We start from the raw sequence: 46,619 nt of genomic DNA, 5'->3' as shown, positions 1-46,619 counted from the left end.
GCAGCGGTCCGAGCCTCTACCAGGTCGTCCGCGAGCTGCAGTTGATCCTCGCCACCTGGGCCGGCGCCTGCCCCACCTGCCACCGCGACATACCCACACCCATACGGACCTGACCAAGCCCTACTAGCAACCTACCGGCGTGGATTCCTGGCAGAGCTGACCGAGGCCTACTACCTGAACGAGGACGGTACGGGTTTCCACGACGACGGCATCCGGCGCCACCACGCCCGCCGCTTCGGCGTGACCCCTCTCGCGGCCTGGTACCGGGGCCCATTCACGCCGTTGTTCCAATCCGACTTCCGCAATGGCGTCTCGGTGCTCAACCGCATGCTCAACCATGCCGCAGTGGAACGTGAACGGACCCTCGAATGCCTCGACCACCGGCGCAGTCCCCAGGACGACAACCACAGCTACGGCGTGGAGCTCGATGTCGCAGGGGCCCGGCGAACCTACGTCGGAGACGAGCACGTCTGGCTCTGGTACCGAGGGACCGGTGTTGGCCCCTATCCCTGCATGAGCGCGCTGCAGGCCCTGGAGCGGGTGTGCGACGACCTGGTGCAAGGGGACGTTCCCTTGGCCGCGCTGGTCGCGATCCTGCTCGAGGACTGCGAGAACCTCGCGATGCTCGGCCTCGTCGTAGGCCTGCTTGTCCGTCACCTGGAACACGCTGACCGCTTGCTGGACCGCTTCCTCACCGAGCCGCTGATCTGGGACCTCGAGTTCACCCGCGTAGTCAGCGAGCAGAGCGGCCTGGCGGCCGCCGCCGACGGCGTGACCGCCCCAGAGCGCCGCGGCTGGTCGCTGCGGGAGACAGCCATGATGATGGTCCTCCAAGCCGATAACCAGCGCGCGGACGAGTTGCGTCTGCTCGGGCAGGGACTCATCGAGACGGCCAGGCGACTGATGGAGGAAGAGTTCGGCGACACCGACGACACGGAGATCCAGGAGCAGCTCGCCACTGTCCGCGGCTGGGCGAGCAACCTCGACCGCCGCAACTACCGGGCGCAACAAGTAGAAGGGGGCCTGGAGATCCAGAGCACACCCCCCGACGACGTCGTTGAAGCGTTGCAGGCCAGGAACGCCGAATCGGCCCGCACGCACGAAGTCATGCGGCTGAACGTCCGCTACTACGTCAACCCCAAAAACGGGAAGAACGACGCCGTCGACGCCGCGGACCTGGCCGCCGACCTGGACGTAGCCCGAGAGCTGCTCGAGAACCCCCCAGAGCACGCGCTCAGCGGCCACTGGGACGCACCCGCCGCAGTGGCCGCGGCAGCCCTCATGGCACACATCGTGAACGGCGTCGTCCTGCCCGCCGACGCACTGCGCCTCGCCGCAGAGACCCTTCTAAGCATCGGCGAAGGCACCGCAGCACCACGCCCATACGAGTACGAGGAGACATACTTCGAACAGGGCGCGGACCGCGTTGCCGCACAGGCACTCCCGCTCCTCCTCCTGCCAACCGCTGCTCCGCTCCGCGCCCAGGTCGACGGCGACGACAGCTCCACGACATACCATCGGGCCACTGCCGCGGCAGGAACGTTGGCCCGTTCCGTTGCCCACGAAGTCCGCCTGCACTTCGCTCGTGGCATGGACCATGTGTGGCGGGCCGCATGCGCACCCGAAGACGGCATCTGCCGCCATCACGAAGCTGCGTTCCAGCTGACGATCGAGACGATGCGCGACTGCCTCCTCGGAGACTGGGACCAGGAGTCCGGTCGACCGAAGGCCGTCCCACTCGACGATCCGGTCGCTGACTCGCTGGCCGCGGCCACCGACACATCGATCTATGCGGGCCGACTCGATGCGGCGATCAGGGCTCTCGGCCCGGCAGCGTCGGCATCAATCTGCGCCTCGACCCCGGCGCGGGAACTCCTTGCCGTACTTCTCGCAGCACACCGCAGGTCGCTGCTCGCATCCGAACCCGACATGGACAGCCGCGGCACCCACGCCCTGATCGCGGCGAGAGCATTGCTCGCAGTGGCGAGCACGGGCGAGGACGCGCTTCTCTTCCAGCACATCGACGCCTATGCCGACAATGCGCCGCTACTCGCCAGCTTCCTCGACGCGCTGTCCGCCGCCGCCGAAGAGTCTGCAGAAGGAGCAGCCACCGCACGCCGGATCTGGCCGACAGTCATCACCCATGTGATCGCCCTGCAGAACGCAGGGCACTCGCCATTCACGGGGCACCGCACGTACCGCTCCGCTCTGGCATCGTTGCTCCCCAACCCTGCCCCCGAAGTTGCTTACCTCTATCGGGAGGTTCAGGGCGAGCCCATCGTCTGGTGGGAGCCGCTGGCCTGGCAGAGCACGGTTGCCCAGTGGCTGCCCCTGGCCCGAGGCCAGGCCGCATGTGTGGATCAGCTCATCGGATTCATCAGGCCCCTACCGACTGGCGATCAGGCACGTGTAGGCATTCCGTGGGTGGCCGAACTCGTCCTCGCCAATCCGGCCGAGGTAGCCACTCGCACATTTCTCCTCGCGTCATGGCTGATCGAACTGCGCCAAGCTGTCGCAGCCACAGACATAACAGCGGACTGGCAACGCGTGATCGATGCACTGGTAGTTGCTGGGGTGTCCCGCCTCGCGCCGTACTCGGAGTGACCCCATCAGGGGCATGGTCCGACTTGGTGGGCATCCCGACCAGGGGCTCCGGAGCGCAGGGAGGACTGCGGCAGGGATCGAGTGTGCGAAGCGTCCGAGGACGTCGTGGGTTTCGCAGACCCGCCAACGTCCTGGGCAACATCGACGGGTTCTCACACAGAGCTGGCTCCACGGCACGGGACGGCCGACCCCGACGCCCCGACGGTCACCGCCGCCGTGTCGCAGTGGAGGGCGCAGGGCGACTGGTTCAGCGGCTTGTTCGCAGCGGGATCAGTGCCGCCTCGTCTTCGCCCCCACCCATTGCGCCACTGGCTGTTCTGCTCTCGCCGTTCTCCCCGTCGACGGAGGTCGCTTGCCGACGACAGGTTCGCCCGCTGCGGCCGGGGGCCACCTCCTTGTCCCACGCGCCTCCGTGGCCGTCTGCCAGAATGCGGCTCGCGCCCAGTTCACCCTCGGAGGCCCTAACCCATGCCCTCAGCCGCCAGTGCCCCGCTGACCGCGGAGTTGTCCCGTGACCATGCGCTGCTGCTGACCACCATGGCCCACCAATACCTGAGCAGCGGCGAGTGGCCTACCTGGCAGTGGGTGGACACCGTGCTCGACCGCCGGGGCCTTGACGCTCCTGGCCTGCTCCGCTCGCTTCCCCAGATCGGCGCCGACCGCCCTGGACCTTGGTACGGGCTGGTCAACCACGACGGGGTCAACGTCTCCCGGAGCGACCGAGTCGCTGTGACCCTGGCCGGGGCTCTCCACTTGCCTGAGCTTCAGCCCTACTTTGTCGCTCCCTTCCTTGACACTCTCACCGCTCTTGTCGCAGCCCGGCACGGCCGTCCGATCTCGCCGGACGAGGTGGAGGAGTTCCGGATCACCGCGACGGACATCCGAGCCGAGCTGGCTCCACAACGGGATCACGAGCCACTGGGCCGCTGGATGGCCCGACTGCCGCAGCTGATGAGCAACGAGCCGGTGACCCGCAACTCCACCGGCGAGCTGCCAAACGGCAACCGATGGTGGGGCCTGAGCCGCGACCTGGGGCGATACCGGGGAGTCACCACCCTGGAGAACTATGTCGAGGTGACGGCCCGGCTCATCAGCGAGCACGCCGGACCGTGGACGCAGGCGCACGAGGCCCCCACCGAACTCGAGATCTCGGCGACGCCGAATTCAGCTGACCGGCGACAGCTGAAGATCACGGCGCCGATCCCGAAGGAACTGGCCGAGGTCGCAGCCGACCTGATGCTTCTCCAGTTGCTGGACCGTTCCGGTGGGCAGGTGGGCCAGGCGCTTTCGCCGGACGGATTCGTTCCCCAGGCGCACGCGCGCGATGAATCCGGCTGGTCGGTTCTCAGGATGCTGGTGGACCGGCGCGAGGTCGACGCTGTGCAGGTCCGCGCGAACGGCCGCCCGAACATCGTCAAGCTGACTACCGTCGGCCGGACGAAGGCGATGAACCTGCGGAGCCGGTCTCAGGATCGAGCAGAGCGCGAACACCACCTCCACGACGCGCTGGTGCGCTGGGCGTACAACCAGCAGCGTCCTGGGGCTGGAGCGTCGATCCAGAGCCTGCCGGCGTCACCGGATTGGTGGTTCTGCGGTACTGAGGTCACGTGGGACGAGGTGGTCCACGCCGTGCGCTACCTTGAAGGACGCGGTCTCCTGGAAGCCCCGACACAGTTCTCCGGGCCTCCGGACGGGATCCACCTGCGCCTGACCCCTGACGGCGAGGACTGCGCGCGGTCCCGCCAGACAGTGAGGACCTACTTGAATGAGCAGCGCTCCCAGCCCAGTACCTTCCAGATCACCGGCGACAACAACAACGTCGCGTTCGGAAACAACAACCACCAGTCCAGCAACTCCTCCGCCAACGGCGTCAGCGGCGAGGACCTTGCCACCCTCGTCAGTATGATCCGCTTCAGCATCCCGATGCTTGGACTTCCGGAGGAGCAGCGGGCAGCTGTCGAGGACGACGTCACGGCTCTTGAGGCCGAGGTCGCGACGGGGAACCCCAACCAGGGCCGCGTCAGCACGTTCCTGCAGCGCGTGGGCTCGGTAGTCCAGAGCGTGGCGACGAACCCCGTGGCACAGAACATGGTCCTCACCGGAATCGGGGCAGCTACCGGGATGCCGGTGCCGCAACTGCCCCAGTAGAGCCGGCACGTCGAGAACAGCGCCCACCGGCCTTTCCCTCTATTCCCTGCTGACGCAAAGTGCGATAAACGCAACAAGCACTAGATTGTCCTGCTTCCGGCATATATGTTGTCCGGCTCATCCCCGGGCGGTCCGGCGGATGGTGTGTTGGGGGGTACGTGGCGAGTCTGCAGGTGTTCCGCGTTTCTGATGGGGATGTTCGTCGTGTCGAGGGCGGCACCGTGGAGCTGGAGCGTCAACTCCAGGCTCTCGTCGAGGCGAACATGGAGGAGATGCTGGGCGGCGTCCGCTTCCTGGCTAGCAAGTACTCCACCGGTCCGGTGCACCGGGGCCGGATCGACAGCCTCGGTCTGGACGAGGACGGCAGCCCGGTGCTGATCGAGTACAAGCGCCAGCGCAGCGAGTCGGTCCTCGCACAGGGGCTGTTTTCTACCTGGCGTGGCTGGTGGAGAACCGCGCCGAGTTCGAGGCGCTCGTCGAGCAGCGGCTCGGCGCCACCGCCGCGGAGCACGTGGACTGGAGCAACCCGCGGGTGGTGTGCACCGCGGCGGACTTCACCCGGTACGACCTGGCGGCGGCCGGGATGTCCCACCACCGGATCGACATGGTGGTCTACCGGCGCTACGCGGACGACCTGGTGACGCTGGAGCTGGCGGCGTCGGTCGCCGGCGGGTGCGGCGCCCTCTCGGGTCGGCGGCCGGAGCTTGCGCGGCCGGTCTCGGTCAACCGTCGGACGGTCACCGACGTGCTCGCGCAGGCGAGCAGCGAGATCCGCGGGCTGTACGAGGAGCTTGACGCGCGTCTGCTGGACCTGGGCGAGGGCCACTCGGTGCCGCTGCAGCACTACGTTGCCTACCGCCGTCGGCGGAACTTCGCCTGAGTCCGGGTGCTGGCGCAGGCGCAGGCCCTGGTCGTCTTCCTGCGCGTCGACCCGACGACGGTCAAGCTGGTCCCGGGCTGGACCCGGGACGTCCGGAGAATCGGGCACCTCGGAACGGGCGGGCTGGAGGTCCGGATCGGATCTGTGGAGGACCTCGATCGGTCGATGGCGCTGCTGCGCACGAGCTACGCCGCTGCCGCGTAGTTCGTCAATGGCGATGGGCCGTACCCCTTCCGGGGTACGGCCCATCGCCGTTGTTCGGCCCGCTCACCGGAGGGTCGGGTCCGCAGGGCTGGCCTTGGTGTTCAGTGGTGTGCCGGGCCAGGACCCGGGCGGCGGTCACCGCCGGCGGGGGCGGGATGGTGAGGGTGGTACGGTGACGGGCGCTTCGCTCGTCCCCTGGATTGGGGCCGAGGCGAGGGCTTGCTGGATGTGGGCGCGGCGGGCGGCCCAGCGGCTCAGATCGCGCTGGTGCGTCCGACCTTCCTCACCTCCGGCCAGAATCGCGTGGGGGCGGCGGGCTGACGATCCTGGGGGTTCGGCTGTTCGATGGTGGTCCTCTCCGTCAGGGGTAGCGACTCCGCGCAAGAGGGGCGGAGCCGGGCGGGGTCAGTGTCCGCGGTCGTGCTGCGGTTCTTGGGTCAGCGAGGTGATCAGAGCGCGTTCACGGACGAAGTCAGCGTGAACGTCAGGCTGGTTCGGGTCGAGGGCTTCGAAGGCGCTGCCGATCGCCGCGAGGGCTTCGGCTCGGCGCCCGAGGCGCCGCCAGGCGGTGGCGGTGCGGAAGAGCATGATCGGATCGCCGTCGTCGAAGGCGGGCCACGCGGCCAGCTCCAAGATCCGCTCGGCCTGGTCGGGCAGCCCGTCTCCGAGCCAGAGGCCGTGGAGCAGGGCGTGGCAGACCTGGAGGTTGTCGCCGGACTCGGCGAGGCTGCGGTCCATGGCGTCGAGGGCACCGGGGGCGGAGCTTCCGAGGAGGGCGAACGCTGCAAGGGCGCGGGTGTACGGATCCCAGCGGGCGCGCTCGCTCACCGGGGCCTGGTTGAGCAGCTGCTGGATGCTGCGGCACCGGAAGTCGAAGCGGAGGGCGGCGAGGTGGATGTGCCGGAGCGCCTGGGTGTGGGTGCGGTCGGTGCCGGGCTGGGTGAGGTGGTCGGTGCCGGTGAGGTAGGTAAGGGCGCTGTTGCGCCGGCTGCGGGCGTACCAGGCGAGGTAACTGTCCCTGGTTTGAAACTGTTGAGACCCATACGTCGGAGCCGAGATGTGTGGGAGTCCTCCGGTGTGGTTGCCTGTCCGACTCGTTGGGTGCCTATCACGTCAGCATGCGTACGTACACACTGACGTGACAGGCAGTGTGAGCGGACGGTCGCTTCCCGATCTCGGTGATCTGACCACTACAGAGGCGCGCAGTGTCTATCGTCGAACCGCGTTGCTGATCGAGTTACCAGGGAGCCGGGGGCGGGGAGTGGTGGCGTCGAACGTGGGGCAGCCAAGAGGGGCGGGCGGGCCGCGGCACGTGGTGCTGTCGCTGGGGATCGCGCTGACGCGTACCGAGGACGGTGACTCGCCGCGGTTCGGCCTGGACGTTCTGGAAGAAGCCCCCGTCCATGCCGACAGGGTCGCAAAGATCCTGGAGGAGTTCCGGTACACGACGCTGCGCCCGACAGCGGTACCGGAGGGACTGGCCGGCTACGGGAAGCTGGTGGAAGCCGCGGTCGAGGCCGAGGACGCCGACGTGCTGATCGTTCACATCGTCGGGCATGGGGAGCTGGCCGCAGGCAGCAGCGAGAAGCTGTACATCCTGGGCAGCGACGGGAATCGCCTGGGCCGGCCGGTGGGCGAGTGGATCGATCTGATCGAAGACCACCCTGGCCGGCACCGGCCGATGACCCTGTTCGTCCTCGACGTTTGCTACGCCGGACAGGCCGCGGTGACTGCCTGGCACTCGCGGATGGACGTGGACAAGCGCCGGGCTTGGGTGTTGGCCGCGACCGGTCGTGCCAGCAGCCGGTCCGGCGGGCGATCGAACGCATCGACGGGGCGGTCGAAGTGCGGAAGAAGCAGGTGTGGCCGGTCATCATTTCATCCAACGTGCTCCGCGAGCGGGGACGGGCAGTCGACCTTCCGGCGTCCGAAAGTTTGGGACACCGACCAGCATGTCGGCCGCCGCGGTGGCGGACCCTCCGGCTCCGAGAATTGAAGCACCGCGCTGCGCTGAGTGTTCACAAATTCAGGCCAGGCAGCGGCGACTCCCATAGCACAAGATCGGCTCGATACATCGAGCCATCCGCCGCGAACACTCGGCATGTGCCACCGATCGGTGCGCATCTCAGTCGTTCGCATGGGTGGAATGCAGCATGGAACCGCGTAAGCGCGCCCTGATAGGAGTTCGGCTATCGGTAGCCACCGATGAAAGTACGTCGCCGGCGCGCCAGCGCGAAAAGGGCCGGCTTATGGCCCAGATGAAGGACTACCAAATCGTCGGTTACGCCGAGGATCTGGACGTCTCTGCCACGAAGTTCCGGCCGATCGATCGGCCGCAGCTGGGCGATTGGATGAAGAATCGCCGCCACGAGTTCGACGTCATGATCTTCTGGAAACTGGATCGAATCGTCCGAAGTCCGGCCGACCTTTCCGACATGATTCGTTGGTGCGATGAGCATCGCAAGAACCTCATTTTCGTCGATGACACATTCGACCTCTCCAGCGATCTCGGAGAGGCGATGGCCTATATGGCTTCCGTATTCGCCCGCATGGAGGCAAGGAAGATCTCCGCACGCGTCGCGGACGCCCACCGCTTCCTCAAGGGAACACGTCGCTGGGCCGGCGGCCGACCGCCCTACGGGTACCGGGTCGTCCCGCTGGACGGGGGCGGGAAGGTTCTTGAGATCGACCCGGTGACGTCCGGCATCGTCCGGGAGATGTACTGCTGGGCCATCACCGGGGTGTCACAGAGCGAGATAGCCCGCAGGCTGAGCCAGCAAGAAGTGCCGACACCGCGGAACTGGATCCGGCTACAGAACGGCCTGCCTGTCACCCCGGCCCGATGGAACCCCGCGTCGATTGGGAAGATCCTCACCTCCCCTGCGTGCCTCGGCCTCAAGATGACCGGCGGGTCCACCGGCTTCCACAGGATTGTCTACGATGCACATGGAGATCCCGTTCGGGCCGCCGACGCGATCCTCACTCCAGATGAATGGCAGCTCCTTCAAGCGGTTCTCGGGGCGGCGCGCCCCACTCGAAAGAAGCGGGTGAACGAGTCCTATCCGTATCTCGGCTCGGTCTTCTGCGCCAAGTGTGGACATGTGGCTTACCGCTGGATAAACCGGGTGGGAGGAACCGAGTACGGGTATTACCGGTGTGGCGTCACCGCTGGCAGTTCCGCGAAGCGGTGTAACACTGCAGCCCCCATGGACTTTGTCGAGGAGCAGTTCAACGCCATTGTTACCCATTTGTTCTCGACGGTACAGGTCGTCGAGCCGGTACCATCCGATGCTCCTCTGAACAACGGCGAGACGGTCGAATCGATATCCAGGGCGATGAAGGATATCCGGGCTGAGAAGAACATTGGCCTCTACGAGTACGAGGGCGGAAGGGAGGAGTATCTTCGCCGTATCAACGGGCTGGCAGAACGCCGCAAGACCGCGGCGCAAGCGGCACGCGTGAGCCCAAGGACATCGCTCCCCACAGCGTCGACCTTCGCTTCGGAGTGGGCCAGTAGCGATATCGCTGGCCAGCGGCAGCTCCTCCTGAAGTCCAAGGTGAGGGCCTACATCTGCCGGAACTCCCTCAGCTTTCTCTTCCCCGAGGACCTACGGATGGAGCTGGTCGCCGCCTGAGCTTTCCTCCGGTGCACTGCGTAGATCGGGGTCGCTGGGTCTCACCTGGTCCGAAAGAGGAGCGCCTCCACCACCCGGGTCGAAGGTCTTCTGGCCTATGTGGCCCCACTCGATCGTGACGTCATGCCCCTGTCTCCACTCCCCTACCGCATCATCCTCCGACCCACCGCCGACAACGAGCCGTACTCTTGCATCAAGTTCAGTGGGGAGGTACCAGCCTTCGATGGCGGGCGCCATGTAGCGGCGGGCCTTGAGGCCGATCAACAGCTGGCGGCGGCTTTCCTGGTCGGCTTGGGTCCAGGCATCGGCGAAGGTTTCGCCGGTTTCGACGTCGACCCAGGCGGCGGGTCGCTGCGGCAGGGCGGCGAGGCGTCGGCGTTCGTCGACGAGGACTTCGAGGGCTTCGGAGTACTCGTCGTCGCCACCGGGGTAGTCGTACAGGCCGCGCCGCTTCTCCGAGCGGAGGTCTTTCATGGCCTGGGCAACGTGGTTCAGCTGTTCCGTGTGGTCCTCGCCGGGGATGAACATGCGGACTGTCATCGCCATGCCGGCCAGTCGGTCCACCAGCGCCGCGACCGCGGCGGTGACCCGCCGACAGCATCGTGCATGCGGTTCAGCCGCTTCTTGGCACCGTCCTCCCAAGGGGCACAACTGACTGGCGCGTTCTTACCAGGAAGGATCTTGGGTCAGATCGTCAAGCAGGTTGTCTGCGACGGCTTCTTCGTAGAGGGTCTGGTTGGTGCGTTGCATGGCCTCGGCGAGCTGCGGATCCCATGGGGTCGGATGGGGCTTGCCGCTGAGCGAAATGCGGTCGTCCTCGCCGGTGTCAGAGGCGCCGGCCAGATAGTCGCTGGCGGTCATGCGCCAGGGGCGGGCCCGGTAGCGGTTGATGAGCTGGTTGGTCATGTCGATGCCGGGCCAGTCGAAGTCACCGTGGTAGCAGAGCGTTCCCCCACCTCGGCTGATTGCACGGGCGAGGCGGTGGAACGCGGTTGAGGGTCGCCCTTCGGTGCAGACAAGCGGTGGGCTCGTCGGGCCGAGTTCTCCGGCGGCCCGTCGTAGGACGGCGGGGTTCTCGCATGCGTAGACGATCGGCTGGTTGACGGAGATCGGCAGGGTGACGAGCTGATGGAGGGAGATATGGAAGGGTGTGCCGTGGCGGGCCGCGCCCGTGAGCCATTCGCCCAGGCCTTCGCCGTCAGCGGGCAGGTTGAGCACCAGAACGCGGCTGGCGAGGTCGTCAACGATCACGTCGAAGGCGTCCCAGAGGTCGCGGCGCGCCTCGGCGCCGCTCGCGAGGGTGGTGTCCTCCGCGATAGCCAGGGCGCGGAGGACCAGGGTCAGGAGAGCACCGCTGCCGTGGTTGAGGGCTTTGGTGTCACCGGTGGTTGCTTCGGCAAGGACTGGGAGCATGAGCGGTGGCGCGTTGCCTGGGCGCATGTGCAGGTGCTCGAGGACGCGGATGGCGCGGGTCAGCGCGGCTCCGTCGTTCTTGTTGACGAGGCTGGTGAGGGTGCCGTCTGCTGTGATCACGGTGAGCCAGCTTCGGTACCACGAGTGCTGTTCGTGGAGCGGGCTGGCTTCGGCGGCGGCGGCCAGTTCTGCTCGCGCCCGACCCTGTGCTTGCTTCTGTCCCGGGCGATCGACGAGTGGTCCTCCGAACCGGATGAGGAGGGCGGCCAGTGGGGCGCCGGTGGCAGCCTGGATGGCCGCTTCGAGGTCGGTGAGCTTCACCGTGATCCTGGCGATGCCCGGTGGCCGGTAGCTGCCCGTGATGCCGATTAGTGCCTCGCGTTCGGCATCGGTGGGGGCTGTGATGCTCACCGAGCCGTCGAGCCGACCACCGGTGCGTTCGAGAGAGCGGCGCGCTGCCGCCAGCAGCCGCTGGTACTCGGGGCCGCCGTAGAGGTCCTGCGGGTCTGCCGGTGTCATCATTCCTCGTCGTCCTGTCCTTCGGTGAGGTCGTCGAGGTCGGTGTCGGGGTTGATGTCGGTGAGGAGGCCGTCACTGACGGGCGTGTGGCGGCGAGGTGTGAACCCGAGGATGTCTGCGGCCAGTTCGTCGGAGCCCGGGTAGCCGAGGTCGTCGTGGATCTGTTCGCCGTCCCAGAGCATGAGCATGGCGGAGACGGTGTGGGTGGCTTCGTCGTGGAGCATGTCGTAGTGCGAGATGCGCGGGACCGACGGGTAGGTGATCCACAGGTCGTGGCCGGTCATGAAGAGGTCGAGGTCGAACTTGACGGTCAGGGCGAGGAGGTCGGGGCGGTAGCGCTCGTCGATTCCGGCGAATGCCTCGTCCAGCGCGATCAGGCGCGGGCATGTGGGGTGGGCTGAGCCGTACTGGGCGTTGGCGGCGGCGAAGAGCGGCAGGTGGATGGAGGCGGACTTCTCACCGCCGGACATTTGGCTGTGCTTGGAGCGGGTGAGCTTCTCTTCCTTTCCTCCAGGGCGGGACAGGAGCAGCTCGAACCGGCGCCAGGATCGGTAGTCGAGGACCTGGGAGATGATCTGCTGGTAGGTCTTGCGGCGGTCGCGGGCTTGTGCGGCCCGGATCTGGCTGCGCAGGTGGGAGCGGAGTTCGGCGAGCCCTGCGGGCCCCAGTGCCCTGGCGTCCTTCTCGAGGAGCTTGTTGACGGCGCGCTGGGAGTCGGTCAGGTTGTCCGACTGGACCCAGCGGATTCCGACCCTGGCTCCGGAGGACATGGGTTTGGCCCGGGTGTCGGCGTCCATGTCCCTGACGAGGTCGCGTGCTTCGATGGTCCGGGAGTGGACTTGTTGGGCGAGGCCGGTGAGGAGGGTGTCCTCAAGCACGGTTCGCTCACGTTCTTCCAGGAGTACCTTCTGGTCGGCCACTTGCTCGGCCAGGCGGACGGCGAAGTCAACGACGGGCGCGGGACCGTCGTTGTCGCGAACGCGGGCGAGAATGATGTCGCCGTCGGGTTCCCATTCGAAGTGGTATCCCTGGTCGGAGGATGCCAGGGCGTTCTCGAGTGTGCTGAGGGCAGTGGACAGTTTGCTGGCGGTGCTCTTGAGGGCGCTGTCGGTGGCTGTCCGGCCGCGGGTGGCCTCGTCGAGGGCGTCATAGAGGGCGCACGTGGCATCGGGGAGGGCGCCGCGGGCTCCGGCTTCGGGTTTGAGGTCGGTGCTCGGGGCGGTGAGCCGCACCATAAGATCCTCTGCGGCCTGACCGGCTGTCGGCCATAGCTCGGTGGGAGTCCAGTTGCTGACGGTGTTCGCCCCCAGGATGCGGAGCAGGTCGGGCCTGCTGTACGGCTGGAGGGCGGCTGCCGTGCGCAGTTGTTCGGCGAGGGCCTCGTGGAGGTACTGGAGGGCCTTGTCGGCGCCGGCGAGTGCGAGCTGCTGGGCTGAGTGGTCCTTGTCGGCTTGTCGGTAGGCGTTCTGAGCGTCCTCGTGCTGCCGCTTCAGGGTGTTGATTTCTTCGTGGATCCGGCGCAGCGGTGCGCCGAGGGTCTCTTCCTGTTTCTGGAGGCGCTCGGCGAGCGCCGTGTGGTCGATACGTCGTTCTTCCAGGGCCTCGGCCTGTTCCTGGCAGGCGGCGGTCTGCTCGTCGACGGTGTTGCGTCGGTCGGTGAGGTCTTTGCGCAGGTCGGTGATGGTGCTCCTGGTTGTCTCCAGGGCGGCTGCGGCGGTGGTGAGGTCGCGAAGGGCGAGGTCGACGGCCTTGAGGCCTTCGGTGTCGGCGGGAAGCTTCAGGGCTGCTGCGCTCTTGTGGAGTTGGCGCTTGCGCTCGTGGGCTTCCGCGATTGCGTTGTCGAGTGCCTTGCCGGCGGTGGTGAGCCGGCCTCGGGCGTCGGTCGCCTTGTTGGCGGCGATGACCACCTGTTGGGCTGCGGTGACGATGCCGGTGGTGCTCGGCAGTTGGGCGCGGGCGGTCGCGAAGGCCGCGAGGTTTCCGGCCGCGTGCTGGAGGTCGGCGGTCAAGGTCTCCAGGGTGCTTTCGAGGCCGGCGATGGCGGCGTCGTAGGCGTTGAGCCGCTCGCGGCGGCGGGCGGCCCGTGCTGTCGCTCCGATGTACTCGGGCTGGTGCTTGGGGTGGGCGCCGCGGTGGACCCCGAGGGAGAACTGACCGCGGGTGCTGACGATTGCACCGGGGTCCTGGTCGGTGTGCGGGCCTGGGGTGGCGAGGTCGTCGGTGAGGGCGATGGAGGCGAGGACGGCGCTGATGGCCTGCGCCTCGACATGTTCCTGCTCCTCGGGGACGAGGACGCCGGCGAGGGTGCGGCCGGCCGGGCGTTGCTCGGGGGGAAGCGGGTGCAGGAAGCCGTCGGCCTCCTGGTCGGCAACGGCCCGGTGTGTGGCGCTGGGGTGCGGGTGTACCCACGCCGTGAGCAGGCCCGCGCCGTACAGGGCGCCCTCGAGAGCGGCCGTGTGCTCGGGGCTCAGGTGCTCGGCGAAGCGGACGAGCTGCCACAGCGGCGCGCCGGGGCGGTCGGTTCGGTCGGCGGGGCGCAGGTCGCTGGACGGCGGGGCGTCGTCGCGCTGCGCGGCCACGCTCGCGCGCTCGGCCCGTGTCGTCTCCAGCGTGGTGCTGATCTCGGCGTGCTGGAGTTGGAGTGCGTCATGGTGCCGGCGGGCCTGGGTGCGGCGCTCGTCGGTGGCGTTGTGGAATGCCTCCTGCAGGGAGGTTGCGCCAGGGTCGTCTGCCGTTGCCAGGGCCTGGGCGAGCAGGGCGGCGCCGTCCGGTCCGAGAACGGCGTGGGGGTCGCTTCCGGTCCAACGGTTGGTGAACGCTGCCAGCTCCGTGGCGGCCTGCACTCGAGTGTCGGCCAGCGTTCGGGCCGCTCGGTCGCTTTCAAGGTCGCGCTCGGCAACCTCGGCCTCGGCCTTGTCGACAGCGCCTTGGGCGGTCTTCTGCGCACCGGCCGCGTCCTGGTAGCGGTTCAGGTGGCCTTGGACGACGTGGATGTCGTGGCGCCGGGTCGTGGCTCGCGCGGCGGCTTGGGTCTTGACGTCCTTTGCCAAGTCGAGCGGGTCGTCGTCGATCCGGATGCCCGCGTGGCGGGCGTGTTCGAGCAGCGCGGCGACGTGCCGCTCTGCGGACTTCTCCGTTGTGGTCAGCCTCTCGGCGAGACGGTCGGCTTCCTCCCCGAGCTTTGCCACGTGCTCCTGGGCCCGCGTGAGGGTGGTCTCGGTGTCGCGGATGGTGCGGCCTTCCGCACCGACGCGGGCCCGTAGCTCGTCGAGGTCCCGTTCGCCCTTGATCGCCTCGTGGTTCTTGAGGCCGTCCAATCGGGCCTGGGTCTTCTTCTCCTGCTCCGCTGCCCTGTTCCGTGCGGCCTTCGCCTTTGCCAGGGCCGCAGTGGCGTCCTGTCGCTGCTGGGCGGCCTCGGTGATCTTCTGGCAGTGCCCGGCCGTGGCGAGGAGCCGCTCGGCGACCTGGTCGACCCGATGACGGGCGTGGACGCGCATGTAGGCGGTGTACTCGCGCAGGAAGTCCTGGACGGCCGTGTCTGCGCCGATCAGTGCGTCGAGGACGTCCTGGATCTCGGCGAGGTTCTCGAAGTCGCCGGCAGCCTGCTTGATCAGGTGTTCATCGAGCGGGCGCAGGCCGGCGGTGAGGGTGGCGGAGAGTTTATCGGGGTCCAGGTCTTTGGCGAGCAGTGGGCGGCGCAGCTGCAGGAGGAGGTTGATGAGCTGGGCGTAGCGTTCGCGGCCGAGTCCGAACAGGCGCTCGTCGATGGCGTCTCGGTAGGCGGTGCTGGTGGCGTGGAGGGCGTCCTTGCCGATGAGCTTTTCCAGCTCCGTCTTGCGGAGCGGGCGGGAGTCGGCGGTGAGGAGGCCGAAGTCGACGCCGACGCGGCCGTCGGTGACGAAGAAGACGCGGCCGGGGCGTTCTTTCGCCTTGTGGGCGAGGAGGCCGATGCCGATGGTGACGGCTTCGAGGAGTCGGCCTCCGGGGGTGGAGCGGGTGAATTCCATCCAGACGTAGCCGAAGTTGGACTCCTGGCCGCGGTAGAGCAGGTTGGACTTCATGGTGCGTTCTTCGCCGCTGAACGGGTCGAGGCGGCGGGCGTCGATGCTGCCGTCGAGGACGAGGGGGAAGAGGACTTCGAGGGCCTTGGTCTTGCCGGATCCGTTGTGGCCGCGCAGTACCAGGCGGCCGTCGGCGAAAACGAACTCCTCGTCGTCGTAGTCCCACAGGCCGATGATGCCGGCGCGGGACGGCTTGAAGCGGATGGTGGTCTCGCCGCTGGTGGGAGTGGTCATCGGGTGACGTCCTCGGGTGCGCTGAAGTCGAAGGCGAACTGGCCGTCGACGCTCGGGCTGGGGAGGGCTGCGGTGATGTTGCGGTAACGGCCGGCGGCCGGGCGGATGAGGATTCCGCCGGGGACGCGGTGGACCAGGCGCAGATCCGTGAGGAGTGTGAGCGCTTCGCCGAGGAGGCCGGCGGGGTCGGCCTGCCACTTATTGGTGAAGGAGGCTGGACCGAACTCCTCGTAGAGTTCGGCGATCATCTCGTCCAGCCGGGCGTGTTCGATGAGTGTGGCGGTCGCTGGCGGGTGGGGCTGCTGCGGTCCGTCGACGTGGACGGCTGCGGGTGGGTGTTGTCCGGGGGCGGGTAGTTCGTCGGCCAGGGTGGCCAGGGTGGCTGTGTGTGGCAGGGCGACGTCGATGTGGGCGATGAGGGCGTGGTGTTGGTCGACTGGGTCGAGCGTGGGAAGCCGGCTGAGCCTGCCCGCTTGAGTAGGGTCTTCTTGCAGGTCGGCGATCTTGGCGAGGAGCAGGCCTGCGGTGCGGTTGATCGCGCCGCCGCGGCCTGGGAAGCGCTTGTCGGTGAAGTGTCCGGTGGTGTCGACCAGCATGATGCCTTCGGCACGGCGTTCGATCTTCAGGCCGGTGAACCGTGTGAGGTCCTCCACGAGTGCGGGCTGTCGCAGGGCGCTGGCCGTCTCGGGGTCGGTGTCGGCGTAGTAGACCACCGGGTGCTCGATGACGGCCCGGCGGGCGCGCTGGGCGGCATAGCGTCGGCGGGCGTCGCGGCCGGTACCGGTCGGCGCTGATTCAAGGAGGCCGGCCACACTGGTGAGGTGCTGAAGGGGCTTGCCAGGCTTGAACAGCGCCACGCAAAGGCTCTGGTCGATGTCGTAGAGCGCGTCACCTCGTTCGTGGTCGCGGGCCCAGTGCTGGGTGGAGCCGTCGGACAGGCGCAGGGCCCCCCGGTGGACGAGCCAGTCGATGACGTCGACGACGGCGTCCTTGTGTCCCGGGACGGTCGGGTCGAAGCCCAGATACTCGATGGCGTTGGCGTACGGGGTGAGTTCCCGCACAAGATCGGCGAGGCTGATCTCGATACGCGAGCGGTGCAGGCAGGCGAGGACCAGGCAGAGGTAGGCAAGGCGGCGCCGGTCGAACGGCCGCTTGCCGCTGCCTGCGGCGGTAAAGTCCTGGCTGCCGTCGAGGCTGTCGAGGCGGCGGGTGAGGCGGGCGTGGTACGAGGTGGTGTGCAGGGTGTAGCCCAGCAGGGAGCGGAAGTCCTTCGCCAGCCCGTCGGCCCAGGGAAGCACGGAGGCCAGCGCGCCCTTTCGCGGATAGCTGTCAGTGACGATGCTGTGCAGCAGCATCAGACGCGCTGCCTGCTGGTAGGAGCCGAGCTGGGCCGTCTCGACGGTCGCGGCCACACGGTGTGCTGTCATCAGCTGGGCTCCCGGGTGCGGGTGCTTCGGCGGGCCGAGGTGATCTCCAGGTGGAACCCGGGGAGGTGCAGCGTTCCGTTGACGGTCCGCAGTCGACTGCCCCTTTGGTCGGGGATCAGGCGCAGCATCATGACATCGCTGGCTCCGGTGGATGGATGAAGTCGGCCGGCGACCACGGTGCGGCTCTCCAGGGCACGGGTCAGCAGCTTCAGGACCGCCCGTGTCTCGGCTTCGTCCAGGATCCTGTCGTGGGCGCCGTGCTCGAGCAGCCCGCTCGCGGCGGCTCTCTCCGCGGCGCGGCTCTGGAGATGCTTCTGCCGCAGCGGTGCGCGGGTTCCTCGACTGGTGCGCACCGGTTGCGGCCCGCCCGGGGCGGGGCGCTTGCCGTGCTTGAACAGGCTGACGCTGATCTCGACACCGGGAGCGTCCCACCAGGTGGAGCGGCTGGAGATCTGGTCGTCATCGTCGTGGGCGCCGGCCAGGTGACGCACGGAGCGCAGGTCGAATGCCGCGGCCATCAGAGCGTTCGCTGCCTGCTGGTCCGGGGCTCCGGCGACCCAGGCCGCGAGGTGGCGAAGCTGGGTGGTGCGGCTGACGCCAGTGCGCCGGGACTCGGTGACCTGCCGCAGGAGCGCGATGACGCCCGAGATCGCGTCGCGGGTGGCGCTCTGCAGCTGGACGGCCTTCGGTTCGACGGGATACTCGGCGACGAACCACTGACGCAGCCCCGTCCAGCGTCGTCGCCAGTCTTCCCTGCGGGCAGCCACGCTCATCATGGGCCGTCCGTCGACGTCGGCGACGCGGTCGAGCATCGTTTCGACACCGCTGTCCTCGACCTCGCGGACCGCGTCGACAAGGCGCGGGGTGTAGCGCTCGAGCTCCGCCGAGAAGTCGCTCATGTGAGCGAGAAGGGTGTGCTTGTGGCGCAGGAACGTCTCCGGCGAGATGTCGGTGGTGCGGGCCACGTCGTTCAGCGTGAGGTAGAACCGAGCGGAGCGCTGGGTCATGTCCTCCAGGACCGCGTCCAGTCGGGAGAGCTTGCGGTAGATCTCCTCCCGGTCCGCGCTGCGGTTCGCCGCCGCCAGGGCCGTCAGGTCGGCGAGGATGTCGGCGAAGACGAGCCGCGAGAGGTTGGCGTCCTCCACTCGGGCCCCGATCACTGCCTCCACAGCCGTGTAGGCCCGGTATCCGATCTCCGTGAACTGGTAGACCGACTGCCGGTTGCGGTACGCGGCAAGCGTTCCGGCGCGGGATGCGTCCTCGACCCGGTGAAGGACCTTGCCGCCTTCTCGTCCCCGGTCCTGCTCTCCCGACAGAACATCCAGCATGTTCCGCAGGTTCAGATCGCCCGGGGCCGGCACATCGGCGTGCGCCTCGCCGAGTTCGGTCAGCGCTCGGGCCACATCAGCGGTGTGGACCTGTACCTGGTGGACCGCACGAAGGACGTTCATCGTCCTCAAGACCCACAGGTAGGCCGTCGAATCGTCGCGCTGGGTGAAGTTGAAGAGTCTGAGCCGGTCTCCCACCGCAAGCGAGTCGAGGTCGAATGATGACAACGCCGTATCGCTCGGACCCTCGCGCTCTGCCATCCAGGCCACTTCCCCTTCCCTCGTCGGCACCCCGCTCCACGGTGGCACGCCCCTCTGACCTTTCAGAGGCGCGCACCCTCCGTTCGAGCTCCCCACCCGAGCCCGCCCATGATCCGTACGGTAACCGCTGGCACCGGCGATGCGCCGGGAGATCACCCAACTGCCAGGCGCACTAGCCAAATTCCTCGGCAGGTCTCGGGCCGCCACGCGGACCTCACGGAGGCGCGGAGGAGGGTGGATCTCCCAGGAGCGCCACGAGATGGGCACCGGAGACGGCTACTGGTACCCGTTCTCTGTGGAGCACCGGTGCCATGAGGCCCCGGCGTTCAGGCTGCGGTGGCCGTCAGGCTGCATCCGGCAGCTGCTCCGACGACATCGCCGGTTCGCTCGCCAGCTGGAACCCGCAGTCGCCCGGACGCCGGCCCAGCCTCTGCAGCGTCAGGGCTGCCAGCAACCCGGCCCCGGGCCCGCTCACGGGAAAACGCTGAGTCCCGACGAAGAAGATGCCGTCCACGTTCGGCTCCGCGCCACCGAGGTCTCCTCCGGAGGCGAGCGCAACGCAGAAGCCCCACAGATCCGCGCGCAGCCCACTCGGCAGGTTCGGGTCGACGAAGACGAGCGGACAGCGCTCGCCGTCCTTGTCGTAGCCGAAGCCGACCGCGGCGCCGATGCCCTCGGGCAATTCGGGAGCCTCCTCGGGCAGGTCCTCGGCCAGACCATGATGGCGGTCAACGGTGATCGCCTTCAACGCGTCGATCACCTCCCCGTCGGTTCGCCGGCCGTCCAGCGGGGCCCAGCGGCTTCCCTCGTAGAGCGACGCGATGTCCGGTGCAGTGTGCAGGGCTGCATCGACAGCCGCGCCCTCCGTTGTGGCTGCACGCTTTCCGGGGACGCTGATGATTTCGAACTCGCCGTCGGACTCGAACGCCGGCGCGACACACAGGCCCGTGCCGGGCTTCCCGAGGTAGTGCCCGATGAGCTTGCGGATAAGTCGTGAAAGATCGTGGTCGCTCTGGCCGGGCTGGACGTAGATGCGCAGGCCGCTCGACGGATCGCCGAGCGTCGCGCCGAGCGCGTCGCACGGCATCTCCGCTTCGCGAGCGGTGGCGTTCAGAAGGTCCAGAAGGACCTCTACCGGCAGCACCCAGGCGTCGTCGTTGATCCGCTCGCAGTCGTGCGGCTCCGTCGAGGGCATACGGGTTTCGGAGGCTCGCTGCTCGATGCTGGTGACATTGTCGACCATGTCGTGTCCCTTCATCGCGGTGACCGTTGATGAATTCAGTTTCCGTACGACTGACATGTCTCATGGCCTAATGTGGAGAAGGGTGTTCAGCTGCGCTCGGACTCCGCCAGGCTCCGGGAGCGTTCGTCCGGGTGCAGATCTCGTGGGGACAGAGCGAAGTGCTAATGCACCGTGGCTCGATGTTCGTTGTGCTCCAGCTGCGCCATTACTACTTGGTGAGCTCGCCAGCCGTCCGGGAACTTGGGCTGGACATCCAGGTGCACGGGGCTGCTACGAGGATGCCGGTCGAGCAGATCGGTGATGCCGGCCCGGGCCACCACGATGCAGGCGAACCGGTGTCGGGAGAGCAGGACACACAGGCGTCCGGTCTCCATGTGGAACGCGGAGGCGTCCGCCCGGCCGGAGAGTGGGTGCCAGACAAGGGTGACGTCGAACTCCCGTCCCTGGAGTCGGTTGGCAGTGTCCACGGTGATCCGGGTGAGGCCGCGATCGGCCAGCCGGGCACGTACCGCGTTCACTTGGGTCGTCCGAGCCGCGCCAATCGCGATTCGGGACTCGGTCAGCGGCTCGCCGTTGACCATCGCGCCGCGTTCGAGCAGCCGGGACGCCGTCGTGGCGAGTGCCTCGGCGGTCTGAGGGTCGTGGTCGAGGGTGTGTCGGCCGGGAAGTTCCAGGTAGCCCCAGCCAGTGACAGCGGCTTGGGCAAGCACCGGGTCTTCCGACGTCGGCCGGTGGGGCACACTTCCGTAGGTCAGCACGCGTTCGGCCGCTGTGGTGCCCGACTCGAACGGGTAGTACGGGTAGAATGCCTGCGCCACCAAGGGTGCGGCCATCTCCGGCAGCCTCCACGAGATGGGTAGCTGGTGCCGGAGCAGGCTCCTTTCGTGGGCGAGGGTGACGTCCACCGCGTTCCGCAGTGGATCCCAGCTGAGCCCGTGCCAGCGGTCGGTGTCGATGGCGGCGAAGGGGTCGAGCTGGCCCGGGTCGCCGACGAATAGCACCTGGGATTCGGGCGCGTCGAAGAGCGGGCCCGTCGCGAGCAGGGCGTCGGAGCGCATCTGGTATGCCTCGTCGACGATGGCCCATCGCCAGGTCCCGGACTTCTCCACGTCGACGTAGGCCCACTTGGCGGCTGTGGATACCACGACGGGCAGGTCCCGCAAGGTTTCGATCTTGTCGCCCGCGCTGACGTTCGGGTGTCGGGCGACGCGCGGTGGCAGGATGAAGTCGGACTTGTGGAGGCGGCCGATCGCCAGATTCGGGTATTCCTGGGCGATGTTGTCGACCAGGTCGTCGACCTGCTCGTTGGTCTGCGCCACGATCATTACGTGGTGGCTGGCCTCGGTGAGGTGGCCGGTAGCGCGCTTCACAAGAGTGGATTTGCCGGCGCCGGGCGGGGAATCGACGACGACCCCGCGGCCGGTGGCGGTGTCGAGGTCCGACAGGATCGCGGCGACCGCGCGGTCAGCGCGGTCCGCCGGGTTCACGGCGTTGTCGGCAGGGGTGCGCTGGGCCGGGACCGGCGTCGTGGACATGGTGCTGTTCACTCCCATTCCTCCTCGGCGTCCTCATCGGTCGGTTCGTAGGGTTTGCGCGGGCCCCCGTGGGTCCACGGGGTGTCTTCCTCAGCGGGCAGCTTCGCCATGACGGTGCTGAGGTCGAGCACCGTGTAGGTGACCGGCTCTCCTACTTCTGCGAGAGTGCCGGGTGGCGCGGGCGGCTTCTGTTTCCTCGCGAAGCCGCCCTTGAGCTGGAGCACTACCAGGTCGGTTCCGTCGTGCGGGGTCACCTCGATGATCTCGGCGGATTGGCCGGGTCGCGCCGGGGAGGTCACCTTGGTTCTCGTGCTCAGGCCCGTCGGGCGGTCGGTGTGGACGGTGATGGTCGGTCGCCAGCGGGGGGACCTTGCCCCGGGGACGAAGTGGTTTTCCTCGCGGGCGACGACTGTCCCGCTGAAGGCCTCACCTGTCAGCTCGTACTGCGCCATCACCAGGGGGTCGTCGTAGGCTCGTTCGGCTTCGTACCGGGCGACCGCCTTCTCGAGCTGCGCCAGACGACGTGCCGCGCCCACGGCACGGTCGCGTCTGCCCTGCGGATGGCCGTGTTCGTCGAGGTAGGCCGCGTAGTCGGTGAACAGTTGGCGGTCGAAGGTCCGTCGTGCGGCGACGTGCTCGCCCTCGGGCAAGGAGCGCGCGAGGCCGGCTCCGCGCCAGATCAGGTCCCAGGTCGGCCGGAGCTGTCCCTGCAGTGCTTGGTCGATCCGCTCGCCGACTCGTTCTCTGACTCTCCCTTCGGTCTCCGCGTAGCGGGCGAACAGGTCGTGGAGGATGCCGTCGAAGCCCGGGTCCGTGGCGGGGCCGGCGGGCGGGCACACCAGCGGGTCCTCGGTCTCGCGTGCGGCGTCCGCACCGCTGCGGCCCCCGGGCGGGTCGATCCAGGCCACCACGGCCGCCAGGTGGGAGTCCTCGGCGGAGCTCTGGCCGGTTGCCCAATGGGCGGTGAGGACGCGGGTCGCGGCGAGTGTGGTGCTGGATCCGGGGAATTCCGCCTGGTCGGCGAACCAGGTCAGCCATTTGCCGAGCGTTGGCACGTCGGGGTGCACGGCGTGCGGGCCTTCGGTTGCGCGCAGCCGGGTGAGTCGGCCGAGCAGGCGGAGGTAGGCGATTCCCTCGCCGTTCGGGACGAGGAGCTGGGGTGCGTGCAGCGCGCGTTCCCGTTCCTCTGTTTCCTTGCCCCGGCCGGCTGTGTAGGTTTCGGTCTCGGCGCGGCAGTCTTCGATGTATGGCAGAAGTAGGGCGCCGAGCTCTTCGACGAAGCGGAACCTCATCGTTCTGTCGCGTGGCTGACGGACGGTCAGCAGTGTCGGATGTTGCGGGTCCGTGCCGGCCAGGGCGGCCAGTGGTGCGCAGGCCTCTCCGGCGAGGGTGAGCGGCACCAGGACGAACGGCTTCGCGTCAAGGTGCTGGTGCCTGACGGTGGTCAGTGGCTGGGCTCGGCCGGTCTGGGTCGCCCGCAGGGTGGCGACCGTGGTGAGCATGCTCATGCGACATCTCCTCGGCGCAGGCGATGCAGGCGCTCGGCGGCCAGGAGTAGTTCGACGGTCTCTGCCGCCTCTTCGCCTTGCGGCAGGGTCCTGTCGAGGTAGGCGAGGGCGGTGCTGGTGGAGTCGATGCCGGGCAGGTCGTTCCGCACGGCGCCGCCCAGCCGAGCCGGGGACGCTTGGGCGTCCGCCTCGTCGCGACAGTAGCGTGCCATCTCGCAGAAGGAGAGGCAGTCGGGGACATAGGAGGCAGGTAGCCGTCCGACCGATTCCAGGAGTTCACCCGGGTCCTGGTCAATGTCCAGCGTAGTCGTGTGCGGCAGGTCCCGGACCAGGCTCTCGGCGCGACGGAGCCGGGTCAGCTGGAAGGCGAGCGCGTCGAGCTCCTGACGGAGATCGATCTGGCGAAGGTACGGCCGGTTGGAGAAGTCCTTGGGGCAGACCAGCAGGAATGTGTCGGCGATCTGCTCGGTGTCGATGCCCGCGGCGGCAAATGCGCGGCGCAGTGCCAGGACGTACACGGCGGCCTGCTTCGCGGTCTGGGCGACCGCTGTCGGGTTGGCCTGGCCGTCGATCGCGGGGAAGGACCTGATCGCGACGGTGTGGAACTTCCCGTCGATCCGGTGCGTCAGGGCGTCGGGTTCCAGGTAGGCCAGCTGGCCGGCCACCTCCAGGGTCAGCACGGGGTTCTGGAGGATCAGCCGGTCTTGATGACCGGCTGCGATGGCCTCGATGAGGCTGCGGGTCTCCCGCTCGCGCACGGCGATCGTGGTGATGCCGCCGATGTCTGTGAGGTCCTGCAGCTTGGCTTCCTCGACGGGGACGCCGAGTTCATCACGCAGCAGCCTGATCAGCTCCGCGTACGCCCCCCATTTCACGAAGGCCTTGAACGCCTCCTCGCGGGCGATGGCGAACGGCGACTGGCCGAAGCGTGGTTCGTAGCCCATCCGCTGAGCCAGGGCGGTCTTGTCGACCCCGGAGGCGTCCAGGACGGCCCGCCTCGAGCAGGCCGGATTCGCGGTGAGTGCGGTGATCTTCCGGGCGCTGTACGGCTGAGGCGGCCGGCCGCCGCGCAGCTCGGAGAGCCGGTCGGGAGGTTCGAGTTGCTGAGGGGGCATCGTCTCGTCTTTGGGAGGGTTCGGGGCGTTGCTGATCTCCACCATCAGAGATCAACTACAAAAAGCCTCCAGCACTGCGAAGGGCATTGTGCAGTTCACGTGCGCCGAAAAGCTGTTGGACGTCACTGAGTTGTTCACGCGCGCGGCGGGCCGCCTCGGTCCGCTCCCTGTCGCCCTCGGCTTGGTGCACCGCGGCTTCGGTGTGCGCGGCGGAGAGAACACGGGCCGGGTCCGGCCGGGTGTCCTCGCTGTAGGCGCCAGGGATGGTGAGGGCGAATCGGCGCAGCAGTCGCCAGGCCGCGTCGGTGGGCGGGTGTCCGGCGTCGCCGAGTCGTTGGATCTGCTCGGCGGCGCCGATCGCGTGGCGGAGGAAGTCCGCGCGTGGGCTGAGCGAGGCGATGAGGCGTCGCTCCAACGGCCAGACCGACACCGCAAGCAGACCTCGTGCCGCGGTGAGGCGGTCGTGGTTGAGCGCGGCGCAGATGTAGTAGGGGCGGGAGTAGCCCTGCGCGGTGAAGGAGCGTTCTTCGTCCCGGCGGAGCGAGGCGAGTTTGGTGGCGACGAGCGGCTCGGAGAAGAACGCCTCGTACACCGCGGAGATGAGCTTGGGCGAGGCGGGTGCGCCGAGGACAGTCAGCGACTGGTAGACCTGCTCGCGCACCGGGATCGCGCCGTGGCTCGACTGTCCGATCGGTTGCTGCTGTTCCGCGGGCGGGCGGGGCGGGGCGACTGCAGGCTCGCCCTCCTGCGTCTCCTCTTCGTCCAACGCGGCTTCCCAGGCCTCCTCGACCTCGCGCAGTTCCTTGCGGATGCGTGCACTCACCGTCTTGTCGCCGGCGCGTCGCGATTCCCGCCATTGGGCGCGCAGGGCTGTGAGGCGCTTCTCGAGTTCCTCGACTGATGCGGCCATGGCGGCAGCGTAGTGCACCGTCCATCGATTTCCAAGATCAACCAAGTTGTTCCAAGGAAACTCTCCAAAGACTTCCAAAGATGTGCGCTATGGTCATGGCCCGGCGCACCCCCTCGTTCCAGGGCGGCGAGGTTCGGTGCCGCCGTCCTGGAAGGGGAGGGTATGGGCGACAGTGCGCGCTGGCGCAGGCCGCAGTGGATGACTGGCGATGACCGGCATGTGCGGATCAGCCCGGGGACCGGGGGCGATGAGGACCACACGTGTCCGGCCCGGGACGCCGCCAAGGCCCGCCCGGCGGTCACGACGCGGGTGCCGTCCCACCTGCCCAAGGAGGCCTTGGAGGACTTCACTCTCGGGCCGGTGACCGAGGTGCTCGACCTGGTCGAGTTCGACGGGGTGTCACCCGACCGAGCGCTCGCCGCGCTGGCCGGCCGCGAGCGGCCGCTGCACTTCGGGCACCGCTCCTACACCGAGCACGCGGTGGTCCGGTACCTGGCCCGTGAGGTCGGACGTGAGCTCATTCCGGTGCGGGACTACTGGGTGGTCCGCCGCGACAACGGACTCCGGTGGGAGTTGTATGCCTGGTGGCGCCGGTACCGGTCGGCGGACGGCACTCTCCGGGAGCTGCGGCGGCTTCGGCATACCGGTGCCCGGTCGTCGACGCCCGGCGAGGTCGCGATCGCCGCCTACGCCGCGGCGTTCGGGGCGGAGGCGTCCTGGCCGCGTCGGTGGAAGCAGCCGTTCGCCCTGACCGGAGTGCCGTCCCCGCCCCATCGGATCCGGATCGTGGAGGTCGGCCTGGACGACGGATCGTCGACGGTCCAGTTCGAGGGCAGTCCGGAGGATGCCAAGGCGTACTACGACACCTACGGCGCCCATCAGGTCCAGAAGGTCGTACGCGGCGGGGCAGCGCGGCCCGGGTCGGCATGCGTGGGGTGCAAGCAGTTCACCGGCTGCGCCGCGCTCCCCCGCGTCCCTGGTGTACTCGGTCTCTCCGCACGCCCGGCACCGCTGCGCAAGGTCTCGGTGAGTGACCTGCGTTACCACGCCGTCTGCCCGGCGCAGTCGTATCTGCGGGCCCTGCACCTGCCGAAAGAGGACGAGTACGCCGACTCCGCCAAGCTGGGCCAGGCTGTTCACGACTGGCTCGACCGGCTCCACCTGCGCCACGGCCACCCGGCCTGCTCGGTCGCCGACATGCCGCCGCTCGGCGTCAACTGGACCACCGGCCGGTGGCAGGTCTCCGACGGGGACGCAGCAGCCGGACGCGCCATGCTGCTGCACCACGTCGACGCTTGCCCCTTCCAGGATTCCGGGCTGATCGAGGAAGTCGACTCCGAGGCCCTGCGGGCGATTCACGACACGGCGGCCCATGCCTTGGTCATCAGCAAGCCGGACCTGCTGTACCGGGAGGACGGCTCCTGGATCTGGCGGGAGCTCAAGACCACCCGTCGGCACCCGCGGCACGGCGAGGACCTCCTGGACCTCTACCCACAGCTCGCCCTGGCCGTCACGTTGCTCGCCTCGGGGGCGCTCGGCGGCGACCCGTCCGGGTCACGCGTGGAGGTGGAGATCCTGCGGCCGGACGGCTCGGACCCGCACATGATCGACCCCACCGATCCCGAGCGGCTGGCCAAGGCACGGTCCGTGCTGCGTGGCTACGCCGGCCCGTGGCGGGACGACCGTGTCTGGCCGGCGCAGCCGGGCGGCCATTGCCGGCAGTGCCCGGTGTCCCGGTGGTGCGTCAGCGCCGCCACGACCGACTCGAGCGGGGAGAGCAACGCATGAACACCATCAACACCACCGCCGGCACCGACGAGGCGCTGCTGCGGGAGATCGCCACGGCCCTGGTCGATCTGTCCCGTCTGCGCGCCGTACCGAACCCGGTCTATCCCGCCAGGGTGCAGAACTCCTACAACCGCCTGGTCCTGCACTGTCTGCGCAACGATGTCGAGCCCCCGGGCAGTGTCCCCGAACTGGCCCGGTGGGCACGCGAACGCCCGCTGTCCGACTGGCCGCTGAAACTGCCGACAGATGCCCGGCATGCCGGCTACCGCCTCTCCGACCCGGAGACCCGACTGCCCAGCCAGCTCTGCCTCGAGTGGACGGTGAGCGCGGCCGATCCGGCCGCCGAAATGTTCGAGAACGAGGTGATCCACGAAGCCCTCGCCACGTGCCGGGCGGCACGCAACCCCGGCGCGTACACGGCCTTCCGGAGCCTGCTCACCACCAGTCCGGTCCTCACCGGGGCCGAACTCGCGCTGCTGGGCGGCGACCCGGAATGCGGCATGCTCCTGCTCTCCGTCCTGAAGCGCTGCTACGAGCCGGTACCTGCGTCCTACCTGACGGACCGCGCAGGGCGGCAGTGCGGACGGTGTCGTTGCCTCATGATCCCCCTGATCGACGGCGGACACAGGTGCGAGCTCGACCGGTGCCGCCGCGACGGCACCGGAGCAGACGGCAAGCCGATCCGCGCCGACAACGGTGGTCTGTTCCAGCTCTCCCGCCCGCTGAGGATGTTCGTCACCAGCCCTGGCCTCGCCGAAACCGACCTTCAAGCCGCGCTTCACCGCCTCTTCGGCATCACGGCCGAGATGTGGCCGAACTTCGACGCCTACGACCTGCGCGTCCCGTTGCCTGACGGACGGCACTGGGCTGTGGACGTCAAGGACCGCGTCAACCCGGTGCTACTCGCCCGCACCCTCACGCCGTTCCGCAGCGACCCGCCGTACGACCGGGCCTTCCTCGTCGTCCCGCACTACCGCTTCAAGGAGAACGAGGCATACGGGCGGCAGTTCCGGCGCCACCTTCCGGTCGACCTCGCCGAACGCGTCGACATGTTGGACGACCGGGCCTTCCTGCGCCTGGTGGGCAACGAGATCGCCATCCGCCCTGAGCGGGCGGTCACCCCCGTCGAAGGAGACGACCATGCGTGACCGGCGTGGCTGGCACAACCGCTGCTCGCCGCAGCAGCTCCGCGAGGTCTGGCCGGAGAGCCTCGGCCAGTTCCGGCCGACCGACCTCCTCGATGTCGAGCTGGGCCTCTACCTCCTGCAGAGCGCGACACCCGGCCGCACCGCCCTCGATGTCTGGCCGCTGCTCGGGGGCTACCCCTACAGCGACGTGTTCGGCGACGTGCGCACGGAATCCCAGCGGCTGCGCCTCCTGCGTGCCCGCCACCGGCTGTGGGATCTGCGCCGGCGGACCACCTGGCTGGAGGCGCTCACATCGTACCTGGAGGTGCCCCAGCAGCTGCGCGGCTACGACCTGGACGCACCGGACTCGGTGCCGCGTCGCCGCGAGCCGACACGCTCGAGCCGGCGGTTCGAGGTGTTCGAGGAAGTCCTCGGCCAAGCGCCCGACTTCTCCACCCGGACCACCCCGATCGCCGAACCTGGCGAGTACACCTTCCGGGTGGACGACCGAATGCACTCGGTGGTGCTCACCGACGATCTGCTCACCGGCGTCCGGCCGCTCGCACATGACCTCGACGCACTCCCCGGCGGGCGTGGCGCGCCGATCGAGGCCAGCTGGACGGACCTGGAAAAGGCCGCCGACGCGATGGACGCCGCCGAGGCCACCACGCCCGACGGCGCCCCGAACAGGTGGCGCGACCGACTCGAACGCGTCCGGCTGCTCGTCCGGGACGAGGAGCTCGGGCGGTTCACCGAACAAGGGCAGCTACGGATCGACCGGCTGCTCCACCTGGTGGGGATGGTCGGCGCTGGCAAGTCTACCGTCCGCGACATCCTGACCTACCACGTGGTCACCGGAGAACCGGCCCGCCGGGTCACCATCGTGGTCAGTGATGTCGCCGAAACCCTCGCGGTGGTCGCGCAGTTCGAACGGCTCGGAGTGCGGGCCGCACCGGTCCTCGGCCAGTCGACCCGTGAGCGCAACATCAGCCGGCTGCACCGCCGTACCGCGACAGCGGGCGCCGAGACCATGCTCGGGCACGACCACCCGGGCTTCGCCTACCTCAGCAGCGCCTGCCCGGTGGACGTCCTGCGCGGTCTGGAGGCACGCCGACCGCTCGGCATCCGGCAGGCCCCCTGCACCGGGCTGTTCACCGTGGTCGACACACCGGTCGGCGACCCGTTGCTCGACGTGGAGGACCCGGCCGCGCGCCCCGCCAAGCGGCCGAAGCCACAGCGGCGCCTCTGCCCCCTCTGGGACCGCTGCCCCCGCCACCGCGGCGCCCGTGAACTGGTCGAGGCCCAGATCTGGGTCTCCACCCCGGCCGGGCTGGTACACAGTTCGGTCCCGCAGCATCAGCACGACGAGCAGCTGCGTTACCTCGAACTCGCCTGCAGGCTGAGCGACCTCGTCATCGTGGACGAGGCCGACCGGGTCCAGATGCAGCTCGACACCGCGTTCGCGCCGGCCAGCACCCTGGTCGGCCGCTCCCCCAACTCGTGGTTCGACGAGGTCGCCGTCCACAAGTTCCAGCAGATGGCCCGGGACGGGCGACTGCAGCTCTCGGCACGTGACGTCGACGACTGGACCAACGCGGTCAACACGGTCAGCGCCGCCACCGACCGGCTCTACGCGCTCCTCGTCAAGGACGAGCGCCTGCGGAACTGGATCAGCGTCGACTACTTCAGTGCCTTCACACTGCACAACCTGCTGCTCGACAGCTGGTTTCCCGGGCGGGAGAAGGGACAGCAACCACTTCCGGAGGCCCAGGCCCTGGACCGCGCACTGTATGAGTTCCGGGACGACCCACTACACGAGCACCCAGCCGACAGCGACGATGAGGTCACACCGATTGTCAACACTCTGGTGCACCTCACCCTGGAACTGCTGCACGCACCGCACGGGGCCCGAACCCGCGACCGGCTGCGCGACACCCTGGAGAACCTCGTCGGCCGCGGATCGGGAGTACTCGACCGCATCGATGTCCAGGCCCGGCGCTTCGAGTTCACGCTGATTCTCGCGGCCCTGCACAGTCGGCTCGACTTCATGACCACGCTCTGGCCGCGTGTCGAGGCCGCGCTGCACCTGGAGAACGCCTCCAATGTGCTCTCCCGCAGGCCGCCCAAGGACTACGAGGCGGTCATTCCCGAATCTCCAATGGGCAACGTCCTCGGCTTCCAGTTCCGCCTCGACGACCGCGAGTGCGACGGCGACCGAAGCGGCGAGCTCCGCTTCTTCCACTGCAACGGGGTTGGTCGGGAACTGCTGGTACGTCTGGGTGACTTGTGCGCCGTGGACGACCGGCCCGGCCCCAACGTCCTTCTCATGTCCGCGACCAGCTGGGCCGGTACCTCCAGCCGTTACCACCTGCATACCGAGGTCGGCGCAGTCCTTCGGCCCCGGGACGAGGAGGTCGCAGCCGTGCTGGGCACCGAGTTCCGCAAGGAGTTCCTCCACTGGCCGGGCGGAGAACGCCCCAGGCCCCTGCGCCTGTCCGGATGTGACCCCGAGGAGCGTCCGCAGGCTCTGCTCGAGATGCTCCGACAGCTCGCCGTCCCCGACCGCAGTCTGCCCGGTTCGCTCAGCATGCTGGACACCGAGCTGGCCGAGATCGAGGACCCTGAGCGACGTCGGATCCTGCTTCTGGTCGGCAGTTACGACGAGGCGCGCCGCGCCGCGGAGTTCCTCAACCGGATCCCGGAGTGGAGCGGCCGTGTCACCCAGCTCGTCTCCGACGACACCGATGCCGACCACGCCTGGACCAGGCTCCCGCAGGACACCACAGTCCGCACCCTCCCCCGGGGCGACGTCCGGACCTTCCCCCGGTTCGGCGGAGACCTCCTGGTCGCTCCGCTGCTCGCGGTGGAGCGCGGACACAACATCGTGCTCGGCTCGGGCAAGGCCGCGATCGGCAGCGTGTACTTCCTCGCGCGGCCGCACCCGCGACCGGACGACATCTCTCTCGCCGTCCAGTCCATCAACGACTGGGCCACGCGCCAGCTCCGAGACCGCGACGGCACCTTCCGACAGGCCGCGCTGGCCGCGGCCAGCCCCGACCGGGCCGCCGTCGCGTTCCGCAGCACCGCCTTCCGCCAGTGGACCCGCTACCTGACCCGACGGATGGCCTGGTCCAGCCTGCGCGAGGACGAGAAGATCGCCTTCACCTGGGACCAACTCGTGGTGATGTGGCAGGTCATCGGCCGACTGGTACGCGGCGGAGTGCCCGCCCGGGTCGTCTTCGTCGACGCCGCCTTCTCCCCCCGGGAAGCGGGCTTCCAGGCAGCGGACACCCCGGACACCAGTCTGTTGGCCAGCATGCGCGCCGTCCTCGCTCCCTACTTCGGCGAGGCCGCGGACGAGGACGCCGTCGAACCCGCGGACCTCGACAAGTCCCTCGTCCAGGAGCTGTACGAACCGCTGTACCGCGCCCTCACCGGCATGGCCTGACCAGGCCCTCACACCTTCAACCCGCCCGCCGTCACCGTGGAGGACACCATGGAGTACCAGCGCATCAGGGCCTCCGCCTATCGACCCGTTCCCGGCCGGGACCACTTCACCGTGCCCATGCACTGCCTCACCCTGCCCGCCGCGTGGGAAGAACCACTGCTCGCACTCCGAGCAGGCGGGCGACCCGAGCGACGCGGCCCGCATCCCCGCCGGGTACCGACCAAGGACATCAACCAGCTCCTGCGAGCAACCGCGCCCGACATCGTGACGGTCGACGCTACTGCCACGTTCGGTGCTGAACGCCCATGGCTCTACTGCACGCAGGCCTATCCCCAGCCCGTCACCAACATGTTCGTCGCCGCTTGGCTGCGGAACCTCCAGCGCAACCCGGAGGACCCCGAGAGCGCCTCGCGACTGCTGGCCTGCTTCCGCGACCTCGACACCGATTCCCTTCGCTGGCAGGCACGGACCGTCGACCTGCTCGAACAGCAACCATCCATGAACGGCACCGCCAGTCCCGCACCGCACGTCTACCGGCTGCTGACCGACCATCTCGCCGCCCGCATCGCGGCCCAGCCCCCGTACGAGCACGGCGGAAGTCAGTTGACCTTCCATCAGGTCGCCGGTCTTGGCGGAGCCCGGGGCGCCGGCAGTGGCGGCGCTGAGCTGATGTCGTGGCCGCCGATCGAGTACCGGACCAAGCGCGGCACCGGTAGCCCCGCGTACTACTCGGCCACCCTCCGAGTCACCGTGCGCACCGTGCCGTTCTCCCCCGTCCCCCGTGTCCACCTCAGTGCAGGGGTCCGCCGTTTCGTCAGCGGCCACGTATGGCTCCCCTACCGCAAGGGCGCCTCGGTGTACCTGCTGCCGGACTCCTCCCTGGTGCCGAACGGGCCCTCATCCAGGCGCTTCTCCGTCGCCACGCTCCAGTGGCGCAACGGCACCACGGAGTGGCGCCAAGGCGGCGTCGGCGGCATGCTGGCCGCCGTCACCGCGCTCGACCGGATTCCTTCCCCGGAGCGACTCGTGAAGGAGTCCGAGCACTGGATCGGCGGCCGAGACGGGATCCGGCTCGCGGTCGGTCACCAGACGGCCATGGGATCCCACCCGGTGCACGCGGGCCTCATGCCGAGCGAGCGCCGCCGACTCGTCGAGTGGGCCGAACAGGCGCTCCTGCCCGACCTCGTGCCGGCCCCGCACCTCGAGCGCAGCCGGCTCGCCCGGCCGCCGAAGAAGCAGCTCCGCAAACTGCCAGCCATCCCGAGGAAGGAAACCTCGCCGGAGAAGCTCGCCGCCATCCTCGACACCCACAGCCGGATCTCGGCAGCCAACGCCGCGACCCGCCGCCGGGCGATGGCCGAGGCACTGCCCGACGCCGAGCTAATCGGCGTGCTGCTGTACCAGTCGGACGGTCAACGCGACCGGCTGGTCGCCGCCGCCGAGAAGGGACTCGGCCTGGCCGACGGGCGGGTCGAACACGGCCCGAACAACTGGACGTGGAAAACGCCTGAGCTCACGGTCCGGCTCCACACACACCCGTTGGGCGCACTCGGCGAACCGCTCGGCCGTGACCGCGTCCCGCGGATCGGCATCGAGCACGACGAGGCGATCGCGGACCGGCGCCGGCTGGTCGCCTCCGAGGTGGCCGCGCTACGCGAGAGGGTGCCCGGCGCCCAGCTCGCCCTCGTCGAGCTGGAGGGCCTCGATGTGTACCGCGGCCCCCGTCGGCGGGCCGACCCGAAGCACGCGATCCGGTTGGGCTGCGCGGACGGCGGGTTGGTCACCCAGTTCATCCGGCCGCTGGACACGGACAGCGATCCGGAAAAGGCGACCGAGGAAGCCGCTCTTCGGGCCGAGGCCGCGTGGGCGGACGCACTCCGCCAGCTCGGCCTGCGGCTCGTGCCCCAGCACACCTTGGGCGAACTGATCCCGGAGGGGCTGAACCAGGTCGCCTTCCACCTGGTCGAACGTCGGAGCGACGGGCCGACCGGCAAGCCGCAGTTCACCCCGATCGCGGTGCTGCTCCGTCCCGGCGCCACCTGCGTCCTCGGCCGGAGCGCCGACATGCAGGAGTGGGTGCCCTACCCGGTGCTGCTGAAGTCGCTCACCGGGCGGGTGCGGGCCGAGGAGCTGCGGAGCGAGCCGGCTCAGTCGGCCCTCACGGCCGCGTTCATCAAGAACACGCTGTCTCGGCTGCGCAGCACCCCCACGCTGGTCCTGGCCCACGCCCAGGACATCCGCAAGCGCTGGCCGTGGCTGCGGAACGACGGGCTGGAGCGGGACAGGCTCGGGCTCGACGGCGGTCCGACCCAGCGACTCGGCCTGTACGGCAAGGGGCTGCGGATCGTCCGGATCGCTGACGCCACCCGGGACGAGACAGCGCAGTGGTGGGCAGAACGGGAGGAGCTCACCGCAGACCTCGCCGGCCGGCAACGCGGCGGCATCGCCAAGGGGCTCTGGGTTCCGACGGAGCCCGACGCATCGGGCCGCGTCTTCTACAGCACGGCCGACAAGTCGAGTACGCAGACCGGTCTGACCAACGACGACGCCAAGCTGACCCCGCACGTCAACCCGAGTGGGCGGGATGCGTACCGCCCCACGGCGAACGCCTGGAACCCGAGCCTGCTGGAGTTCACCGTCGCCTGCCTGCAACCGGGAGACGACGCCGAGGCGTGGGCGGCCTTCGTCCACCAGCAGCGGTTCAGCGAGGAGTACCGCGACGCACTCGGGCTGCCGCTGGTCCTGCACCTGGCGAGGCTCGCCGACCAGTACGCGCTCCCCCACAGGGACGAAGACGACGTGGTGGACCCGACCGACGCCGCAGACCTGCTCCCCGAAGCGATTGTGCCCACGGAACAGCTGTTCTTCGACTTCGACACCGATGAGTGACTTGGTGGCGCCCAGGGCCGGAACCGCACTCGCCCGGACCGGCCCGCCCACTGTGCAGGAACACCGAGAACGCACCCACCACCCTCCGAGAGGCGTCGGCCTTCGGAGGCCGTGCGATCCGGTGGACGCAGTTCACGCAAAACAGTCCCCAACCGTCCGCCCGGGTCCCACCGTGCACGCTGTTCGTCTGCGGTGAGGCCTAGAATCGCGGGGACGCAGGGGGCAGGACGGGGAGTGGTGTGAAAGACGAGCGGTGGACGACTGTCACCGAGTCGCAGTTCGAACATGAGCGCCGTGGCCTGGAGGCGATCCGGCGTGCCCTGCGGGCACAGGACGGGGAACCTTGGCGTGCCTGGTCGAACTTCACCTTCACCGCGCACAGCGGCCATGTCCGCGAGGTCGACCTCCTCATGGTCGCCCCGGCCGGCGTCTTCCTGATCGAGCTGAAGGACTGGCACGGCTCGGTCGCGGGGGGTGGCCGCGACTGGATCCAGACCACCCCGGGCGGTACCAGCCGACGTCACTCCAATCCGCTGCACCTGTCCAACCAGAAGGCCAAGGAGCTGGCCGGTCTTCTCCAGTCGGCCGTCGGTACTCGCCCGCGCATCTGGGTCGGCGAAGCGGTCTGCTTCACAGACGAGAGGCTCCGCCTGCAGCTGCCTGCCGCAGACCTGAACGGCGTTTTCACGGTCAGGCAGTTGGCCGAGATGCTGGCCACGCCGCCCGGTGACGCCCGTTACGCGGTCACCGCCGACGTTTCCCGGAAGGTCGCGCAAGGACTGCAGAGCCTGGGAATCGCACCGATCCGACGGCAGGAGGAGGTCGGGGGGTACCTGCTCGACTCCGCCTCCTTCGACTCCGGCCAGACCTGGGCCGACTACAAGGGTGAGCACACCCAGCTCCACGACATCGCCAGGGTGAGGGTCTTCCTCAGCGAGCGCGGCGCCTCGAACGCCGAACGCGCCTCGGTGGAGAAGGCCGCCGCACGTGAAGCCGCGGTGCTGAACCGGTTCCGCCACCCCGGCGCGGTGTCGGTGAAGAACTACCTGCCGGCCGGGCACCCGGCCGGCCCTGCGATCCTCTTCGACTACCACCCGCACACGATGCGCCTGGACGACTACCTCGTCAGCCACGGCCAGGAGCTCGATCTGCAGGCCCGTCTGGCCTTGGTCCGGCAAGTCGCGGAGACGATCCGCTCCGCGCATTCGCGACGTATCTACCACCGCGCCCTGTCCGCCCACTCCGTACACGTCATTCCGCGCAACCGCGGCGTACGCGGGCACGAACTCAGCGAGGCCGAGCAGTGGGCACGGCCCCGCTTGGAGATCGCGGACTGGCAGATCGCGGCCGGCAGACCTGGAACCGGTTCGTCCGGCAGCGGACGTCGTCTGACGCAGATGATGTCGCCGAGCTCGCTGTCCTCGCTCCACATCGCCGACCAGGCCGACCTGTACCTCGCGCCCGAGCTGACCGCCGTGAAGGCCGACCCGGTGCGCCTGGACGTGTACGGCCTGGGTGTACTCACCTACCTGCTGGTCACGGGGAAGGCGCCGGGAGCGAGCCGGGCGGAGGTGCTGCGCCGGCTGGAGAGCGGCGAGTCGCTGCGGCCCGGTGCGCTGGTCGACGGCCTGGATCCGGACATCGACGACCTGGTGGGGGCTGCGACGGCGTTCGACCCGCTCCGTCGGCTCGCCGCACTCGACGATTTCATGGAGATGCTGGAGTTCGTCGAGTCGTCGTTCGCTGCGGCGGAGCCCACGGATACGAACGACGGTGACGGTGAGGGTGGGGGTGGAGGTGACGAGCCTGGTCCGGCTCCTGCACCCGAACCGGAACACGACCCCCTGGAGTGCGTCGCGGGCGATGTGCTCGCAGGCCGTTGGGAGGTCGAGCGGCGACTCGGTACGGGGTCGACCGCGCGGGCCTTCCTCGTACGTGACCTGGACGCCGAGCCGCGCCGTAACGGCTCGCGTCCGCCGGTCGTGCTGAAGGTGGCGCTGAGCGAGGCCAAGCATCCGGTCCTGGAGCGGGAGGCGGAGGTTCTCGGCCGGATCCACCAGGACTCACGGATCATCGGTCTCGCCATGCCCGAGCCGCTGACGATCGGCGGCCGCCGGGTCCTCGCCCTCGAGTACGTGGGTGACGCACGCGAGCAGCGTGGCGGGGAGGCGGGTCGCTCGGAGCGGCCACAGCGCCGCGAGGACACCGTGGCAAGGCAGTTGCGGGAGGTCGGCCGCCTCGGCATGGACCAGCTGGAGAGGTACGGGCAGTACCTCTTCGGTGCCGTCGAGCACTTGGAGGCCGAGGGTATCTGGCACCGTGACCTGAAGCCGGACAACATCGCGATCCGCATCCGACCGAACGGCACCCGTCAGCTCGTCCTGATCGACTTCTCGCTGGCGGGCTACCCTGCGAAGGAGATCGAGGCGGGTACGGAGGGCTACCTCGACCCGTTCCTGGGCACGTTCCAACGCGGCGCGTACGACGGGCACGCCGAGCGGTACGCACTCGCCGTGACCCTGCACGAGATGGCCTCGCGTGAGCTGCCGCAGTGGGGCGACGGCTCGGTCACCGCGCGGCAGACGGTCGCGGAGGAGTGGCCGTACCCGAAGATCGCGGCGGACGCGTTCGAGACGCCGGTGCGCGACGGCCTGGTGACGTTCTTCCGCAAGGCACTCGCGCGGGACGTCAAGGACCGCTTCCCGGATCTGGTTCCGATGGAGCGGGCCTGGAAGCAGATCTTCATCGAGGCGCAGAAGACGACGGCGCCCTCCAAGGGGCACGTTTCCGGCGAGGAGGAGACACCGGCCGGTGACGAGAGCGAGGCCGCGCTTCAGGTCCGTGAGGGGCAGGCCGCGCAGGCGACGCTGAGCACGCACCTGTCGGTGGCGGGCCTGACCCCGGCCGCGCTCTCCCAGCTGCACGCGATGGGCCTGAACACGGTCGGCGACGTCGTCACCTACAAGGCACGCAAGTTCCTCACCGCGCCCGGTATGGGTTCGCGTACGCGTGAGGAGATCCAGGGCCGTCAGAAGGAGTGGAACGCGCGGCTGCGACAGCCGGTCACGCCGACCAGCAGTGAGGCACGCAGGAAGGCGGAGCAGGAGCTCACCGATCTCGAGGAAAGCCTCGCGGAGGCGGTGGGGGGTGAGACGGCCACGGAGGTGTACGCGCGGCTCAGCCTGGACGCGCTCGCGGCCCGGTTGGTGCCCAAACCCGCGACAGGGCGTGGGGGTTCCAACGAGACGACCCGTGAGGGTATCCGGCTGCTGCTCGGTCTGCCCGACGAGCAGGGCCACTACCCCGCAGGTCCGGTGTGGGCACGGCAGGCGGACGTGGCGAAAGCCCTCGGGGTCACCCCGGGCCGAATCCCGCAGATCGTGAAGAAGGCGCGGGAGCGCTGGCACGAGGACGCGACACTGTCGGTCCTGCGCGAGCAGGTGGTGGAGATCCTCGCCGATCGCGGCCGAGTGGCGTCCGCCGTCGAGATCGCAGACGCGCTCATCGCCCGCCGTGGCACCGAGGTCGCGGACCGGCGCGGCCGTCGGACGCTCGCGCTGGCACTGCTGCGGGCGCTGGTGGAACGGGAGCAGTTCTACGACGCCGAGAAGAATCAGCAGCCACCGCTGCTGCACTACTTCCACGCGCCGGCGGTGCGCGGCACGGAGCCCGTACTCGGCCTGCTCGTCATCGACGTGCGGGAAGGCACGGACAGCCCGGACACACCGACCAAGCCCGCACTGCAGGAGTACGCGGTGAAGCTCGGCGCGAAGGCCGACCGGCTCGCAGGCCTGGAGTCCCTGCCGACCGCGGCGACCGTGCTGACCGAACTGGGATCCGTCGCACCGCCGCCGGGTGTGCTCGGCTGGAACGAGCAGCGGATCGCCGAGATTGCGGTCGCCGCGTCCACGCGGGCCGCACTCACACCCCGCCTGGAGATCTACCCACGGGATCTGGACCTGGTACGCGCCCTGCGCATCACCCAGGCCGGCATGGTCGCCGTCCAGCCGGAGCTGGAGGAGGCACGGCAACCCGGCCTGCGCGTGGAGGACGTGCACAAGCTGGTCCACACCCGCTTCCCCGTCCTCGGCTCCGACCCGCTCGTCACGGCCGAACTCCCCACAGGGAAAGAGCTGGTGACGGCGCTGCGCAAGGCCGGTTTCGACCTGAAACTGGGGACCCGATACGACCGCGTGCTACGGCTGCTGCCCGACCGCCCCGCGGGCACCGGGGCCGGCGGCAGCCAGATGACGACGAACGGGCGCTCGCGCACGGGAACCGCCTGGTCAGGGACTGCGTCGTCCGCGAATCGGCAGGGCGCCGCCCGGTACGACGCCGACCAGGCCGTACGGGCCGCGGCCACCGCCGAACAGCGGCTGACGTACGACGCGGGCAAGGACGGGCTGCGGGTACTCACCGTGCCGTCGCGCGGTGCGCACACCGCGGCACGACTCCTGACGCAGGCGCCTTACCGGGCGGAGGCGGTGTCGCTGACCGGACTGTTCCTCGACGAGCTGCACGCGATGGTCGACGGGCGGCCCCGGCCGACCTGGCAGACGGTCCTCGAAGCGGACGCCGCCGCGCCCGGTTCGCGAGACCGGCAGAACCTCGGCCTGGTCGCCGCACAGGCGTGGAAGCAGCTGGAGCCGAAGCTGGCAGCCCGGCTCGAACGGGTACCGGGGGCGGACGGGGGGCCGCTGCTGCTCACCGAGGCGGCGGTACTGGCCCGTTACGACGCCCTGGACGTCCTGGACCGGCTCGCGGAGCTGGCACGGGAGGGACGGCGGCCGTTGTGGCTGCTCGTCGCCCAGTCCGACCCGTCCGACCCGCCACGCCTCACGGGGAAGGCCGTGCCGTACCAGGCGGCACTCGGTGAGTGGATCCACGTGCCGGAAGCGTGGGTGAAGGCACGTACCGATGCCTGACAATTGACCACGTCGTCCCTGTGCGCACCACCTACCTCATGCATCACCCGAACGGGAGCCATACGTGATCGAGCGCAAGAGCCTCCTCGCCGACCTGCAGCAGCAGGTCAAGGCGGCCGAAACCGACCTGGACGCCCAGGTCAAGGCCGTACCCGAGGTGAGCGCACGGCTACGCGGGGAGTACGAGCAGGCGCGCAAGGCGAACCGGACGGCAGCCACATGGAGTGCGTGGCTCGGGGAACGGGTCACACAGGTAGCCGTCGCCTGGGTGCTCGGCACGGTCTTCGTGCGTTTCAGCGAGGACAACGGGCTGATCGCCGAGCCGTACGTCACCGCACCGACGGTCGCGGGCCGCGACGTCGCGCAGGCGCGGTACGAGGAGTACGTCGACAAGGACGACGACCCGACGTACCGCGGCTGGCTGGAGACGGCCTTCGCGGAACTGGGCGCGGGCCCGGCGGGGCGGCTCCTGTTCGACCGACGCCACAACCCGCTGTTCCAGATCCCGCTCTCGCACGAGGGCGCGGGCGCACTGCTGGAGTTCTGGCGGCGGGAGAACGGCGGGGACGCGACACTGGTCCACGACTTCACCGACCCTCTGGAAGAGGACGGCGACGGCACGAAGGGCTGGGACACCCGCTTCCTCGGCGACCTGTACCAGGACCTGAGCGAGGCTGCCCGTAAGACGTACGCGCTGCTGCAGACCCCGGAGTTCGTCGAGGAGTTCATCCTCGACCGGACGATGAAGCCGGCGATCCGGGAGTTCGGGTTCGAGGGCCTGAAGATGATCGACCCGACGTGTGGGTCAGGCCACTTCGTGCTCGGCGCGTTCCGGCGGCTGGTGCGGCTGTGGGTGGACGAGCGGCCAGCCGTGGGCCCGTACGAGCGGGTGCGGGCGGCGCTGGAATCGGTGCACGGCGTGGACCTCAACCCGTTCGCGATCGCCATCGCCCGGTTCCGCCTGCTGCTCGCGGCGATGGCTGCGAGCGAGATGCGGACCTTCGCGGAGGCGTCGGCGTACGAGTGGCCGATGGGGCTCGCGGTGGGCGACTCGCTGCTGCCGACGGAGTTCCGGCAGGAGGGGCTCTTCGAGGTTGCGGGGGCGGCGGTGGAAGGGGCTGAGGACCCGTACTTCGCGCTGAGCACGGAGGACGTCTTCGAGCACCCGGAGATTCTGCGGAAGGGCCGCTACCACGTGGTGGTGGGGAACCCGCCGTACATTACGGTCAAGGACAAGACACTCAACAAGGTGTACCGGGAGCTATACAAAGACGTCTGTTCCGGCAAGTACGCGCTGTCGGTGCCCTTTGCGAAGCGGTTCTTCGAGCTCGCAGTACGGGGCGACGACCCGAGGAGCGGGCGCGGGTATGGCATGGTCGGCCAGATTACGGCGAACTCCTTCATGAAGCGGGAGTTCGGCACGAAGCTGATCGAGGGTTTCTTCCGGGACAAGATCGAACTCACGGAGGTTATTGACACGTCGGGGGCCTATATTCCCGGCCATGGCACTCCCACGGTCATCCTCATCGGCCGCCCCCGGGAAGGTGCCAACCGCCAGGTAACGATCCGCACGGTACGGAGCATTCAGGGCGATCCTTCAGCGCCGGAGAATGCCAACGAAGGGCTCGTCTGGCGCGCGATCACCGGCCAGATTGACCGTCCGGGAAGTACGGGACAGTGGATCTCAGTCGGCGATTTGGAGCGCGGTCGTTACTTCGGCAAGCAGCCGTGGGTGCTGGCGGACGGTGGACGCGAGATCCTGGATCAGGTTGGAAACCGAGCACAGGGCACAGTAGCCAATCAAACCCTTCGGATTGGCTTCTACGGCGTTATGGGGTCCGACGACGCCATGACCGCGCCCCGCGATGTCTTCACTCGCCACCAAGCAGAGACCAGCAGCATCCGCCCACTCTCAATCGGCGACGAGATCCGCGATTTCTCCTTCAGAAATGGGGACGATGCGTTCCATCCCTACGGAAAGAACAAGAAGCTGATCCAGCTCCAGGATATTCCCCATATCTCCCGTTGGATTTGGCCATACCGCACCGAGCTGGGGAATCGCGCAACTTTTTCCGGCAAAACTTACTTCGCCGAAGATCGTCCGTGGTGGGAGTGGCACCAGATCCCCCGGGATAGCGATGCCCATGGCTGGGCGATCGTTTTTGCATTCGTCGCCACGCACAATCACTTCGTGCTGGATCGAGATGGAAAGGTGTTCAACAGGTCTGCCCCCGTAATCAAGCTGCGGGAGGGGGCGACGGAGGAGGAGCATCTGGCGCTGCTTGGGGTGCTAAACAGTTCCACTGCCGGGTTCTGGCTCAAGATGGTAAGCCACAATAAGGGTTACACCGTGGACACGCAAGGAGCACGCCAGTCCACAATCCCCTTCGAGGACTTCTACGAATTCACCGGCACGAAGCTCCAAGAGTTCCCCCTTCCCGCAGCCTTCCCCACCCCCATCGCCACCGCCCTCGACGCCCTCGCCCAGGAGCTGTCCGCCGCCTCCCCCTCTGCCCTCACCGCCCGCGAGACACCGACTCACGCCGCCCTGCGCGAAGCCCGCGCCCGCTACGACGCGATCCGCGCACGGATGATCGCGTTGCAGGAGGAGCTGGACTGGCAGGTGTACGGGCTCTACCAGCTGCACGCCGACGAGCTGCGCATCTCCGAGGCCGACACCGACCCCGAGAGCGCCGCCGTCCCGTCCCTCGCCCTCGGTGAGCGCGCGTTCGAGATCGTGCTCGCCCGCCGCGTCGCGGCCCGCGAGGCCAGCGACGAGTGGTTCAAGCGGCACGGGTCGACGCCCATCACCGCCATCCCCGAACACTGGCCCGCCCCCTACCGTGCCCTCGTCCAGAAGCGCATCGACGCCATCGAGGCGAACCGCGCGCTGAACATGATCGAGCGCCCCGAGTACAAGCGCCGCTGGGCCACCGACGGCTGGGACGCCATGCAGGACAAGGCGCTCAAGGCGTGGCTGCTCGACCGGGTAGAGGACCGTCGGCACTGGTTCGACCAAGAGGGGAATCCGACCCTGGTCTCCCTCGCCCTCCTCACCGAAGCCCTCAGCACGGATGCCGAGTTCGTGTCCGTCGCCGATATCTACACACCTCGGCAGGACTTCGCGAAGACGGTGCGCGAGCTGCTCGGTGACGAGCACGTGCCGTTCGTCTCCGCCCTGCGTTACAAGCCATCCGGACTGAAGAAGCGCGCCGACTGGGAACACGTCTGGGATCTCCAGCGCAAGGAGGACGCCGCCGAGGACGAGCCCGCCAGGCGCAAGGTCCGCGAGCGCACGCCGGTGCCGCCGAAGTACACCTCCGCCGATTTCCTCAAGCCCTCTTATTGGCGGGCCCGCGGCAAGCTCGACGTGCCCAAGGAGCGGTTCGTCTCGTACGGGTCGGCGAATGTCCAGCAGCCCGCCCTCTACGGCTGGGCGGGCTGGAACCAGCTCGAGCAGGCGCTCGCGCTCGCCTCGTACATCGAGGACGCCGGCAATGGCGTCGAGGGCATGGACCTCGTCCCGTACCTGGCCGGGCTGCTCGAACTGCAGCCGTGGCTCGACCAGTGGTACGGCGAGTACGACCCGGGCTACGGGGCCGCACCCGCCGCCGAGATCCTCGGGTTCAGGCAGCTCAAGCAAGGTGAACTCGGTCTCACCGACGATGACTTGAGGGGTTGGAAGCCGGTCGCGGCCAAACGTGGCGGGCGCACGGCGACCGCGAAGTCGGACAGCTGAGTCGGGACCGGAGAGGCGAAAAAGTCACACCATGGCATTCATGAGCAAGGGCAGGCCCCGCGCCGAGGACCGGCCGCTGCTGAGCGAGCTGATCGACATCAAGGCGACGGTGTCGACGTCCGACTACGTGCTGCGGCTGAGTGAGGCCGTCACCCCCGAGGGCGCGGTGGCGGCGCTGCGCGACTACGTCGTGACGGACCGGCTGAAGAGGAACTTCGAGGAGGCGCTGGGCTACATCAAGGCGGCGCTGGACGGGCACTCGTCCAAGGCCGTCTATCTGCACGGTTCGTTCGGTTCCGGTAAGTCGCACTTCATGGCGGTGCTGTACGCGCTGCTGTCCGGGCATCAGACCGTCCGCTCCCGGGACGAGTTCGACGCCGTGCGTGCCAAGCACGCGTGGTTGGACGAGGACGGCCGTAAGTTCCTGCTCGTGCCGTACCACATGCTGTCGGCGAAGTCCCTCGAACAGCGGGTGCTCGGCCGCTACGTCGACCACGTGCGCAGGCTGCACCCGACCGCTCCGCTGCCGCAGGTCTACCGCACCGACGGTCTGTTCGAGGACTTCACGCAGCAGCGTCGGTTCAACGGCGACGCGAAGGTCATCGAGCAGCTGTCCCAGGCTGTCTCTCCCGACCCCTCACCCGTCGACACGCCTGCCGACGCCAACGACGCCTGGGGCGACCTCGTCCCCGCCGGGGACGCCTCGTTCCGGTGGACGTCCGAGCTGCTCGACGCCGCGGTGTCCGCGCCCGAGGAGCACGAGAACACCAAGCAGCTCGACCTCAAGAACCCCACCACTCCTCAGGAGCTGCGCGCCCGGCTCGTGCAGGATCTCTCGCAGACCCTCTTCCCGGCTTTCGCCCGCAACTCCTCGGAGGACGCCGACGCGTTCGTCTCCCTGGACAGGGGGCTCGGGATCATCGCCGAGCACGCCAAGTCGCTCGGCTACGACGGCCTGATCCTCTTCATGGACGAGCTGATCCTGTGGCTGGCCGGTCTGATCTCCGATCAGAAGGCGATGTCCCGCGAGGCCGACAAGATCACGAACCTGGTGGAGGGCGCCGACGAGCGGCGCGCGATCCCGATCGTGTCGTTCATCGCACGCCAGCGCGACCTGCGTGAACTCGTGGGCGAGGAGCTGTCGGGCGCCGCCGAGGTGGCCGTGCAGGAGGGGCTGAAGCTGAGCATCGGCCGCTTCGACAAGATCACGCTGGAGGACCGCAACCTCCCCCAGATCGCCCAGGCCCGGCTCCTCAAGCCCCTCACCCCTCAGGCCGAGGCGCAGATCGACACGGCTTTCGAGGAGGCCAAGCGGCTCGGTCCCGACGTGTGGCAGACGCTGCTCGGGGACGACAAGTCCATGACCGGCGCCGACGAGGAGTCGTTCCGGCGGACGTACCCCTTCTCCCCCGCCTTCATGGACACCCTCGTCCACATCTCGGGTGCGCTGCAACGCTCCCGTACCGGTCTGAAGCTGATGGGGCAGCTGCTCTCCGACCACCGCGACGACTGGCGGCTCGGCCAGCTCGTCCCGCTCGGCGACCTGTACCCGGCGCTCGTGGGCGGCGGCGACCAGGCGTTCACGGGTGAGGAGGAGGTGCACTTCAAGGCGGCCGACAAGCTGTACCAGGAGAAGCTGCGGCCGTTCCTGCTGCGCACGCACAATCTCGACGAGGACACCGTCGCCGCGTACCGACGCGACCCGAAGTCCGTCACCGACCCCCAGCTGGCTTCCCGCTGCCGGGACTTCACCGGGGACGTGCGACTGATGCACACCCTGCTGCTGTCCGCGCTCGCGCCGACCGTGCCGGCTCTCGCCGATCTGACGCTGAAACGGCTCAACGCGCTCAACTACGGGTCGATCGTCACGATGATCCCGGGCATGGAGGTGTCGCGGCTGCTCACGAAGGTCAACGAGTGGGCGGCTGCGATCACGGAGATCAAACGGACCGGCACGGATGCCAGTCCCGCCGTACAGCTCGAACTCACCGGCATCGACCTGGAGGCGGTCCTCGCCAATGCTCGGGTCCACAACAACCAGGGCGCCCGCAGGGCCAGGATGCAGGCCCTGCTGAAGGACGCCCTGGCCATCACTCCGGGCCCGGACGGGCTGGGCGGGTACGACCTGCTCAACCTGGTGTGGAAGGGCACCCAGCGGCACGTCGAGGTGGTGTTCGGCAATGTCGCCGACGTCGACTCGCTCAACGAGATCGACCTCGGCCCTGCCGGCGAGGACGTCTGGCGTCTCGTGGTCGATCTTCCTTTCGACGAGAACGAGTTCACGCCGGTCGACGACGTGCAGCGGCTGCGCAAGGTGCGCGACAAGACCGGCGGCACGGTGCGCACCCTGGCATGGCTGCCCAGCCACCTCACCCGCGCCGCGCGCGACGACTTCGAGCTGCTCGTCGTCATCGACAAGCTCCTCGCCGACGGCGACCGCTTCGACAACGAGTACGCACGCCGTCTCAAGCCCGACGACAAGATCCGCGCCAAGAGCATGTTCGCCTCGCAGCGCGAAACCCTCACCGAGGAACTCGGCAAGGTCCTGAAGCAGGCGTACGGGCTGGAGCAGAAGAAGGAGGACAAGGTCGCCCTCGACTTCGACCAGCACCTCGTGTCACTCCGCAGCGACCTGCCCGAGGACAAGCTGAAGCTGCCGTTCGGCGCCACCCTGCACGGCGCCGCCCGCGAACTCGCCGGCAAACTTCTCGCCGTACAGTTCCCGGCCCACCCCGATCTCGACCCGGAGGATCGCGGATACGCGGTGACCCCGGCCGACCTGCGTACGGTCTTCGGGTACGTACGTCAGGCGGCGGAGAGCCCGGACGGACGGGCCGAGGTCGCGGCCAAGGACCGCAAGGTGATGGCGCGGATCGCGGGCGGCCTGCAGCTGGGCACCCAGCAGGAGGCCTACTACAAGCAGTCCTCGTACTGGCCCGACCACTTCCAGCGGTTCGCCCGCCAGGACGGCGTGGCCGAGCCGACCCTAGTGCAGCTCGGCGACTGGATGAACGAGCCCGCACCGCGCGGTCTGCCCGAGGCGATGCAGAAGCTGGTGGCCTCGGCGTACGCGGAGATGACCGACCGGGTGTGGGTACTCGGTGGATCGCTGATCGACCCGGCCCCTGCCACCCCTGCCGACCTCAGGTTCACGTACGGGCTGCGCGAGCAGCCGCTGCCCGACGGGGCGGACTGGGCGGAGGCGCAGGACCGCTTCCAGGCGGTGTTCGGCGCGAAGCCGCCGCAGTTGCGGCGCGGGCGGATCGTCAACCAGTTCGCCGGGCAGATCCGGAAGGAGGCCCACGGCTACGTCGTCGACGCGGACCGGCTGGTGGCCGCCCTCGAGCAGAAACGGTCACAGCTGGGACTCGACGACGCCTCCCCGCGCCTGGACCTCGCGCGACGGGCCGCCGCCCTGGTGCGGGCACTCGCCGGGGACCACACGGTGGCGGGGGCCGCTGCTGCTTCGGGCGGGGCGAAGGGGGTCGTGGAGACACTCGCGCGGTTCGACCTCGGCGGGTTCACGGCGCAGCGGTTCGGCACGTCGCTGAAGACATCCGGCAAGGTGGTGGATGCGCTGCACCGGACGGGCTGGGAGGAACTGAAGCTGGCGGACGGCTACGGCGTCGAGGGCCTGACGATCGTCTCCCACCTGCAGGAGGCCGCTGCGGGAGATCC

At 68.8% G+C, this 46,619-nt stretch carries 24 protein-coding genes (1 of these 24 cut by a window edge); 13 read left to right on the top strand and 11 right to left on the bottom strand.

Translation table 11 applies throughout. The features are described from left to right. Positions 1–282: 282 nt before the first annotated feature. The 4 genes from SNE206_RS26210 (at position 283) to SNE206_RS26195 (ending at position 5,836) form a co-directional block, all read left to right on the top strand. Positions 283–2,604 (top strand): hypothetical protein, encoded by a 2,322-nt coding sequence (locus tag SNE206_RS26210; RefSeq protein ID WP_407915954.1) that lies wholly within the window; start codon positions 283–285, stop codon positions 2,602–2,604. A gap of 468 nt (positions 2,605–3,072) precedes the next feature. After that, a complete protein-coding gene (locus tag SNE206_RS26205; protein ID WP_407915953.1) occupies positions 3,073–4,752 on the top strand; it encodes a hypothetical protein in 1,680 nt (559 codons plus the stop codon). 445 nt (positions 4,753–5,197) lie between these two features. Continuing rightward, positions 5,198–5,632 carry a hypothetical protein gene (locus SNE206_RS26200; RefSeq protein ID WP_407915952.1) on the top strand — a complete coding sequence of 145 codons (435 nt, stop codon included), beginning with the start codon at positions 5,198–5,200 and terminating at the stop codon, positions 5,630–5,632. 6 nt (positions 5,633–5,638) lie between these two features. Continuing rightward, entirely contained in the window at positions 5,639–5,836 is a 198-nt protein-coding gene (locus SNE206_RS26195; protein WP_407915951.1) for a hypothetical protein, read from the top strand. A gap of 405 nt (positions 5,837–6,241) precedes the next feature. Here the strand turns inward: SNE206_RS26195 and SNE206_RS26190 are convergent, their stop codons facing one another. Continuing rightward, positions 6,242–6,664, bottom strand: a complete 423-nt coding sequence (locus tag SNE206_RS26190; RefSeq protein ID WP_407915950.1) for a hypothetical protein — start codon at positions 6,662–6,664, stop codon at positions 6,242–6,244. Between the two features lie 484 nt (positions 6,665–7,148). Between SNE206_RS26190 and SNE206_RS26185 the strand changes: the two genes are divergently transcribed. Both SNE206_RS26185 and SNE206_RS26180 read left to right on the top strand, forming a co-directional pair. Continuing rightward, on the top strand, positions 7,149–7,832 hold the full coding sequence (locus tag SNE206_RS26185) for a hypothetical protein (RefSeq protein WP_407915949.1): 684 nt from the start codon (positions 7,149–7,151) through the stop codon (positions 7,830–7,832). A 157-nt stretch (positions 7,833–7,989) separates the two neighbouring features. After that, a complete protein-coding gene (locus SNE206_RS26180) occupies positions 7,990–9,471 on the top strand; it encodes a recombinase family protein (RefSeq protein ID WP_407915948.1) in 1,482 nt (493 codons plus the stop codon). On the opposite strand, the gene SNE206_RS26175 is transcribed toward SNE206_RS26180, so the two are convergent. From SNE206_RS26175 to SNE206_RS26130, 10 genes are all read right to left on the bottom strand, one after another. Then, positions 9,445–10,017, bottom strand: coding sequence for a hypothetical protein (locus tag SNE206_RS26175; RefSeq protein ID WP_407915947.1), 573 nt, complete (start codon positions 10,015–10,017; stop codon positions 9,445–9,447). The genes SNE206_RS26180 and SNE206_RS26175 overlap by 27 nt on opposite strands. Positions 10,018–10,137: 120 nt before the next feature. Beyond that, a complete protein-coding gene (locus SNE206_RS26170) occupies positions 10,138–11,406 on the bottom strand; it encodes a TIGR02679 family protein (protein WP_407915946.1) in 1,269 nt (422 codons plus the stop codon). Then, entirely contained in the window at positions 11,403–15,698 is a 4,296-nt protein-coding gene (locus tag SNE206_RS26165) for a TIGR02680 family protein (RefSeq protein WP_407915945.1), read from the bottom strand. The genes SNE206_RS26170 and SNE206_RS26165 overlap by 4 nt, the downstream gene beginning before the upstream one ends. After that, a complete protein-coding gene (locus tag SNE206_RS26160; RefSeq protein ID WP_407915944.1) occupies positions 15,695–17,125 on the bottom strand; it encodes a DUF2398 family protein in 1,431 nt (476 codons plus the stop codon). The genes SNE206_RS26165 and SNE206_RS26160 overlap by 4 nt, the downstream gene beginning before the upstream one ends. Then, a complete protein-coding gene (locus SNE206_RS26155) occupies positions 17,125–18,714 on the bottom strand; it encodes a TIGR02677 family protein (protein WP_407915943.1) in 1,590 nt (529 codons plus the stop codon). Before SNE206_RS26155 ends, SNE206_RS26160 begins: the two co-directional genes overlap by 1 nt. 343 nt (positions 18,715–19,057) lie before the next feature. Beyond that, positions 19,058–19,972: a hypothetical protein gene (locus tag SNE206_RS26150; RefSeq protein WP_407915942.1), complete on the bottom strand. Its 915-nt coding sequence runs from the start codon at positions 19,970–19,972 to the stop codon at positions 19,058–19,060. Between the two features lie 146 nt (positions 19,973–20,118). Next, positions 20,119–21,492 carry an AAA family ATPase gene (locus tag SNE206_RS26145; RefSeq protein ID WP_407915960.1) on the bottom strand — a complete coding sequence of 458 codons (1,374 nt, stop codon included), beginning with the start codon at positions 21,490–21,492 and terminating at the stop codon, positions 20,119–20,121. Between the two features lie 8 nt (positions 21,493–21,500). Beyond that, positions 21,501–23,000, bottom strand: coding sequence for a hypothetical protein (locus SNE206_RS26140; protein ID WP_407915941.1), 1,500 nt, complete (start codon positions 22,998–23,000; stop codon positions 21,501–21,503). Next, on the bottom strand, positions 22,997–24,160 hold the full coding sequence (locus SNE206_RS26135) for a hypothetical protein (protein ID WP_407915940.1): 1,164 nt from the start codon (positions 24,158–24,160) through the stop codon (positions 22,997–22,999). Before SNE206_RS26135 ends, SNE206_RS26140 begins: the two co-directional genes overlap by 4 nt. A gap of 10 nt (positions 24,161–24,170) precedes the next feature. Next, positions 24,171–25,025 (bottom strand): hypothetical protein, encoded by an 855-nt coding sequence (locus SNE206_RS26130; protein WP_407915939.1) that lies wholly within the window; start codon positions 25,023–25,025, stop codon positions 24,171–24,173. Between the two features lie 336 nt (positions 25,026–25,361). On the opposite strand from SNE206_RS26130, the gene SNE206_RS26125 reads away from it, so the two are divergent. The 7 genes from SNE206_RS26125 to SNE206_RS26095 all read left to right on the top strand — a co-directional run. Further along, positions 25,362–26,813, top strand: coding sequence for a PD-(D/E)XK nuclease family protein (locus SNE206_RS26125; protein WP_407915938.1), 1,452 nt, complete (start codon positions 25,362–25,364; stop codon positions 26,811–26,813). After that, entirely contained in the window at positions 26,810–27,961 is a 1,152-nt protein-coding gene (locus SNE206_RS26120; protein ID WP_407915937.1) for a hypothetical protein, read from the top strand. Before SNE206_RS26125 ends, SNE206_RS26120 begins: the two co-directional genes overlap by 4 nt. After that, complete coding sequence (locus SNE206_RS26115) at positions 27,954–31,388, top strand: signal recognition particle (RefSeq protein ID WP_407915936.1); 3,435 nt, start codon at positions 27,954–27,956, stop codon at positions 31,386–31,388. The genes SNE206_RS26120 and SNE206_RS26115 overlap by 8 nt, the downstream gene beginning before the upstream one ends. A 48-nt stretch (positions 31,389–31,436) precedes the next feature. Beyond that, positions 31,437–34,277, top strand: a complete 2,841-nt coding sequence (locus tag SNE206_RS26110; RefSeq protein ID WP_407915935.1) for a pPIWI_RE module domain-containing protein — start codon at positions 31,437–31,439, stop codon at positions 34,275–34,277. Between the two features lie 239 nt (positions 34,278–34,516). Next, positions 34,517–39,202: a BREX system serine/threonine kinase PglW gene (gene pglW / locus SNE206_RS26105; RefSeq protein WP_407915934.1), complete on the top strand. Its 4,686-nt coding sequence runs from the start codon at positions 34,517–34,519 to the stop codon at positions 39,200–39,202. Between the two features lie 64 nt (positions 39,203–39,266). Then, a complete protein-coding gene (gene pglX / locus SNE206_RS26100; RefSeq protein ID WP_407915933.1) occupies positions 39,267–42,941 on the top strand; it encodes a BREX-2 system adenine-specific DNA-methyltransferase PglX in 3,675 nt (1,224 codons plus the stop codon). 40 nt (positions 42,942–42,981) lie between these two features. Beyond that, positions 42,982–46,619: the 5' portion of a phage resistance protein gene (locus tag SNE206_RS26095; protein WP_407915932.1), read on the top strand. 361 nt of this gene lie beyond the right edge of the window; only the first 3,638 of its 3,999 coding nucleotides appear in the window; it begins with the start codon at positions 42,982–42,984; the stop codon falls past the right edge of the window.

The sequence above is a fragment of the Kitasatospora sp. NE20-6 genome (assembly GCF_045862635.1).
The sequence above is the reverse complement of the archived record's forward strand: the minus strand, read 5'-3'. Positions and strand labels throughout refer to the sequence as shown.

Excerpts from the sequence above, each read along its gene's own strand:
- SNE206_RS26205 (WP_407915953.1), top strand. The coding sequence starts at position 3,073 with ATGCCCTCAGCCGCCAGTGCCCCGCTGACCGCGGAGTTGTCCCGTGAC.
- SNE206_RS26180 (WP_407915948.1), top strand. The coding sequence starts at position 7,990 with ATGGAACCGCGTAAGCGCGCCCTGATAGGAGTTCGGCTATCGGTAGCC.
- SNE206_RS26175 (WP_407915947.1), bottom strand. The coding sequence starts at position 10,017 with ATGGCGATGACAGTCCGCATGTTCATCCCCGGCGAGGACCACACGGAA.
- SNE206_RS26170 (WP_407915946.1), bottom strand. The coding sequence starts at position 11,406 with ATGATGACACCGGCAGACCCGCAGGACCTCTACGGCGGCCCCGAGTAC.
- SNE206_RS26165 (WP_407915945.1), bottom strand. The coding sequence starts at position 15,698 with ATGACCACTCCCACCAGCGGCGAGACCACCATCCGCTTCAAGCCGTCC.
- SNE206_RS26160 (WP_407915944.1), bottom strand. The coding sequence starts at position 17,125 with ATGACAGCACACCGTGTGGCCGCGACCGTCGAGACGGCCCAGCTCGGC.
- SNE206_RS26155 (WP_407915943.1), bottom strand. The coding sequence starts at position 18,714 with ATGGCAGAGCGCGAGGGTCCGAGCGATACGGCGTTGTCATCATTCGAC.
- SNE206_RS26150 (WP_407915942.1), bottom strand. The coding sequence starts at position 19,972 with ATGAAGGGACACGACATGGTCGACAATGTCACCAGCATCGAGCAGCGA.
- SNE206_RS26145 (WP_407915960.1), bottom strand. The coding sequence starts at position 21,492 with ATGTCCACGACGCCGGTCCCGGCCCAGCGCACCCCTGCCGACAACGCC.
- SNE206_RS26140 (WP_407915941.1), bottom strand. The coding sequence starts at position 23,000 with ATGAGCATGCTCACCACGGTCGCCACCCTGCGGGCGACCCAGACCGGC.
- SNE206_RS26135 (WP_407915940.1), bottom strand. The coding sequence starts at position 24,160 with ATGGTGGAGATCAGCAACGCCCCGAACCCTCCCAAAGACGAGACGATG.
- SNE206_RS26130 (WP_407915939.1), bottom strand. The coding sequence starts at position 25,025 with ATGGCCGCATCAGTCGAGGAACTCGAGAAGCGCCTCACAGCCCTGCGC.
- SNE206_RS26120 (WP_407915937.1), top strand. The coding sequence starts at position 26,810 with ATGAACACCATCAACACCACCGCCGGCACCGACGAGGCGCTGCTGCGG.
- SNE206_RS26115 (WP_407915936.1), top strand. The coding sequence starts at position 27,954 with ATGCGTGACCGGCGTGGCTGGCACAACCGCTGCTCGCCGCAGCAGCTC.
- SNE206_RS26110 (WP_407915935.1), top strand. The coding sequence starts at position 31,437 with ATGGAGTACCAGCGCATCAGGGCCTCCGCCTATCGACCCGTTCCCGGC.